Origin of the sequence: Limnohabitans sp. JirII-31, from assembly GCF_002778315.1 — a bacterium.
Lineage (GTDB): Bacteria > Pseudomonadota > Gammaproteobacteria > Burkholderiales > Burkholderiaceae_C > Limnohabitans.
Genome location: NZ_NESA01000017.1, coordinates 1 through 56524, shown reverse-complemented (window position 1 = coordinate 56524; position 56524 = coordinate 1). Strand labels below are relative to the sequence as shown.

The window sequence follows — 56524 nt, the reverse complement described above, 5'->3', positions numbered from 1 at the left end:
TTCTTCTAGTTTGAAGCTGCGGTTGTGGTCGTTTGTGTGCCCTGTACTACCGCTCCACACCAAACCTACGCGTGGCTTGGTTTTGCGCCCCAGTTTGGCACGCCATTGTTTGACCTTGGCCTTGTCGCTACGCAGGTAAGGCTCTGATGAGGGGATCGTGCTAAGCTCTGTTTTGAAGGCCAAGGGCAAAGACAGCAATGGACAGTGATAGTCAAATGCAGGCAATGCTTGCCCCCTCGCCACCAATTCATCAACACCTTCCAAGCCTTGTAGCAACGGCACTAGAGCAGTAGGAGACTCCATCACCACATGAGCCCCGAGTGCTTTGACCAACTTGGCGTATCGGCAAAACTGGATGGTGTCACCCAAGCCTTGCTCGCTGTGCAGCAGGATGGTTTGCCCCTGCAATGACTCCACACCTAGCCACAGGGGTTGAGAGAAATTGGGAAGCTTTAGCCCTAAACCTTCATGCTTCCAACGCCATTCATACAATTTCCAACCTTCTTCGAATCGACCGGAAAGTAAAAGAGTAAATGACTTATTCCAGTAGACCCCTGCGTAGTCTGGGTTGATGCTGATCGCTTCGTCGTAACTGGCTAATGCAGCCTCAATCTGCCCAAGATCTTTCAGCACGACAGCACGGTTCGAGTAAGCCTGCACAAAATCTGGTTTAATGCTGATCGCCTTGTTGTAACTATCCAATGCGGCATCCAACTGTTTTAGCTTTGATAGCACAGAACCGCGGTTGAGATAGGCATTTGCAAAGTCTGGCTTAACGCTGATGGCCTTGTCATAACTGGCAACAGCAGTTGGCAGTTGCTTGAGCTCTTGCAACGTAAGACCTTTCTTGAAATAGGCATCTGCGTAGTCTGGCTTGGTGTTGATCGCTCGGTCATAGCTGGCTAATGCAGCCTCAAATTGTTTGAGCTCCATCTGTGCATTGCCTCTATTGAAATAGGCCTCTGCGTTGCCCGGTTTGATGCCAATGGCCTGGTCGAAGCTAGCGATAGCAGCTTCAAACTGCTTAAGTTCCATGAACGCAATTGCACGGTTCAAGTAGGCCACAGCGTAATCGGATTTGATTGCTATCGCTGCGCTACTTGAGACTATCGCTTCCTCATATTTCCCAATATCTCGCTGAGTTTTACTTTTATTGTTCAATGCACTGAAATTTTTAGGGTCTAGCTTCAAGCATTCATCGTATGCCTCAATAGCTTGCGCTTTTAGGTTCAGTCCATCCAGCCCAAGTCCTAAGTTGTAATAGGCCTCTGCTGATTTCTTATTTTCTAAAAGCGCAGAAGATATGAGATTGACAGCTTCTCTATAATTTTCAAAATTTATCTCAGCAACACCGAGTGCATTCAATGCATCGAAGTGCTTAGGATTTTTTTTAAGCACAGCCTCATAAAGCATCTTTGCTCGCACCAACTGACCTTGTTTGTGCAAGGCCAGTCCTTGTTCAAACAATTTACCGACATCCTCTTGTCCCTGTTGACTTGGTGCTGGTAAAGAAAGCTGTTGCTTTACTCGCTTGACCAACGCACCAATCTCCAGCTCAGTCTGAAATTGACAGACGTAATCCACGTTCAAAGGGATAGACCCATTGCCTTCAGCGTATCGATCACCCACAAAGTCTTTGCGAACGGAGGTATACGGCAGCATCTTTTCTATAACTTTGCCAGCATAGACAGATCCATAGTCTTGCTGGGTGATGCGTTCATAAGTGTCAAATTGATCTTCGCAAACCACCTGAATGGCTATTTCCTCACATTGCCAGCGTGGGCACCAAAATGTGGTCCACCCTGTTTGGGAGTTGTTGACAAAATCAAACATCCTCGTTGACATGAGGTAGGCGTCGCTCTCAATGTGAACGATCTTGGTGAATTGATGCGCCTTGGCGTATTGCGCAGCAAAACCAAAGCTACGAAACCAGCCGGGATGGTGCAGGTTGCTCTGTCGCCCCAAGTTGTTTGAAAAATGAAACAACACTTTTTTAGCCGACGGACGCTGCGCTGGCAACTCGGTCAAGACTTCAAAGTCTGACCACTCCGGCAAGACAGGACTGCCGTCATCCACCATCAACATTTGGTCGAATTCAAGCGACGAAGACGCAAAGTAGTCAACCCACTTTCGGTATCTTTGCTGCCAATGCTGTGGGTTGTTCGAGAAGGATGTGCAGAATATTAAGGTGCTCATATTTTAATTTTAATACCATTAAAGTATTAAAATTAAACGGAAGCACTAAATTTGATAGCTAAGCTAGTCTACCCGCCTCTATCGTGATGGCTTGGTCGCAACGCGCTGCTAGCTTGGGGTCATGGGTGACCAAGACCAAGGTGGTACCAAGTTCTTGGTTGAGGGCGAACATCAAGTCCATGATGCGTTCACCACTCGCATGGTCCAAACTGCCTGTGGGCTCATCCGCGAGCAGCAAGGTAGGCTTGACCACAAAAGCACGAGCCAAGGCCACGCGCTGTTGCTCTCCGCCAGACAGCACTTTGGGGTAATGGTTGAGGCGCTCCCCCAAACCCACACGCTCCAGCATCTCGCGTGCCGCCAGACGCGGGTTGGGTTGTCCAGCCAACTCCAAAGGCAGCATGACGTTTTCCAGCGCGGTCATGTTGCCCAGCAACTGAAAACTTTGAAACACAAAACCAATTTGGCGCGCCCGCAAGGCAGCACGGGCATCTTCGCTCAAAACAAACATGTCTTGCCCGGCCAACACCACCGTGCCTTGGCTGGGTGTATCCAAGCCCGCCATGATGGACAACAAGGTGCTTTTGCCCGAGCCTGAGGCTCCCACAATCGCCAGCGACTGGTGCGCAGCAAGTGTGAAGTTGATATCGCGGAGAATGTCCAACGTACCGGTGGCGTCTTGCACCGACTTGAAAACATGAGAGACAGAAATCAATGGCGTGGGATGAGAGGTCAAGGGCGTGGTCATGAAAGGCAATGGCATGTGGAGACGACACTTTAACGTGGCGGCGCTGGGCAGCGCGCTCACAGGGCTTTTGGGCCTGCGCACAGCAGCGGCCGATCAAAAGGTGATCACCTCCACTGGGCAGGGCATGGAGGGCGAAATTTGGTCTACCGGCCCGCACCGTCGTGTGCAAACCAAAAGTGCCGTGCCCCCTCCCGGCTCAGCGCCTGCGGCAACTATTTTGGTGGTGGGTGATTCACTGAGCGCCGAATATGGCATTCCACGTGGCACCGGTTGGGTCAGCCTCTTAGCCATGAAACTGCGTACTGAACGACCCGATGTGCGGGTAGTCAACGCCAGCATCAGTGGCGACACCACAGCTGGAGGCCGCTCGCGCCTGCCCGCCGCCTTGGCGCAAGTTCGCCCCGTGTTGGTGGTGATTGAGTTAGGCGGCAACGACGCCCTGCGCGGCCTGGACCTCAACAGCAGCCAACAAAACTTGGAAGCGATGATCGAAGCCTCACGTGCCGTCAACGCGCGCGTGGTGCTGGTGGGCATGCAAGTACCGCCCAATTACGGGCCTGACTACAGCGCCAAGTTCTCAGCCATGTTTGCCAACCTGGCCAAAAAGTACCGTACGGGCTTGGTCCCGTTCTTTTTGCAAGGCATAGCTGATCGGCCTGACGCAGCGCAGCTGTTTCAGCCAGACCGCATCCACCCACGCGAAGAAGCGCATCCGCGTATGTTGGCCAATGTGTGGCCTGAAATCAAAAAACAGTTGTAAGAGAGTTCCGTGAGCGTTCAATTCATTTCGGCGCAAGACGCCATGGCCCGCATGGCCACGCCGCTGGGCGCCCCTGGGGGCTTTAGCACCATCATCGACGCGCGCAGTGAAGACGAATTTGCGCTCGACCACCTGCCCGGTGCCGTCAATTGGCCGTCTCTCAACAACGAAGAGCGCATCGTGATTGGCACCATGTACAAGCAAGTCAGTGCCTTTGAAGCGCAAAAGCACGGCGCGGCATTGGTGGCGGCCAATATTGCACGGCACATCCAACGCGAAGTGCTGCCGCTGCCGCGTACTTGGCAGCCCTTGATTTACTGCTGGCGGGGTGGCAAACGCAGCGGTTCGCTGGCCATGGTGCTGGGACAAATTGGTTTCAAGATTCACTTGATCGAAGGCGGCTACAAAGCTTTTCGCGCTGCGCTGCTGGCCTCTATTCCCGAGCTGGTGGCCCCCATTCAATGGCGCGTTGTGTGTGGGCCCACGGGATCAGGCAAAACCCGTTTGCTGCATGCCCTGGCAGCGGAGGGTGCGCAGGTGCTGGACTTGGAGGGCTTGGCCAACCATCGCAGTTCTGTGCTGGGCCATATTCCGGGCGTACCGCAACCCAGCCAAAAGCACTTTGACACCTTGGTGTGGACCGCCTTGAAAGGCTTCGACACCTCACGCCCGGTGTATGTCGAATCTGAGAGCCGTAAAGTGGGCAATCTGTCTGTGCCCGAAGTGCTGATGCTGTCCATGCGCGAAAGCCCCTGCCTGGATTTGCGTTTGAGTGATGACGAACGCGTGGCTTTGTTGATGGAGGACTACGACTTCTTCGTCAAAGACCCAGACTACTTTTGCAAACGACTCGACGCCTTGGTGGACCGGCGTGGTCGCGCCGTGGTGGAGGCCTGGAAAACACAGGTGATGGCGGGTGACAACGAGCCCGTGGTGCGCGAGCTACTCACCCTGCACTACGACCCAGGCTATGCCGAGTCCACTCGCCGCAACTTCAAACAGTTTGGGCAAGCCGCCGTGGTGCAACCTAGCGACCGCTCCATGGACGCCATGCGCGCCCTGGCACGCGACATCATGCGCCAGGGCTAAAGCGCACCGACGCACGGTAAGCATGCCAGGTGGCAAAGCCCAGCCATGGGCCCACCAACAACAAGCCTGCGGCTGAGGGCCACAAAGCCAGCAACACCAACACGGTGATGAGTGCGCCCCACCACAGCATGACGCCGGTCTGGCTCAAAAACACTCGCAAGCTGGTGATGCCCGCGGTGATGGCGTCGGTGTCACGGTCCAAGATCATGGGAATGGAAACCGCCATGGTGGCAAACACCAAACCCGCAAAGAAGCCCCCCACACACAGATAGGCGACCACAAATTCCCAGTTCTGTGGGTTGAACACAGCATCGATCACACTGGCGGTGGTGGGCATGCCACCGGTGTTGAAAAACACCGCAAAGACCACCAACGACGCACGTCCCCACAACAACTCCAACACCACCACGACCATGACCAACATGCCCATGCTACGCACATGCGGCTCCCAGCAAGTGAGCGAACTGCCCAAGGTCGGACGGTGACCGCGCTCGCGGTTCATGCTCACGTCGTACAGCCCCATCGCCAAGAACGGGCCCAACAACAAACAGCCAGAGATGGCCGACAAGGTGAACTCCGGGTTGCTGCGAAACACGGCACTCACGATGAGCGCCATGAGCCAAAAACATGACCCATAAAACAAAGTCACCAGGGGCTGTGACAGCAGATCACGAAACCCCAAGCCCAACCAACGCAAAGGATCAGAAAAACGCAAATCCATCACATCGATACGTTCTGGCGGCGTTTCGGTCGGTGCAGCAGCTTCGCTTTGCTCAGGCGTATCAACAGACATGGACATGACTCCTTGTTTCAAAGACACAGGTGTTGCAAAGCTTGCGCAAGATCTTGCTGCAAGTCCCGCACATCTTCCAGACCTATGCAAAAACGCACCACACGCCCCGTTTGAAGATGCGGCGTGGCAAGTTGGCGCGCAGCGCTCAGGTGATAGGGCACCACCAAGCTCATGGGGCCGCCCCAGCTATAGCCAATTTTGAACAATTGCAGGGCATCGCAAAATGCATCTATCTGCTGCGTGGTGTAACGCGTATCCACCACCACACTGAAAATACCTGCCGCCAAACCTTGAGGCTCTTGGGGCGTCACACACAGCTGCTGCCAATGCGCATGTCCGGGTGCGCCATGAAAAGCCGGGTGCAAGACTTGAGAAAACTGGGTCTGTTGACTGCACCAATTCGCCAGGTGTCGAGCTGCTTGGTCCTGTGCCCGATAGCGCAATGCCAAGCTGGGCAAAGCGCGCAACACCAGCTCGGCATCGTTGGCCGCCACCCCTGTGCCCAAACGCATGTGGCTGAGCTTGATGGTTTTGGCCAGTGCGTCACTGCGGGTGACGATGCTGCCCATCAGCACGTCACCGCCGCCACTGGGGTATTTGGTGAGGGCATGGATGGTCAGGTCCACGCCCAAGGGTGCATCGCCCTGCCCTGGTGTCAAGTCAAACGCATTGAAGGCCAAACCTGCACCCCACGTGTTGTCGAGTGCGCAACACACGCCACGGGCACGACACGCACGAACCAGTGCAGGCAGATCAGGAAACTCCATCGACACCGAGCCTGCCGCCTCCAGCCACACCAAGCGCGTGCGTTCGTTGATACGCGCGGCCAAATCGGCGGGGTTCATCGCGTCGTAGAACTGATGGCTGATGCCAAAGTGCGCCAACTCGCCCTCAGCCAGGGCTTTGTTGGGGCTGTAGGCGTTGTCTGGAATCAACACCTCGTCGCCTGCTTTCAGCAAGGCCAAATCAACTTGGGCAATGGCCGCTAGGCCACTGGGCGTCAAGATGCAGTGCGTACCCCCCTCCAGCGTGGCTAGGCGCTCTTCGAGGGTGAACGTGGTGGGCGTGCCATGCAAGCCGTAGGTATAGCTCGATTTATTCAACCACTCGCGTGTGCGCATGGCCGCGACATTGGGAAAAATCACCGTCGATGCTTTGAACACCCCAACCTGTGGCGCATCAAATTCAGACGGCGGTTGGTAAGGGTGATGAATAAGGTCGGTGCTGCGGGTCATGGGCAGATATTAACCAGCCCTGAAACGAAAAACTCCGCCAAGGCGGAGTTCTTAAAACAAAGCAAGCAAAAGGCGAATTAAACCTTCCACTTCTCCATCAATGCTGCTGGACGCATGTTGTCATACGGCTCAAACGGCTGATGAATCCAGGGGTTGGTGGGCAGATAGTCCACCGAGTAATCGGGCGCAAACGCTGACACGCCTTTGGTCCAAATCACGGCAGTGCGCAATTCGGTGATGGGTTGGTAGTTGTTCTTGAGTTGGTCCACCACAGCTTTGAGGGTGTGACCGGTGTCGGCCAAGTCGTCAACCAACAACACCTTGCCAGCGATTTCGCCTTTGGGGGTGGTGATGAAGCGGGCAATGTCCAAGTGGCCTTGCACAGTCCCTGCATCCGCACGGTACGAGCTGGTCGACATGATGGCCAAGGGCTTGTCGAAGATGCGCGACAAGATGTCCCCTGGACGCATGCCACCACGGGCCAGGCAAAGAATGGTGTCGAACTGCCAACCCGATTGGTGGATCTTGATGGCGAGTTTTTCAATCAGGTTGTGGTACTCGTCGTACGACACGTACAGGTGTTTGCCGTCTTCGGTCAACATGTCAAAGGTCCTTTAAAAAATTAAGCAATGTAGGGGTGGGTCAGCAAGATCGTGTGGTCACGGTCTGGGCTGGTCGACACCATGTGAATCGGCACACCAGTCGTCTCGGCAATGCGGTTGAGGTAGTGCTGTGCGGCCTTGGGCAGCTTGGCGTAATCGGTCACCCCCACGGTGCTGTCGCTCCAGCCAGGAATGCTTTCATAGATGGGTTTGCAGCGTGAAATCTCATCCGCGCCCATCGGCAAGATGTCTATTCTTTGTCCATCCAACTCATAGCCCACACACAACAGCAACTCGGTCAAGCCATCCAGCACGTCGAGCTTGGTGATGCACAAACCACTCAAGCCGTTGACTTGTGCGCTGCGCTTGAGCAAGGCGGCATCGAACCAACCGCAACGGCGGCTGCGACCGGTGGTCACGCCTTTTTCAGCGCCCACGGTGCTCATGTGGTAGCCAGGGTTGCCAGGAGTTTCCCAGTCCAACTCGGTGGGGAATGGGCCACCGCCCACACGGGTGCAATAGGCTTTGGTGATGCCCAAGATGTAGTGCAGCAAACCTGGGCCCACGCCCGCACCAGCAGCGGCATTGCCGGCCACACAGTTGCTGGAGGTGACAAACGGGTACGTGCCGTGGTCCACATCCAGCAAGGTGCCTTGCGCGCCTTCAAACAGCAAGTTGGCGCCTTGGGCATGGGCGTCGTTCAACTCACGCGACACATCGGCCACCATGGGCAGAATTTCTTTGGCGTAAGCCATGGCTTCGTTGTAGACGGTGTCGTAGTCCACCGCAGGGGCGTGCAAGATATCGGTCAACACATGGTTGTGCAACTCTAAGTTCTCACGTAGCTTGGTGGCAAAACGCTCAGGGTGCTTGAGGTCTTGCACGCGCAAGGCACGACGAGCGATTTTGTCTTCGTAGGCCGGGCCAATGCCGCGACCCGTGGTGCCAATCTTGGCGGTACCGGCTTTTTCTTTGGCCGCTTCGCGCGCAATGTCCAAGGCCGCGTGGTAGGGCAAGATCAAGGGGCAGGCCTCGCTGATGCGCAGGCGTGAACGCACTTCCACACCGGCTTTTTCAAGGCCTGCAATTTCTTCCAGCAGTTTGGTGGCCGACAGCACCACGCCGTTGCCTATGTAGCACTTCACACCTGGGCGCATGATGCCGCTGGGGATCAGATGCAGTGCAGTTTTCACGCCATTGATGACCAAGGTGTGGCCCGCGTTGTGACCACCTTGAAAGCGCACCACACCGGTGGCGGTTTCGGTCAGCCAGTCGACCAACTTGCCCTTGCCCTCGTCGCCCCATTGGGTGCCGACGACGACCACGTTACGACCTTTGGTAGCAGCCACGGCTTGTCCTTTGCTAGTGCTCATATCAAGTTCAATTGGAATTTAAAAAATTAAAGGGCCTGAACGACCCACTGGCCATTCACATCGACCAAGACGCGGTCGCAGTCGAATTCATCGACTTCGCTTTCATGCCCAGGCATCACGCACACCACAGTGTCTCCGTGCGCGCGCAAATGAGCAATGGCTTCGCGCAAACCTTTGGCCGTGCCCCAAGGCGCACGAATGGCGGCTTTCAAGGCACGGGCGGGAACCACACTGACCAACTCTTTCAGGTCCAGGCTGAAGCCTGCTGCCGGACGCTTGCGCCCAAACACGGCACCCACTTCGTCGTAGCGACCACCGCGCACCAACGCGTCACTGGCACCCGAGACATAGATGGCAAAGCGCACACCGCTGTAATAAGCGTAACCACGCAAGTCGGCCAAATCGAAGGTTGTGGGCACGTCCCCCAAATCAGCCGCCACCTGGCGCAGCTCGGTCAAAGCTTGTTGCACCTTTGGCCAAGCTGCAAAGGTTTGCTCAGCCTGTGTCAGTACCGACGCATCACCATACAAGCGCGCCAAGGCCACCAAAGCAGTCTGCACAGGCGCGGGCAAGCTGGCCGTCAAGGCACGCACCGCTGGCACGTCTTTGCTGGCCAAGGCGGCATGCAAGGCGTCGCGGGCATCAAGGGTGAGCGTGACGCCTTCGAGCAAGGCGGGCACGATGCGGGCATCGCTCAAGTCCACCGAAAAGTTGTGCAGGTTCACAGCCTTGAGACTGTCCAAGGCCAGGTGCAAAACTTCCAAATCGGCCTCTAAACCTGTATGGCCATAAATTTCAGCGCCAAATTGCAAAGGCTCACGGGTGGCAAACGGACGGTCAGGACGGGTGTGCAATACCGGACCGCAGTAACACAAACGTGTCACACCGGCACGGTTGAGCAAGTGCGCATCGATACGCGCCACTTGAGGCGTGGTGTCGGCACGCAAACCCAGCGTACGACCCGAGAGTTGGTCCACCAGTTTGAAGGTTTGAAGATCGAGTGCCCGACCCGTGCCTGACAGCAAGGATTCGAGGTACTCCAACAAAGGCGGCATGACCAACTCGTAGCCATAGCCACGTGCTGTGTCGAGATAAAGACGGCGGAGTTCTTCGATATGCCGGGCCTCGGAAGGCAAAACATCGGCGATGTGATCCGGCAAGACCCAAGCGGACATGAGATGAGGGGGGCTGTTAAAAAAGAGATTTTACCGGGCTTATGGGGACGTTTCCCATCAACCCAGCCACCACAAGATCAAAACACCGGTCAAGACACAGGCCAAGCCGAAGAATCGGATCTGGCCATTGTGCAAAGCCAGGATTTGCATCATTTTGTTGCGCCACCCTTCGGGCGACACAAAAGGCATCAAGCCTTCAAACACCAGCATCAGGCCAAAGGCCGTCCACAGCACGTCGCTGTTCAAGTCCATGCGTGAACCTTGTTATTTCTTGGCCGGAGCAGCCGACGAGGCACCGCTGCCACGAAAGGCTTTGAAGAAGTCGCTGGAGGGGTCGACCACCATCACATCGCTCTTCTTGCTGAAGGTGGTTTTGTAGGCTTCCAGGCTGCGGTAGAACTGCGCAAACTGTGCATCACGACCAAACGACTCGGCGTAAATTTGAGCCGCTTGGGCATCGCCCTCACCTTTGATTTTTTGTGCTTCACGGTAAGCGTTGGCCACGGTAACTTCACGTTGACGGTCGGCATCGGCACGAATTTTCTCGCCTTCAGCAGCACCCGTTGATCGCAACTCATTGGCCACGCGTTTGCGCTCGGCCTCCATGCGGCGGTACACCGACTCGGTGATGGCATCGACATAGTCGGCACGGGTGATGCGCACATCCACCACGTCCACGCCCCAAGGCTTGGCCCCTTTGACGGCTGCCAGCACTTCGCGTTTGACGTCTTCCAGCAAGGCTTCGCGCTTGAGCGACAACAGCTCTTTCACGGTGCGCTTGTTGATTTCCTCTTGAAACGCGTTGCGCACCACGCGGCTGAGTTGTATGGCGCCCGCGTTTTCATCCAGACCCACGTTACGGATGTACTGTGATGGATCGGTGATGCGCCAACGGGCGTACCAGTCAATCACCACGCGTTGCTTTTCAGCGGTCAACATGGGCTCGGTGTCGGCGTTGTCCAGGGTCAACAAGCGTTTGTCGATGTAGGTGACGTTTTGAAATGGCGGCGGCAACTTGACGTTGAGTCCAGGTTCGGTGATCACATCCTTGATCTGGCCCAAGGAATACACCACACCAAACTGGCGTTGGTCGACCACAAACAACATCGAGCTGATGAGGGCCAAACCAACCAAGGCCGATGAAATATAAAAACCAATTTTGCTATTCATGTTCTTGCTCCCTGATCAACGGCCATCACGGTCACGGCTGCGGCCATCACGGGCACGCGCGTCGAGGGTGGCTGCGCTGGCCGCATTGGGCGTCGCAGGAGACGTGTTGTTCTCGGTGGTTGACACGGGGGCAGCAGGTGTTGCTCCGCCCGACGCTTGTTGAATGATTTTGTCGAGCGGCAAATACAGCAAGTTGGAACCCTGTTTGGAGTCCACCAACACCTTGGTGACGTTGCTGTAGATCTGTTGCATGGTGTCGATGTACAAGCGATCGCGTGTGACCTGCGGTGCTTTTTGGTACTCGGCATACAGCGACTTGAAACGTTGCGCGTCACCCTGTGCTTGCGCCACGATGCGAGCTTTGTAACCATCGGCCTCCTGCTTCAAGCGCGAGGCGGTACCCACGGCGCGTGGCACCACGTCGTTGGCATAGGCTTCGGCTTCGTTCTTGGCGCGTTCGCGCTCTTGGCCGGCTTTGAGCACATCGTCAAAAGCAGCTTGCACTTGTTCTGGAGGACGCACGCCACCTTGTTGCAAGTTGATGCCCACCACCTCGATGCCGACCTTGTAGTGGTCCAAGATTTGTTGCATCAAGCTGCGAATGCGCGGACCAATCTGGTCGCGCTCTTCCGACATGGCCGAGTCCATCTTCATTTTGCCCACCACTTCGCGCACCGCTGTTTCAGCAGCTTGCACCACGGTGTCGGTGGGGTTCTTAGTTTCAAACAAATAGGCCCGCGCATCGGTCAAGCGGTATTGCACGGCAAATTTGATTTCCAGAATGTTTTCGTCTTCGGTCAGCATGGCCGACTCGCGCAGCCCCGTCGACTTGATGACGTTGTCACGCCCCACATCGACCGAGCGAATCTGTGTCACAAACACCAGCTCATGGCGCTGGAATGGGTACGGCAAACGCCAGTTGAAACCCGCGCCCACCGTGGCCTTGTAACGACCGAACTGGGTGATCACCGCTTGCTGGCCTTCTTGCACAATGAAAAAACCAGTGCAAAACCAAATCACCAACAACACGGCCGCCACCACGCCCAAGCCCACACGTGCCCCCGGCAGACTAGGCCCTGTTGGCATGCCGCCTTTAGGGGGCTCAGAGCCTCCTTTGCCGCCACCCAACAAGCCTGAGAGTTTGCGGTTGAAGTCGCGCCACAACTCATCCAAATCAGGTGGCCCACCCGCCGTGCTGGGGCGTTGGTTACCAGGCGGTACTTGGTCCGGCGCTGGCTTGTCTTCAGGCGCACCGTTGCCACCCGAGTTAGCCCCCGTTGGCGTGTCGCGGCCCCAGCGTCCATCGTTGAGATTGAACATGCCGAGCAGGCGAGCCAGCCAGTACGGGCGGCGTTCAGCTTTGGAGTTGGAGTTCATGCGCATGGTTGTGATTGATCAGAAGTCTTGATTGTGCCTAATTGCCACCGGGTTCAATCTAAAACCGGTGGTGTCGTCAGGTCATCGGGCATGTGTTGCATAGCCTCTTGAGCCAGGTACTCACGCAAAGCCAACAGCCCCTCGCCCGTTCGGGCGCTGACAAAGAAACGAGGTACAGCTTGGCCGTCTACCGTGTAGTGGTCATGCAACTGCATAGGACGCTTGTCCTCACTGATGGCGTCGAGTTTGTTGAACACCAGGACTTGCGGCACATCGGCGGCACCGATCTCTACCAGCACCTTGTGCACCTCGTCCATTTGTTCTGGGAAATTCGAGTTGGAGGCATCCACCACATGCATCAGCAATGTGGCATCAGCGGCTTCTTGCAGCGTGGCTTGGAACGCATCGATCAAGCCGTGCGGCAAATCACGGATGAAACCCACCGTGTCCGACAAAGACACCGAACGCCCGCCCCCTTGCTTGTCGCCCAAATAGAGCTGCCGCGTGGTGGTGTCGAGGGTGGCAAACAGCTGGTCCGCGGCATAAGCGCGTGCCTTGACCAAGGCGTTGAACAAAGTGGACTTGCCCGCGTTGGTGTAACCCACCAGAGAAATCGTGAAGGCGTCGCGCCGCTGGCGTTGCCGACGTTGTGTGCTGCGCTGGCGTTTGACTTTTTCCAAGCGCTCACGGGTGCGTTTGATGGACTCGCCGATCATGCGACGGTCTAACTCGATCTGGCTCTCGCCGGGGCCACCGCGCATGCCGATACCACCGCTTTGTCGCTCCAAGTGCGACCAGCGTCTCACCAAGCGTGTGCTGAGGTATTGCAGCTTGGCCAGCTCCACCTGCAACTTGCCCTCGTGGCTGCGCGCACGCTGAGCAAAGATTTCCAGAATGAGCAAGGTGCGGTCATTGACCGCTATCCCCATGTGACGCTCTAAGTTGCGCTGCTGGGCTGGGCTCAAAGACTGGTCGAACAAAATTTCTGTGGCCCCGTGCAACACAGCTAGAGCTTTGATTTCATCGGCCTTGCCACTGCCCACAAACAAGGCTGCATCCGGTGCTTTGCGTTTGCAAGTAACGCGTGCCACGGGCCGCAACCCAGCAGTTTGAGCCAGTAGGCCCAGTTCTTCGAGTTCGCCATCAAAATGTGGCAAACCAAAATCTACCCCAACCAAAATGGTGGGTGCGTCGTTGTTGTGGCTGGAATCGGTCAAATGGTCAGTCTAAGAGTTCAATGTCAATGATGCATAAAAAAAGGGCTGTAACAGCCCCTTTTTCAGAGTACTCAGGTTCAAACTTCGGGCGAACTGCCTGTGCCGTCGGCGGCATTGAAGTTCACCGCACGACCCGGCACGATGGTTGAAATCGCGTGCTTGTAAACCATTTGGGTGACCGTATTCCGAAGAAGTACCACGTATTGATCAAAAGATTCAATTTGACCTTGGAGCTTGATGCCATTGACCAAGTAAATGGAAACCGGCACATGTTCGCGACGCAATATGTTGAGGAAAGGATCTTGCAACAGTTGGCCTTTGTTCTTTGAGTTGTCGGTGTTCATGTTCACGATATTCTCCGTGTTTCAGTGGTTGTAAAAGAAGCCTCACCTTACCACAGCGGCAAGACTTTCTAACTCATTCAGGCGTCCTTGTCCTTGTAGGGATTGCTGGACGTGCGCATCTGAATGCGTAAAGGCGTCCCTTCCAAAGAAAACGCTTTGCGAAAACGCCCTTCCAAGAAACGCTTGTAGGCCTCGGTCACGTGCTCCAACGAGTTGCCATGAATCACGATGACAGGTGGGTTCATGCCACCCTGATGGGCATAGCGCATTTTGGGGCGGAACATGCCGGCACGCTGCGGGCTTTGGAACTGCACAGCCTCAAGCAGCAAGCGCGTGAGCACCGGCGTCGACATCTTGCACATGGCCGCCCGGTGCGCTTGTGCGATGGCGCCCCACAGAGGCCCCAAACCTTGGCGCTTTTTGGCCGAGATGAAATGCAAAGCAGCAAACTTTAAAAATGGCAGCCGTGTTTCAATGGAGCGTTGCAACATCTCACGCTGGTATGCGTCAACCGCATCCCATTTGTTCACCGCCAACACCACGGCCCGACCGCTCTCCAAGATGTAGCCCGCAATGTGGGCATCTTGATCGGTCACACCCTGGGTGGCATCGAGCAACAGCAACACGACATTCGCAGACTCAATGGCTTGCAAGGTCTTGACCACCGAAAACTTTTCAATGGCCTCAAACACCTTGCCCTTGCGGCGCAAGCCGGCGGTGTCGATCAATTCAAACTTCTGACCATCGCGCTCAAACGGCACGCTGATGGCATCACGTGTGGTGCCGGGCAAATCAAACGCCACCAAACGCTCTTCACCCAACCAGGTGTTGATGAGGGTTGATTTGCCCACGTTGGGACGACCAGCCACGGCCAGCTTGATCGTGCCGTCGTCGACATGCTCGGCGTCTTCGTCCACATCCGGCAGATGCAAAGGCGCGAGAGCCATTTCAACCATGGAGCGAATGCCCTGACCATGTGCCGCGGACACAGGCAACACTTCGCCCAAGCCCAACTCATAAAACTCCACCAATTGCATGCCTTCGCGCATGCCCTCGGCTTTGTTCGCCACCAACAAGCAAGGTTTGCCCAAGCGGCGCAGGTACTTGGCAATGTCATGGTCTTGCGCTGACAAGCCCCCACGGGCATCGACGACAAACACCACCACATCAGCCTCAGCGACGGCTTGCTGGGTTTGGCGAGCCATTTCCTTGTAAATGCCTTCTGTGGCATCGGGCTCAAAGCCACCGGTGTCGATGACGATGAATTCAAGCTTGCCAAACTTGGCGTTGCCATAGTGGCGATCACGGGTCAGACCCGCGTAGTCAGCCACAATCGCATCACGCGATTGGGTCAGACGATTGAACAACGTGGACTTGCCAACGTTGGGGCGACCCACCAGGGCCAAAACGGGTTTCAAAACATATTCCTTAACGACCCGCGATCACGGGATTTGCAGGCCCATCACGCGACCTTCGCGTGTGACCAACACTTGAGTTGTCCCTGCCTGAACAGGTGCTGCGGCCAACTCGCTGCCATCGAGTTTGACGCGGTTGAGCAAGGCACCATCGGCCAAGGACAACAGATACAACCAGCCACCGTTGTCTGCCAGCAAGACGCCCCTAGGCGTGACCAAAGGTGCGCTCAGAACACGGTATTTCAAACGTTCGGTGTCCCACAAGCGTTCACCATTGCTGCGGTTCCAAGCCTGCACCACGCCGTTTGACAAGGTGGCAATCAGCAATTTGTCGTTGCCACTGACACCACGATCTCCGTTGGAAACACGGGTCCACACAGACTGACCACGTTCGGCATTGACACACCCAATTTGTGCCTGAAAAGCGCGTGCGCACACCACATCACCCTGTCGGTCAACAGGGCTGACCAAATCCACCAAGCGCTCCATGTCGTTGGTTCCGCGTGGTGTGGCAATGGCCGATTCCCAGCGAATCGCGCCGGTGTTTGGATCTAAACCTGCCAAGCGTCCCGACAAACCCGCCAGCAGCGTATTTTTGAAGGGCACCAACACGCCCGCCTGCTTGAGCACCAACGGTTCGCCCGGGCGCTGTTGCGTCCAAAGCTGGCCACCCGTGGCACCGTCAAAAGCCAACACCGAACGATCGGCCGTCAACACAAACACACGTCCACCCGCCAGCAATGGAGGCGTGAACGACGACGAGGTCAAATTTTGGCGCCATTGCACCTGCCCATCTTTGAGAACCACCAATTGGTTGTCACGCGTGACCACGGCCACTTGTTGACCATCGCTGCCCACGCCTGCGGCAATGGCTTGGTTCAGGTTGACACGCCAAATGTCTTGGCCGGTTTGCGCAGACAACACGACCACCGTGCCTTGGCTATTGGCCAAGGCCACGCGATCCCCGCGACTGGCTACCGCCAAAGGAAAGTTCACTGTCCCAATCTGTGCGCTCCACGAAGTCCGCACGTCTTGCAACACGGTCACGTTGGGAAAGTCTTCGGGTTTGGGGCGAGACGTGCCGCAGGCAGCCAAGCCCATGCAAAGCCCAAACACGGCAAGCTTAGAAATCACGGACCGAAAGGTGGTGTTCACTTGTTAGGTTCCTTGGCTGATGTTTCTTCAGGATCGGCGCCCAATGCGGATAACTTGACCGCCACCAAACGGCGGTATTCAGCATTCGCATCAAAGCCTTTCCAGGCTTGTTGGTAATGTTTGATCGCGTCAGCAGGCTTGTTCTCGAGCATGTCGATGTCGCCCAAGCGATCTGCCACCAAAGGTTCAAAAGACGCAGGCACCTTGGCAGCCAGTTGTTGGCGCGCCGCATCAAACGCTTTGTCTTCGATCTGCAAGGCGGCCAGACGCAAACGGGCCAGTGCTTGATAGCCCGCGTCATCGGATTTGTCGATCACCCACGTCAGTTGCTTGCGCGCATCGGCGGGACGAGCTTTGTCTTGGTAAATGCGTGCGGCCAACAAGGCAGCTTGCTGCGCGTAGCTGGTGCTGGCAAATTTGTCTTCGATGTCTGCCACTGAACGATCCAGCAGGGCCATGTCCGCGCTGATGGCGGCGCGCTCGACGGTGTCGTACAGCGCGGCCGACTGCGCCGCTTGCTTGGTTGACCACGACTGCCAGCCCATCCATGCTGCGTAGCTGCCCAGTGCAGCAATGGCAGCCCAGGTGATCAGATCGCCCCAGCGCTTCCAAAAGTGCTTGAGCTCATCGATTTGTTCTTGTTCTTCGAGGTCGAGGTGAGATGCCATGGTGGTCAGTGCTTGCTAAAAAGTTAGGCGGATTGTAGGCGTGCGCTCTCTTGAGCCAGACGTTGCGTCACCGCATTGAGCACACCCGCCAAGGGGATGGCATCTTGTGCGCCGGCTCCGTCACGCAAGGACTTGAGTGTGACCTCGCCACGGGCCAACTCATCGCCGCCAAAAATCAGTGCCAACCGCGCGCCACTGGCGTCAGCCTTCTTGAATTGCGACTTCATGCTGCCCATGCCCTCACCCGCTCCAGCATGCATTTGCGCCGACAGGCCTTGGGTACGCAAGGTTTGCAGGGTGGCAAACACCACGGGCAAAGCCGAGGCATCGGGCACGATGGCGTACACATCCGGCCCCACTGCGTCTGGCAAGGTGCCTTGCTCCTTGAGCAACTCCAACACACGCTCAACGCCCAGGGCCCAGCCCACTGCAGGCGCGGGTTTGCCTCCGACTTGTTCGATCAGGTAGTCGTAACGGCCGCCACCGCAAATGGTGCCTTGTGATCCCAAACGGTCGGTCACAAACTCAAACACCGTGAGGTTGTAGTAATCCATGCCGCGCACCAAACGCGGGTTGATGCGGTAGCTCACGCCGCTGGCATCCAAAATCGCACGCACCGCGTTGAAGTGAGCCAGCGAGGCTTCGCCCAAAAAGTCGATCAACTTTGGCGCGGCTTCCACCACCGCTTGCATGGCCGGGTTCTTGGTGTCCAAGATGCGCAGTGGGTTGCTGTGCAAGCGGCGTTTGGCTTCATCATCGAGCACCTCTAAGTGCTGCTCCAAATGCGCAATCAGGGCGGCGCGGTGGGCGGCACGCTCAGACGGTTGGCCTAGGCTGTTGAGCTCCAGGCGCACGTCTTGCAAGCCGAGCTCTTGCCACAAGGTGGCGGCCAACAAAATCAATTCAGCATCCACCTCGGCCCCTGGAAAACCCAAGGCTTCTGCGCCGATCTGGTGGAACTGGCGATAGCGGCCTCGTTGCGGGCGTTCGTGGCGAAACATCGGCCCCATGTAGTACAGACGCTTGCCGCCGTCGTAGAGCATGTTGTGCTCCACCACCGCACGCACCACACCGGCCGTGGCCTCAGGACGCAAGGTGAGCTGTTCGCCATTCAAGCGGTCTTCAAAGGAGTACATCTCCTTTTCCACAATGTCAGTGACCTCACCCAGGCCACGCACAAACAAGGCCGTGGGCTCCACGATCGGGGTGCGCAGGTTGCGGTAGGCATGGCGCGTCATCAAGCCACGCACCTTCTCTTCCAGCCATTCCCAATGGGCCGATGCGGGTGGCAGCAAATCGTTCATGCCTTTGACGGCTGTCAACGCCTGGTGCTTGGGCAGTTTGGCGACGGGTGCTTGGGGTTTGTCGTTCTCTGAAGTCACAGTTTTTCCATGGCGTTTTGGCAATCAGCCAAAGCGTTTTTCGATGTAGGTTTCAACAATTTGGTGGAACTCGCGGGCAATGTTCTCGCCGCGCAAGGTCATGGCCTTTTCACCATCGATGAACACGGGGGCCGCCGGTGCCTCACCGCTGCCCGGCAAGCTGATGCCAATGTCAGCATGTTTGCTCTCTCCGGGTCCGTTGACGATACAGCCCATCACCGCCACCTTGAGGTTCTCTACCCCTGGGTATTGGCTGCGCCAGACGGGCATTTGGGCGCGCAAAAAGTCGTCGATTTCTTTGGCCAACTCTTGGAAGGTGGTGCTGGTGGTGCGGCCACACCCCGGACACGCGGTCACACTGGGCACAAAGGCGCGCAGCCCCAAGGCTTGCAAAATTTCGGAAGCAATCACCACCTCTTGGGTGCGCGCTTCGCCGGGTTGCGGTGTCAGAGACACGCGGATGGTGTCGCCAATGCCTTCTTGCAACAAGATCGACAAGGCGGTGGCGCTGGCCACCGTGCCACGTGTGCCCATGCCAGCTTCGGTGAGCCCCAAGTGCAGCGGGTAGTTACAACGCTGGGCCAGTTCGCGGTACACCGCGATCAGGTCTTGCACGCCACTGACTTTGCAACTGAGCAAAATTTGCTCGGGCGCCATGCCCATCGATTCGGCCAACTTGGCGGAATCAATGGCCGAGGTGATGAGGGCTTCGTACATCACCTGCTTGGCATCAAAGGGCTGCGCACGCTGGGCATTGGTATCCATCAGTTGAGCCAGTAGCTCTTGGTCCAAGCTGCCCCAGTTCACACCGATGCGCACCGCTTTGTTGTAGCGCATGGCCGCTTCGATCATTTGGCCAAACTGCTTGTCGTGTTTGTCACCTTTGCCCACGTTGCCGGGGTTGATGCGGTATTTGGACAGGGCTTGAGCACAGTCGGGGTAATCGGTTAATAGGCGGTGGCCGTTGTAATGAAAGTCGCCAATCAGCGGCACCTGAATGCCCATGCGGTCGAGCTGTTCGCGCACATGCGGCACAGCTTGCGCCGCTTCAGGGGTGTTGACCGTCAAGCGCACCATCTCCGAGCCAGCCAAAGCCAGTTCTTTGATTTGAATGGCGGTGCCAATGGCGTCCACCGTGTCGGTGTTGGTCATCGACTGCACACGCACGGGCGCATCGCCACCGACGGTGACGACATGGTCACCCCAGGCCACGCGTGCTTGCAAACTGCGACGCGGTTTGGGATGCGACAACGAAATAGCGTGCGACTCAACGGCCATTGGCAACTCCTGAAGCAGTGGGGGCAGGCGCCGCGATGGCGGCAGACTGAACGGGCGTGATCACCATGTGACCGGTGTTGACTTCAGCGGGGGGAATGACATCCACCACAGGCGCAGCAACAGGGGCCACAACAGGTACGTCCACGGCGGCGGCAGGCGCCACCTCTTTGGCGCCGCCCAACCAAACTTGAATGTCAGGCCAAACCGCCAGCAGCAGGGCCAGCACCAACACGGCCACTGCAGCCCCACGCAAGGGTGAGAAAAAGCCTTGAATGGCCAAAAAACTCGACTGTGGCAGCAACGAAGGACGGTGCAGTGGGCTGTCCAAGCCACGCTCGTCTTTGACGGCCAAGCGCGACACATCATGTCCTGGCAACAACGCCAACACCGGCGCAGGATCTGATTTGAGCTGGCGGCACACCGCCAGCGCCAAAGCGCGAGCAAACACAGCATCGGGCAACAAATCCAAACGGTTGTCTTCCAAAGCTTCAAGCTTGGCCACGGGCACACGCAGGGTCGAAGCCAGGGCCTCCAGTTTCAAACCATCGGCCTCACGGTAGCTGCGCAACACAGCCCCTGCAGTTTGGGCCACAGCAGGGGCAGCCCGCTCAACAGAGACGTCTGGGGCAGGTGTGCGGGTGTCTTGGGTCATTGAACTTCAAATTTCTGTTGGGCCAAAGCTTGTGCTTCAGCCGAATGTGGGAAACGCTGCAGCAACTGTGCAGACAATCGTTGTTGGTCTTGGGGCTGCGCCAAGGCACGGGCCAAACGAACGCCGAGCCACAGACTGGCGGCACTGGCTTGCGCGCTGTTGTTGAGGGGTGCCAAGGTGGCTTGTGCTTCGCTTGGGTGGCTGACTTGCCAGTCCAAAACAGCCAGTTGGTAACGTGCGATGGGGTGGTTGGGTTCGAGCGTGAGGGCTGTGTGCAAACTATTGCGCGCTTCGCTCAAACGACCTGCGCGCTGTTGGCACAGGCCCTGTGCCATCCAAGTCTTGGCTTGCTGGCGGTACATCGGTTGCGCCAAAGCCTGGGCAAACAGGGCTTGTGCTTCGTCCAAACGGTTTTGTTGACACAAAAACCACGCTTGGTTGTGCTGCACAGCAGCCAACTCCGCAGGACGTGAGGCAGCAGAGGCCAGGCGCAGGGCTTGCGCAAAGCTTTGTTGGGCCAACTCAGGGGCGTTGTCGCGCTGGTGGATGAGACCGAGCAGGCTGTACGCCTCGGCAAACTGGGGGTCAATCTGCAAAGCCGCCCTCACCTCTTGCTGGGCAACGTCGTTTTGGCCTTGCTCGAAGTAAGCCGTGGCCAAGCTCAAGCGACGCATGGCCCGCACGCGCAAGGCATCGGGCTCGGGTGTGGTCAAAGCGTCGAGACGGTTGGACTCGGACGTGGCACAACCCGCCGTGTTGAGCAACACCAGACCTAGACAGGCCATGGCGATCCAACGCAGGCAAGCGTGCAAGCCAGACCGGTTCATGACGGCACCTGCGTGAGCGAAATCACGCGCTGTTTGGCCATGCGCGCGTCGACTTGGGTGCGGTCTTTCACATCCCCTGCCAACTGGCCACAGGCTGCATCGATGTCATCCCCACGGGTTTTACGCACCGTGGTGATGATGCCTGCCGCACTGAGTTGCTCAGCAAAGGCTTTGACCGTGGCCGCACTGGAACGCGTGAGGCCAGAGGCTGGGAACGGATTGAATGGAATCAGGTTGAACTTGCACGGCACCGGCTCGCCAGCGCCACGCTTGGGCTTGACGAAATCGATCAAGGCCTGGGCATGTTCAGGCTGGTCGTTGACGCCATCGAGCATGCAGTATTCGAAGGTGATGAAGTCGCGCGGTGCATGGGCCAAATAGCGACGGCAAGCATCCATCAGCTCATGCAAGGGGTACTTGCGATTGAGTGGCACCAAGTTGTCACGCAATGCGTCAGTGGGCGCGTGCAGCGACACAGCCAACGCCACGGGACAGTCGTCGCCCAAACGGTCCATCATGGGCACCACGCCCGAGGTGGATACGGTGACACGACGGCGCGACAAACCGTAGCCATGGTCGTCCAGCATGGTGCGCAAAGCAGGCACCAAGGCATGGTAGTTTTGCAGTGGCTCGCCCATGCCCATCATCACCACGTTAGAGATCACGCGCTCGGTGGTGTTGAATTTTTTGCGCAGGAAATGCTCAGCAAACCACAGCTGCGCAATGATTTCGCCCGCCGTCAAATTGCGGCTGAAGCCTTGGTGACCGGTGGAGCAAAAACGACAGCCCACCGCACAACCAGCCTGAGATGAGACGCACAAAGTGCCTCGGTCATCTTCTGGAATGAACACGGTTTCGACGGCGTTGCCGTCTCCCACGTCGAACAGCCACTTGATGGTGCCGTCAGCAGAGTCGTGTTGCGAAATGGGGGTCAGGGGCTGAACCTGGGCACAGGTTTTGAGCTTTTCACGCAAGGACTTGGCCAGATCGCTCATCTGGTCAAAATCTTGCGCGCCCTTTTGGTGGATCCAGCGAAACAGCTGGGTGGCCCGGAAGCGCTTTTCACCCAGGCGCTCACAAAAAACGGCCAAACCGTCGAGATCAAAGTCAAGCAGGTTGGCCGTCATGTGTGTGCTGTGATGAAGCTGCCAAAAGCAGCATCACCGTTTGCCTCTTAGTGACCGTAAACGTTCATGCCAGCGAAGAAGAAAGCGATTTCAACCGCAGCGGTTTCAGCGGCGTCAGAGCCGTGCACAGCGTTGGCATCGATGCTGTCTGCAAAGTCAGCACGGATGGTGCCAGCAGCAGCTTTCTTCGGATCGGTCGCGCCCATCAGGTCGCGGTTTTTCAAAATCGCGTTCTCACCTTGCAACACTTGGATCATGACGGGGCCAGAGACCATGAAGTCCACCAAGTCTTTGAAGAAAGGACGCTCTTTGTGCACGGCGTAAAAAGCCTCGGCTTCGCCACGTGACAGGTGGGCCATGCGAGCAGCGATCACTTTCAAGCCAGCGGCTTCGAAACGAGCGTAGATCTGGCCGATCACGTTCTTGGCCACAGCGTCAGGCTTGATGATGGAGAGGGTGCGTTCGATGGTCATTTACTTTTTTCCTATGGAGTTGTTTTAGAAACTTTGGTTCGTCAAGTGCGAAGCCCGCTATTTTAACCGTTCTGCGTTGCCCAAAGGGGTTTACCCACAGGCATGCGGGTGATCAGCGCGAACCTCGCGCGCCACGCTTGGGGCCTAAAGGCGGACGCGGTCCAGTTGCAGGTTTGCCACCTCGCACCAAACCTGCTTTGAAGGCTCGCTGGCCGGCTTGTTTGCGCTGGCGCTCCATGTCAAAACTATCGGCGCCGATGTAGCCCACCGAGGTTTTCATCGGATCGGGCTGGGCATCACGCACAGGTGCCTGCGTGTTCTTGCCGCCCCGCTTGCGTTCGGTACGCACCAGGCGCTCGGGCCCCGTATTGCGCTCTTCTGGCGCACGCGGGTAGGAAGGGCGTGGCCCCACGCTGTTGCCACGACGGCGGCTGCTGGCGCGTTCGGTGCGGTGGTTGTGGGCAGGTCCGCTCTCCAGCGGTGCCTGGGCACCGGCAGCTTCCATCAGGGCGCGGATATCGCGCTCGCCCAACTCCACGAAAGCACCACGCTTCAAGCCACGCGGCAACACCATGGCGCCGTAACGGATGCGAATCAAACGGCTGACCGCATGGCCCACCGCTTCAAACATGCGGCGCACCTCGCGGTTGCGGCCTTCCGAAATGGTCACGCGGTACCAGCAGTTAGAGCCTTCGCCGCCGCCCTCTTCGATGGAGCCAAACTGTGCCGGACCATCGTCAAGCTGAATGCCGTCAATGAGTTGTTGCTTTTGCTCCATGCTGAGTTTGCCCAAGGAGCGCACCGCGTATTCACGTTGCAAGCCAAAGCGCGGGTGCATCAATTGGTTGGCCAGCTCACCCGAGCTGGTGAACAGCAGCAAGCCTTCGGTGTTCAAGTCCAGGCGCCCGACCGACTGCCACTTGCCTTGGTACAGGCGCGGCAAACGGCGAAACACGGTCGGACGATTTTGTGGGTCGTCATTGGTCACCACTTCGCCCGCAGGCTTGTGGTACGCAATCACACGCGGAGGCGGCGGCGCAATGCGCACTTTGAGTTGTTTGCCATTGACCTTGATTTGGTCGCCAAACTGAACTCGCTGCCCCACGTGGGCGGGCTCGTTGTTGACCAACACATGGCCTTCGGCAATGAGTTTTTCCATCTCAATGCGCGAACCCATGCCCGACTGCGCCAACACCTTGTGCAGCTTGGGCGACTCGGGTTGGGGCAGCAGCACGCGTTTGCTGGGCAGGTCGTCTTCGCGGGTGGCTTCGACGTCAAATTCGCCCGACACGACGTCGGCGAACTCGATCACCGGCTCGTGGGGCAGCGTGGCCCCGTCGTCGTGGTTTTCAGGATGCATGGGGTTCTTCTTCGCCGTCTGAGGCAGGTTCAACAGGGTCTATCGGTTCGCTGGTGACAGCGGATGAGGGGGTGTCATTGGGCAAGGCCTCAGCCAGACTGGCGTCAACCTGCGCCAGTGCGGTCTCCAGCAAGACAGGGGCTTCAACGATGACAGGGTTGTTCTGGGCATTCACCGCATCTTCAAGCGCCATCAGCATTTGAGACTCGGGCGCTTCGTCGCTCAAGCGGGCAAAGGCATTGGCCTGCGCTTGCGCGGTGTCGTAGATCGGCAGTTGATCCAGTGAAGCCAAGCCCAAGTCGTCCAGAAACTGGCGCGTGGTGGCATACAGGGAGGGACGCCCCACGGTTTCACGGTGGCCAATCACCTCCACCCAACCGCGGTCTTCGAGCTGCTTGAGCACCAAAGAGTTGATGGTCACACCCCGGATGTCTTCCATGTCACCGCGCGTCACCGGTTGACGGTAGGCAATGATGGCCAATGTTTCCATGGCGGCACGGCTGTATTTGGGGGGCTTCTCGGGGTTCAAGCGATCCAGGTACTCGCGCATCTGGGGGCGGCTTTGAAAGCGCCAACCGGTGGCCACCTCCACCAATTCCACGCCACGCTGGGCCCAGTCTTGTTGCAGGTCTTCCAACAAGGTTTTGATCGTGTCGGCACCCAGCGCGTCTTGGAACAGAACGCGCAGCTCACGCACGGGCAGCGGTTGGTGCGAACAAATCAACGCGGTCTCAAGGACACGCTTGGCATCGACGGTATTCATCGTCTGCTGTTTCCGGGGTCATGATTGAAGGATGGGCCCCGAAAATCTGTCTCGGGGCGGTGGGTGGCAATGCAACAGGGGGAGGCCCACCTGGGTTTAAGAGCAATCGCAAGTCAGAGCCAAAGGGCTCACCGCTTTCACAAGCGTGAGCCCTGATTGTACTGGCAGACGCCGAATCAGGCTTGTTCAGGACTGTGCAGCTTCATTGCAGCCAACAAAGACGTCATGTCAGTTGGCAAAGGTGCCTCAAACACCATGGGCTGGCCGGTGATGGGATGCGCAAAGCTCAAGCGAAACGCATGCAAGGCTTGGCGGGCAATGCCCATATTCATGGGCCCCGCGTACAAGGAGTCACCCAACAGGGGATGTCCAATGTGCGCCATGTGTACCCGAATTTGATGGGTGCGACCGCTGTGCAGCGTGCACTGCACCAGACATGCGTCGTCTTGCGTGTCAAGACAGTCAAACGTGGTGTGGGCTTCTTTGCCACTTTGGCGGGTCAAATCGACCACCGCCATGCGCAAGCGATTACGCGAGTCACGGCCCACCGCAGCCTCCACCTCGCGACGCTTCGCACCATTCCAGGTGCGGTAGGCCACGGCCAAGTACTCGCGATGCACCTCGCGTGCACCGATCATCGTGACCAAGGCGTCCATGCAGCGTCGGCTGCGTGCCACCACCATCAAGCCGCTGGTGTCTTTGTCCAAGCGGTGCACGATACCTGCCCGAGGCAGCATGACCGCTTGTGGGTCCAGGGCCAACAAGCCATTGAGCAAGGTACCGCTCCAGTTACCAGGGGCGGGGTGGACCACCAAACCGGCAGGCTTGTGGATCACACGCAGGTCGTCATCCTGGTAGACCACGTTCAAATCCATGGCCTCGGATTTGAAGGCTTGGCTTTGCGGTGTGGGACGCAAGGTGACTCGGTAGCGTTCCCCCATTCGTACGCGGGCAGAAGCCTTGCTGACCACCCGGGACTCAGGCAGCAGACTGCTGACGCAACCCTCGCTCAAGAGCTGCTGAGAAAAACTGCGGGAGAACTCGGGCAACAAAATGACCAACGCACGGTCCAAGCGTTCGCCATGCAGGGTGGTCGGAATATCCAGCTCACGCCATTCCACTTCGGGGCCGTCTACCACATCGACGGTGTCGTCCAGCAAAGCATCCTCCTCGGTTGGGACAAGAGAGTGCGGCTGAGCCGATAGAATGGTTTGTCTTTGCTTCAAGAAAGTAGCCTGTGGTGTTACGACTCAAATTATCGGTGGTGTGGATGGCTTTCGGCTTGGTCTGTGCCATTCTTTTGTCTGGCTGTGCCGCAGAGAAAGATGCCACCGCGAACTGGAGCGTGGACAAGCTCTATAGCGAAGCCAAAGACGAAATGACTGCGGGTGCCTACGACAAAGCCATTGGCTACTACGAAAAACTGGAAGGCCGCGCCGCAGGCACCGCCTTGGCGCAGCAAGCACAACTCGACAAAGCATGGGCACAGTACAAAACCAGCGAGCCCGTGCAGGCCGTGGCCACACTCGACCGTTTCATCAAACTCCACCCGGCCAGCCCAGCACTGGATTACGCGCTGTACCTCAAGGGCGTGGTGAACTTCAATGACAACTTGGGGCTTTTCTCGTCATTGACCAACCAAGATTTGGCTGAACGCGACCCCAAGCAAGCCAAAGATTCATTTGAAGCGTTTCGCGAATTGACCACGCGCTTCCCAGACTCCAAGTACAGCCCGGACGCACGCTTGCGCATGGCCTACATCAAGAACTCGCTGGCACGCTCCAACGTGTACGTGGCGCGCTACTACTTCAAGCGTGGGGCCTATGTGGCAGCCATCAACAGAGCCCAGATCACCGTCAATGAATACCGTGATGTGCCGGCGGTGGAAGAAGCCTTGTTCATCATGGTGCAGTCGTATGACCGTTTGGGTCTGGAGCAATTGCGCGACGACACCCGCCGCGTGCTCGAGACCACCTACCCTGACAGCACGCTCTTGTACCCAGAGCGCGCTGCAGCGGCTAAAAAGCCGTGGTGGAAGCTGTGGTGAGCGCGGCCAGCTTGAGCGCTTCGAGCGCTTGAGCCAAGTCAGCCTCGCTCTCCAAGCGACGCATCGGCGGCATGGCCGCCATCAAACGCTTGCCATAGCCCGTGGTGACCAAGCGGTTGTCACACAACACCAGCAAACCCTGGTCGGTTTCGCGGCGAATCAAGCGTCCGGCACCCTGCTTCAAAGCCACCACCGCCTCGGGCACAAAGTAGTCGTTGAACGCGCTGCGACCTTGGGCCTCTAAACGCTTGCTGCGCGCTTCCACCAAGGGGTCGTTGGGAGGCGGGAACGGCAGCTTGTCGATCACCACCAGTTGCAACGCATCGCCAGGCACATCAAAGCCTTCCCAAAACGTGGCCGAGGCCACCAACACGCAACCGCCCTCGCCCGCCTGTGCGCCTTCGCGAAAGCGCTCCATCAAATGACGCTTGGGCCACTCGCCCTGCACCAAGACCTCAATGCCGCTGCCATCGAGCTGCTGCTTCATCAACTCGCCAATGGCACGCAAGGCGCGCAAGGTGGTGGTCAGCACCAAGGTACGCCCCCCTATACGACGCACCGCATCACTGGCCAACTGGGCCACTTGCGCGCTGTGCGCCGGGTCATTCGGGCGCACCACGTGGCGCGGCACATACACACTGGCCTGGTTGGGGTAATCAAAGGGGCTGCTAACGCGCAACACCTTGGCCGACTCCAGACCACACGGTTCGGTGAACCATGTCAGACCTTCGTCGTCGCCCAGCGTGGCAGAAGTGAACACCCAAGCACGCGCACGCTCGTCGGTGGTGGCACCTGACGTGGATGCGTCTTGCGGTTTGGCGGATATCAGTTTGTCGCGCACGCTCTGGGCAATGTCCAATGGGGCCTCCATCAACCGCATTTGCGACGCGGTCACATCGACCCAGCGTACCGCTTCGGGCGCGCAGGGCTTCAAAAAGGCATCCACTTGTTGCGCAATGTCAGCCACACGCTCAAACATGCGCACAAAGTCGGGGGCCAACTCACTCACGGTTTCCAGCGCACGCAAGGCCTGCACACAGGCCGCACCGAGGTCTTGCAACGCCAAACTCCAGGCCTCTGGGTGAATGCCCTCGGGGGCATCGCCCGTCCAGCGCAACTTGAGTGCGCCGGGGCGCTTGCCCGCCACCAAGCGCAGTTCACGCGTGGCACGTTCCAGCAAGGAGGAAACACCTTGCCAATCGGCCAGACCTCGGGCCAACTGTAAGCCGGTGGCCAACATGTCCCGCGTCAAGTCGAGCAATTGGGCGGTGCCCAACTGGTGGCCTAAAAACTGAACCCCGGTTTCGTTGAGCTGGTGTGCCTCATCGAAGATGACCACACGCACCGTGGGCAGCAACTCGGCCATGCCGCTTTCACGCACCGCCATGTCGGCAAAAAACAAATGGTGGTTGATGACCACCACATCGGCACCCAGCGCTTCGCGACGGGCCGCATTGACATGGCAGCTCTTGAACTTGGGGCACTGTGAGCCCAGGCAGTTGTCACGGTTAGAGGTGATCAACGGAATCAGCGGCGAACGCTCGTCCAGCCCCGGCAGTTCGGCCAGATCGCCCGTGGTGGTCGCGTGCGACCAGGTTTCGACTTTGGCCAACAAATGCACCGTGGTCCGGTCAGGCAAGCTGCTGCTTTGGCGCGCCATCTCCAGGCGGTGGGTACACAAATAGCTGCTGCGCCCTTTGAGCAAGGCCAAGCGCACCGGCAGATTCAAGGCTTGTACCAGGCGCGGCAAATCACGCGCAAACAATTGGTCTTGCAAAGCTTTGGTGGCGGTGGACAACAACACGCGTTCGCCACTGAGCAAGGCTGGCACCAGATAGGCAAAGGTTTTTCCCACGCCTGTGCCCGCCTCCACCACCAAGCTGCCACCGTGTGCCACCACATCGGCCACCGCCAACGCCATATCGGTTTGGCCCTGACGGGGTTGAAACTGATCCGTGGCACGGGCCAACACCCCCAGCGGTGCGAAGGCTTCTTGCACCATGTCGCGCAACGGGTTGTCCATCAGGCAGGCTCTTTGGGTTCGAGATCGCGCTCGATCTGCTGAATCTGATCGCGCAAACTCAAGCGGCGTTTTTTGAGTCGGCGCAGCATCAACTCGTCTTGCGGCACCATCTCACTCAAGCGGTCGATGCTGGCATTCAAATCGGCATGCTCCATGCGCAACTCAATGAGTTGGCGCTCGGGCGAGCGCAGGTTTTCATGACTCATCGTGAGGCCCCTGGCACGGGCAATGGGGCTGCGGGCGGTTTGTCGCGTTCACGTCGTTTCTTTTCAAGATTGTCACGGTGGGCTTGGGCCTCGCGTTGTTTGCGTTCATAAGCTTCACGCTCGCCACCTTTGGCATCGTGCTCCGCTTGTTTTTCCGCTTGTCGCTGCTCACGTTCTTGTGCGTTTTGCACCGCTTGCTCGCGTTCACGTTGGGCTTGCTGTTGCTGTACTTCGTTGTTTCTGTCAGCCATGCGCTGCGCGGCTTGCTCGGCTTTGATGCGTCGCTCCAGGTCTTTGAGCGCCAACTCTTCTTTGCGCAGCTCGACGTTGGCTTCGATGCGACGGTCCCGTGCTTGCAAGCGACAACGGGTCACATTGAACTGCTGGTAGCACAGGCGCATGTCTTGGTTGTAGGTGTCCTCCAACTGCTGACGTCGCATGTCGAGTCGACTGCTTTCGGCCTGTCGTTCGGCTTCGCTGGGCCATTGCGCCTGTGCAGCACACATAGCCGCCCAGAGAAGCCAAAAAATCAAACCACGTGTCATGTCAGCGCCGTATCCACCGTGCGACGTTCCAGCGCCAGGAATTCGGCGGACTGCATTTCGTTCAGACGCGAGACGGTGCGAGGGAACTCGTGCGCCAGAGGACCTTCGGTGTAGAGCTGCTCGGGTGGCACCGCTGCCGACATGATGAGCTTGACACGGCGGTCGTACAGCACATCCACCAACCATGTGAAGCGTCGCGCCTCGGACGCTTTGTTCACCGGCATGAAAGGCACATCGCTGAGCACGACGGTGTGAAACTGCGTGGCAATTTCAAGGTAATCGTTTTGCGAACGTGGGCCACCACACAGGGTTTTAAAGTCGAACCACACCAAACCACCCGCGCGCCGACGCGCCTTGATTTCGCGCGACTCGATGTGCAACACCGGGTCTTCGTCAGGGCACTCCGCCAAGCGGTTGAAGGCATCGGTCATGGCCGCATCGGCCTGGGGGCCCAAAGGCGTGTGGTACAGGTCGACTTGTTCTAGGACACGACGGCGGTAGTCGGTGCCGTTGTCGACGTTGATCACTTCCAACTGCTGGTTCAACAACGCAATGGCCGGCAAGATGCGGTCGCGGTGCAAGCCATTGGGATACAAGTCATCGGGTTTGAAGTTAGAGGTGGTGACAAAGCCCACCCCGTTGTCAAACAAGGCATCGAGCAGCCGATGCAAGATCATGGCGTCGGTGATTTCAGCCACATGGAATTCGTCAAAGCAAATCAGCTTGTAACGCTTGGCAATTTTTTGCCCCAATATTTGCAAGGGATTGGCAGTGCCAGACAGTTCGCGCAACTCGCGATGAACCTCGCGCATGAACTCGTGAAAGTGCAAGCGCGTCTTGCGCTGAATCGGCACAGCATCGAAAAAACAATCCATCAAAAAGCTCTTGCCGCGTCCGACCCCGCCGTACATGTAAACACCACGTGGAATGGGCGGACGGTTCACCAACTTTTTGAGCTTGCTGGAACGTTTGGTTTTGTAGGCCGCCCACTCGGTGGCGCAACGCTCTAATTCGTCAATCGCACGCAACTGCGCAGGGTCGCTTTGAAAGCCGCGGGCTTGGAGTTCTCGTTGGTAGTTTTGATGCACTGACATAGCGGGGGTATTGTGCCTTGGACCTTGCGCGGCTCGGTACGAAGGGTTGATTGACTTGGATTTTTAAATCAAAAAACCCGCCATCTCTGGCGGGTTCCCTTACTGAACATGAGCCGATAAGGCTTAGAAGTTCAGTGTGCGCTTATCCACGGCCAAGGCCGCTTCTTTGGTAGCTTCGCTCAACGATGGGTGGGCATGGCAAATGCGCGCGATGTCTTCAGCCGAGGCCTTGAATTCCATCGCCACCACAGCCTCAGCAATCAGCTCGCTGGCCATAGGGCCCACGATGTGAACGCCCAAGATTTCGTCGGTCTTGGCATCGGCCAAGAACTTGACCATGCCCGTGGTGTCGCCCAAAGCACGGGCACGACCGTTGGCCAAGAAGGGGAAGGTGCCCGCCTTGTAGGACACGCCGTCGGCCTTGAGTTGCTGCTCGGTGCGACCGACCCATGCGATCTCAGGGCTGGTGTAGATGACCCAGGGAATGGTGTTGAAGTTGACATGGCCGTGTTGACCGGCAATGCGTTCAGCCACAGCCACGCCCTCTTCTTCGGCCTTGTGGGCCAACATGGGGCCACGCACCACGTCACCCACCGCCCACACGCCGGGCAAGTTGGTTTTGCAGTCAGCGTCGACCACGATGGCACCACGCTCGTCCACTTGCAGGCCCACGGCTTCACCGTTCAAACCCGTGGTGTTGGGCACGCGACCGATGGAGACGATCAGTTTGTCGGCATCCAGCGTGACAGCTTCGCCTTTGGCGTTGGTGTAAGCCACCGACACGCCTTTTTTGCCATTCTTGATCTCACCGACTTTGACGCCGAGTTCAATCTTCAAGCCTTGCTTGTCGAAGGCTTTTTTGGCTTCTTTGGCGATTTGTTCGTCCACAGCGCCCAAGAAGGTCGGCAGACCTTCGAGGATGGTGACGTCAGCACCCAGACGGCGCCAGACCGACCCCATCTCCAAACCAATCACGCCTGAGCCAATCAGGGCCAATTTCTTGGGCACCGCACCGATGCGCAAAGCGCCGTCGTTGGACAGCACATTCACTTCGTCAAACGGCACACCAGGCAAAGCGCGTGCGCTCGAACCCGTGGCGATGATGATGTGTTTGCCGGTGATGGACTCTTCGGTTTTGCCGGCCACTTTGATCTCGTAGCCGCCTTCGGCCTTGGCCGCAAAGCTGCCACGACCGTGGAAGAACGTGACCTTGTTCTTTTTGAACAGGTACAAGATGCCGTCGTTGTTTTGCTTCACGACATTGTCCTTGCGGGCAATCATCTTGGTCACGTCCATCTTCACGCCAGTGGCGCTGATGCCGTGCTCTTCAAAGTGGTGGTTGGCATGGTCAAAGTGCTCGCTCGATTGGAGCAAAGCCTTGGAAGGAATGCAGCCCACGTTGGTGCATGTGCCGCCAGGGGCTGGACCACCGGCTGCGTTTTGCCACTCATCGATACAAGCCACTTGAAAGCCCAGCTGGGCGGCACGGATGGCGGCGATGTAGCCACCGGGGCCAGCGCCGATGACGACCACGTCAAATTGATTACTCATATGCGTCCTTTGATGTTTCAAACAACCCGCGGAACTGGCTTGGCCAGGCCGCTGGGTTGGCCCCCTCGAGGGGGGATTCGGCGACACGCAGTGCGCCGTAAACGGGGGTGGTTAGATGTCAAACAACAGACGTGCTGGGTCTTCCAGTGCTTCTTTCATGGCGACCAAGCCCAGCACGGCTTCGCGACCGTCGATGATGCGGTGGTCATAGGACATGGCGAAGTAGTTCATGGGGCGAACCACCACTTGGCCGTTTTCCACCATGGCGCGGTCTTTGGTCGCGTGCACGCCCAAAATGGCCGATTGGGGTGGGTTGATGATCGGGGTCGACATCATGGAGCCGAAGGTGCCACCGTTGCTGATGGAGAAGGTGCCGCCGGTCATCTCTTCCATGCCCAGCTTGCCGTCTTTGGCTTTGGCACCAAATTCAGCAATCTTTTTCTCGATGTCGGCAAAGCTCATTTGGTCGGCGTTGCGCAGGATAGGCACCACCAAACCACGGGGCGAACCCACGGCGATACCGATGTCAAAGTAGCCGTGGTAGACGATGTCGTTGCCATCGACCGAGGCGTTCAACACGGGGAATTTCTTCAAGGCATGCACCGCTGCCTTGACGAAGAAGCTCATGAAGCCCAACTTGACGCCGTGTTCTTTTTCGAAACGCTCTTGCATGCGCTTGCGCATCTCCATGACCGGGGCCATGTTGATTTCGTTGAAGGTGGTCAAGATGGCGTTGGTCGACTGCGACTGCAACAAACGCTCGGCCACGCGCGCACGCAAACGTGTCATGGGCACGCGCTGCTCAGGACGATCGCCCAAGTTCACGGCAGCAGGAGCAGCCACTTGTGGCAATGCCTTGGTGGGTGCGCCCGTCGGAATGGCGCTTGGAACAGCCACGGCGGCCAACACATCACCTTTGGTGACGCGGCCATCTTTGCCGGTGCCAGACACTGAGCCAGCAGCCAGGTTGTTGTCGGCCATCAGCTTGGCAGCAGCGGGCATGGCCACGCCGGCTTTGCTGGTGGATGCAGCAGCTGTAGCGGCCACAGGTGCCGCTGCAGTTGGGGCTGCGGCAGGTGCAGCGGCGGGCGCTACAGCAGCCACTTTGCCATCGGTGTCGATGCGGGCAATCAGCTGCTCAGCAGCCACGGTGCCGCCATCGGCCACCACGATTTCAGCCAACACACCTGCGGCAGGTGCGGGCACTTCGAGCACCACTTTGTCAGTTTCGATTTCGATCAGGATTTCGTCAGCAGCAACAGAGTCACCGACTTTCTTTTTCCACTGCAGCATGGTGGCTTCGGCCACGGACTCGGACAACTGCGGAACTTTGACTTCTACGATAGCCATATGAATTCTTTCTGGATTTGTTTCTTTATTCTGGAACGAGGTTTACTTGGTCAGCACGAAGCCTTTGAGCTTGCCAAACGCGCCTTCAACCAGCGCTTTTTGTTGCTCTTGATGCAGGTGTGAATAACCCACAGCAGGCGACGCCGAAGCGGCACGACCTGAGTAGCCCAGTTTTTGACCTGCGCTCATGTTCTCGTGGATGTAGTGCTGCACGAAGAACCAAGCACCTTGGTTTTGTGGCTCGTCTTGCGTCCACACCAACTCAGTGGCGTTGGGGTATTTCTTGAGTTCGGCCGCAAAGGCTTTGTGCGGGAAGGGGTAGAGCTGTTCCACGCGCAAAATCGCGACGTCGTCAGCACCCAACTCTTCGCGCTTTTTCACCAAGTCGTAGTAGACCTTGCCTGAGCAAGCCAACACGCGTTTGACCTTGTCGGCCTTGAGCGCTTTGTTCTCAGGAATCACGGTCTGGAAACTGCCTTTGGTGAACTCAGACACAGGCGATGTGGCGTCTTTGTTACGCAGCAGCGACTTCGGTGTGAAGATGATCAAAGGCTTGCGCAAGTCGCGCACCATTTGGCGACGCAACACGTGGAAGATCTGGCTGGCCGTGGTGGGCTGCACGATCTGCATGTTGGTGTCAGCCGCCAATTGCATGAAACGCTCCAAGCGTGCCGAGCTGTGTTCTGGGCCTTGGCCTTCGTAGCCGTGCGGCAGCATCAAGGTCAGGCCGTTGACGCGGCCCCACTTGACTTCGCCTGAGGCAATGAACTGGTCAATCACCACTTGCGCGCCGTTGGCGAAGTCGCCGAACTGGGCTTCCCAAATCACCATGGTGTTGGGGTCATTGGAAGCGTAGCCGTATTCAAAGCCCAGCACAGCTTCTTCAGACAAGATCGAATCGATCACCACAAACGGGGCTTGTTTGTCAGCCACGTTTTGCAAGGCCACATAGGTGCCTGTGTCCCACTTTTCACGCTTTTGGTCGTGAATCACGGCATGGCGGTGGGTGAAGGTACCACGGCCGCAGTCTTCGCCCGACAGACGCACCGGGTAGCCGCTGGCCACCAAGGAGGCGAACGCCATGTGCTCGCCCATACCCCAATCCACAGGAACTTCACCACGGCCCATCGCAGCGCGGTCGTCGTACACCTTTTTCACCAACTGGTGCGGGGTGACGGACTCAGGGATGTGTGTCACGCGCTCAGCCAAGCGTTTCCACTCGGCCATTGGGATGGCGGTGTCGCCCGCGTCGGTCCACTTCTTGCCCAAGAAAGGCGCCCAGTCCACGGTGAACTTGGTTTTGAAGTTGGTCAACACAGGGTCGGTGGTGTTCTTGCCAGCGTCCAAAGCGGCACGGTAAGTTTTGACCATCTCGTCGCCCAAACCGTCACCCAAACCTTGAGCCGCCAATTTGTCGGCAAACAGTTTGCGGGTGCCAGGGTGCGCTGTGATTTTTTTGTACATCAGCGGCTGCGTCAGCGCTGGGGTGTCTTGCTCGTTGTGGCCCAGCTTGCGGAAACACACGATGTCGACCACCACGTCCTTGCGGAAGGCCATGCGGTATTCCAGCGCCAGCTGCGTGGCCAACACCACGGTCTCAGGATCGTCGGAATTGACGTGCAAGACCGGTGCTTCGACCATCTTGACGATGTCGGTGCAGAACACGCTGGAGCGCATGTCACGGGGGTCTGATGTGGTGAAACCGATTTGGTTGTTGATGATGATGTGCACCGTGCCACCCGTGGAATAACCACGGGTTTGGGCCAATGCAAAAGTTTCTTGGTTGACACCTTGGCCGCCAAAAGCGGCATCGCCGTGGACCAACACAGGCAGCACTTGGCTACCCGTGGGGTCGTCACGACGGTCCATGCGTGCGCGCACAGAGCCTTCAACCACAGGGTTGACGATTTCCAGGTGTGAGGGGTTGAACGCCAGCGACAGGTGCACGGGACCACCCGCGGTGCTCACGTCAGAGCTGAAACCTTGGTGGTATTTCACGTCACCGGCAGGCAATTCTTCGGGTGCGGTGTGGTCGAACTCGGCAAACAGATCCGCAGGCAACTTGCCCATGGTGTTGACCAACACGTTCAAGCGGCCACGGTGGGCCATGCCGATCACCACTTCTTGCACGCCCTTGGCGCCAGCGAGTTGAATCAGTTCGTCCATCGAGGCAATGAAGCTCTCACCACCTTCGAGCGAGAAGCGCTTTTGACCAACGTACTTGGTGTGCAAGTAACGCTCCAGGCCTTCGGCAGCGGTCAGGCGGTCGAGGATGTGCTTTTTCTTGTCGGCATTGAAGTTGGGCTTGCTGCGGATGCTTTCCAACTTTTGTTGCCACCAACGCTTTTCACCTTGGTCGGTGGCGTACATGTACTCAGCACCCAAGGTGCCGCAATAGGTTTCGCGCAGTGCATTGAGCAGCTCGCGCAAGGACATGTTGTTCTTGCCAAAAAAGGTGTTGCTGGTGTCGAACACGGTTTCTTGGTCGGCATCGGTGAAGCCATAGAAAGAGGGATCGAGATCAGGAATGGCCGGACGCTCGGTGCGCTTCAAGGGGTCGAGGTCAGCCCAGCGTTGGCCGACGTTGCGGTAAGCGGCAATGAGTTGTTGCACAGCGGTGCGCTTGCGGCCCATTTCGGCGTCGGCACTGGCCATGACCACCTTGGTGCCGCCAGCTTTGGCGCGCTCAGCAAAGGCGTTGATGACGGGCAAGTGGGGCACGTCTTTGGCATGGGTGCCATCGACTGCGGGCACGTGCTGCAGTGCATCGAAGTATTCACGCCAAGAATCTGGGACGCTGCCGGGGTTGGCCAAGTAGTTCTCGTACATCTCTTCGACGTACGGAGCATTGCCCCCGAACAGATAGGTGTTGCCTGAATAGGCTTGGTAGACGTTTGTCTCGCTCATTGCGCTGACCTCCGTTCCCCTTCAGGGAACATTAGCTGGTTGAAAAAAACCTCCCGCGACACGGCTGAACCGATTGGCGGATGCGTTAGTGGCTGGAAGGGCCTGAAAACATCCAACATTGTGCCATCGATCCGCGACGTGCCCGCGATCTTTATTTGTATGGGATTCAGTCTGATGTCAGGCGATTTGATCCTGAATTTGCTTCAAGGCCGTTGGATCATCGATGGTGGTCAGGTCACCCGGATCACGCTTTTCACACACCGCCTGAATGGCGCGACGCAACAATTTGCCGCTGCGCGTTTTGGGCAAGGCCGTGACAAACAACACCCGCGATGGACGCGCCACCGCGCCGAGTTGCGAGTCCACCACCTTCATGACCTCGCCTTCAAGCTTCAAGCGCGCAGCAGGGTCGCCCAGGGCCGAGGCGTCTTTGGCAATGGCGAAAGCCATGGCCACCTGGCCTTTGAGCTGGTCGGCCACGCCCACCACCGCGACTTCGGCGATGTTGGGGTGGCTGGAAATGCTCTCTTCGATCTCACGGGTGCCTAGGCGGTGACCGGCCACGTTGATCACATCGTCGGTGCGACCCAAGATGAAGAAGTAACCATCTTCGTCCCGCACCGCCCAGTCGAAAGTGCTGTACACCAGTTTGTTGGGCACGGTGTTCCAGTAGGTGCTGACGAAACGCTTGTCGTCCCCCCATATGGTTTGCAGGTTGCCTGGGGGCAGCGGACCTTCGATGGTCAGCACGCCTTTTTGATTGGCACCGGTCAACTCCAGCCCTGTTTGGTCGTCCACCAGCTTGACGTTGTAGCCATAGACCGCTTTGCCAGGCGAGCCAAACTTGCTGGGGGCTTTTTCCACGCCATTGCAGATGGTCAGAATGGGCCAGCCAGTTTCGGTTTGCCAGTAGTTGTCAATGATGGGTTTGCCGCCCAAACCTTCGGAAATCCACTTGGCCGTGGGTTCATCCAGCGGCTCGCCTGCCAAGAACAGGGCTTGCAAGCTCGAGAGGTCGTACTTGGTGAGCAGCGCCGGGTCTTGCTTTTTGAGCACGCGAATGGCCGTGGGCGCACTGAACATGACGTTGACTTTGTACTTTTCAACCAGGCTCCACCAGATGCCCCCATCGGGACGGATGGGCAAGCCTTCGTACATGATGGTGGCCATGCCACCAATCAGTGGGCCGTAGATGATGTAGCTGTGGCCAACCACCCAACCAATGTCGCTGGTGCAAAAGAAAGTGCCACCGGGCTTGCCTTGGTAAATGTGGGGGATGCTGGCGGCCAGCGCCACGGTGTAGCCGCCCGTGTCACGTTGCACGCCTTTGGGCTTGCCCGTCGTGCCCGAGGTGTAGAGCGTGTAGCTGGGATGGGTGGACTCCACCCACTCGCAGGGCACCTGGGTGTCCATGTGCTTGGCGCGCTCGGTGGCGTAGTCCACATCGCGCCCAGCCACTGGGTTGAAGGCCGCAAGCTTGCGGTCGACCATGATGACGTGACTGGGCTTGTGCGCCGACAGCTTGATGGCCTCGTCCAACAAGGGCTTGTAAGGCACGCCTTTGCCGCCACGTGAACCGGCGTCGGCGCTGATGATGACTTTGGGCGACGCATCTTCAATGCGTGTGGCCAGCGAGTGCGAGGCAAAGCCCCCAAACACCACCGAGTGGATGGCACCAATACGGGCACAAGCCAACATGGCAAACGCCGCCTCAGCGATCATGGGCATGTAAATCAGCACCCGATCACCTTTGACGACGCCCAGGTCTTTCAAAATGGCTGCCATGCGCTGCACTTCGGCATGCAGGTCTCGGAAGGTATAAATTTTTTCTTGGTCGGTCTCGGTCGACACAAAGATCAGCGCAGGCTGGTCGGCGCGGTCTTTCAGATGACGGTCTACCGCGTTGTGGCACAGGTTGGTGGTGCCGCCGACAAACCATTTGGCAAAAGGCGGGTTGCTGTAGTCGCAGATTTGCTGAGGGGGTGTTTTCCAGTCGATGTGCTGGGCCTGTTCGGACCAAAACGCATCGCGGTCCTCGATGGAACGGCGGTGAAAGTCTGCGTACGCAACCATGCTCATGTCTCCTCTATGACGTCATACTGAATTCATAATTATGAGAAGACTGGACTTGCAGCAAGCTGACTTTGCGCCTGTCTGCCGCGCTGGATTATTTGATCAATGCTTGAATTTCTTTGAACGGATCGGCTTCAGCGGTGCGCAACCACTCAAACAGCACCATCTCGGTGGTCACCAGCTCAGCGCCAGCACCAGCCAGGCGGTCAAACGCGGCATCGCGGTTGCGTTCGGTGCGTGAGCCGCAGGCATCGGTCACCACCCACACCTCAAACTCTTCTTCCAACAACTCCAACGCCGTTTGCAGCAAACACACATGGGCCTCTACCCCCGCGATGACGATGCTTTGGCGGCTGGGGTCTTGTGGCACGGCTTTTTGCAAGTGCTTGGGCAAACTGCGGGCGTTGCCACCGGCAGCACGTGCAGCGGGCCGCAACACCTCCACCAAACCTTCGGCACAGGCGCTGAAACTCATCTTGGGCAAGGTGCGACGGCACAAGGCGCGCAAATCAGCAGGGTTTTGACCCAGTTTGTCTGGGTTTTGCTCAGTCCCCCAGGTAGGCACTTCCATCCAATGTGCAGCCTTGGCCAAACGCATCGCATTCGCCAACACCAAATCTCCTTCATAGATGGCAGGCATGAGTCGGGCTTGGTAGTCCACCAGCACGAGTTGAGAGTCTTGGTCATCGAGCAACATACGGGGTATTCGTTAGATTTAAAACAACTGCAAGTATCGACGATGTTGTTGCTCAGCACCTACCCAACGCCGACACAAAAGGATTAACCCTAATGAAATCAAATACTTAGCGATAAGTTCTGCGTCTTGCAAAAAACCTGAGCACGTTAGAATGATTCGATGATCAAACGCGCCCTCCTCGTCCTTTGCTGTGTTGCCAGCGCCCATGCGGCGCCCAGCAACAATGCGGCGGACGACATTGAGCGCTACCTGTCTGACCGTGGCGTGTTGGCCCAAATGGCCCAGTTGCGGGATACGGTGGGCGACAAAGCTTCTGAACTGGTGGTCAATGCCATGGGCTTTTTGGGTGTGCCCTACCGCCGTGGTGGAACAAACGCTGACACAGGATTTGATTGCAGCGGCTTTGTGCGTTCGATGTTCGAACAAAGCGTGGGCTTGGTGTTGCCCCGCCGCGCCCGTGATCAAGCGGCAGCGACTGAAAAAATCGACAAAAAAGACCTAGAACCCGGCGACCTGGTGTTCTTCAACACCATGCGCCAAAAGTTCAGCCACGTGGGCATCTATGTGGGGGACAACAAGTTCATTCACGCCCCCAAACCTGGCCAGCAAGTGCGGGTGGAAGACATGCGCCAAGCCTATTGGGAGCGCCGCTTCACCGGTGCGCGGCGTGTGGCAGGAGCTGAGAAAAACGACGCCTCCAACAACTGAGCCGTTGGCCTAGCCAGCAGCGCTGGTTTTTTTGAATACGCTGACACGCTTAAAAACGTTCGTCACTGGCCATGTAGCGCCAGGTTCCTGGCTCTAAATCGCCTAAGTTGACTCGCCCCAAACGCAGGCGTCGCAACGCCAAAATTTCAAGGCCCACCAACTCGCACAGGTACGACGCCAGTCCTAAGTGCGAGCCCTTCACCGCCAAGCGCAATTTGCTGCGCTCGGGCGATGAACTGCTCAGGCTGATCTTGGCCTGAGGCAAGCGAAGTCGCTCGTCTTTCAAAGCACGCTCGATGGGGCGCAGCATGTCGGGGGTCACCTCACCCGCAACATCCACCATCAACTCGTGCTCCATGGTGGCCATGTCTTCCATCAGTTTGCGTTGGATGCGCCAGTCTTGGGTGAACACCACCAAACCACTCGCGCCCTGCTCCAGCGGCACACTGAATTGCAAATCTCGCAAGTGGGGTTTGAGCAGGCGCACCCCACTGCGGTCTTGGGCGCTATGGTGCGCGGGGGTCAACACGCTGCGCAGATTCTTGGGGGCTGTTTTGTGACGCGTAGGTTTGTCTTCTTCACGGCCATCCAGCCAGTCGGCGGGTTTGTGAAGGATCAGGGTGACAGGCGTCAGGTTGAGCAAACTGGCTTCTGGGTCGATGCTGACCTGCTGGGTACTCACGCGGTGCTGCGGCTCTTGCACCACCACGCCATCCACCTTGACCCAACCGCCCTCGATGTATTGCTCGGCCTCGCGGCGTGAACAGGCACGCAGTTGCATGACGCGTTTGGACAGGCGTTCGCCGTCAGAAGATGTGGGATGCATGAAAGAGATGTTTTTAACCAAAGCACGCTGAAAGCGCAGGCCCCAATGGTAAGGTGTGCCCATGAAAACACAGATGGATCACTTGGTGGTGTTGGCCGCCAACTTGGAAATGGGCGTGCAATGGTGTGAGGCCACTTTGGGCATCACTCCCGGCCCTGGCGGCGAACACGACAAATACGGCACCCACAACCGCCTGTTCAAAATTGCCACCCCGGCTTATCCCACCGCGTATTTGGAAATCATCGCCATCAACCCGCACGCGGTGCGGCCCAAAAAAATGCAGCCGACGCGTTGGTTTGACATGGACGACGCCACCCTGCAAGCCGCCGTCAAAACCGAGCCCCGCTTGGTGCACTGGGTGGTCAACACCCCTGACATGCAAGCCGCACGCATGGCGCTGCGCATGCAAGGCATTGACCGTGGACCCGCCGTGTCGGCCAGCCGCCGCACGTCCAAAGGCGTGTTGAACTGGCAAATCAGCGTGCGTGCCGATGGTCAACGCCTGTTCGACGGCACCCTGCCGAGCCTGATTCAGTGGGGCAAGCCCGAAGCCACCGACCCGATGCGTTTGCACCCCCGCAACACCCTGCCGCGCTCAGGAGTGAGCCTGCAAAGTGTGGCCGTGACACACCCCAGCGCCGCCAAGCTGCAAGGCGCATACGAAGCCATCGGCTTAGAGGGCGTGACAGTGTCTGAAGGCGCGGCCAATCTGGTGGCCACGTTGCAAACCCCCAAAGGCTTGGTGCAATTGCAAAGCTTGGGGGCTTGAGAGCGCTGAGCGCATTCACCCCTCATCCGGCAAGGTGGCCAACAAGGCCATGCCCACAGCCATCACCCCAGCCGTGAGCCACAAAGCCCCACGAAACGTGCCCGTGCTTTGAGCCATCAAGCCAGCCACCACCGGGGCAATCATTTGCGCAGCGCCATAGCTCAGCGTGAGCCGTGCCATGGCTTTGCCGGGGTTGTGGGGTGAGCGTCGCCCCACCAGCGCCAGGGTCAGGCTGACGATGCCAATGAAGGTCGCACCGTATCCCACCGCCCCCGCCATGGCCGCTGCCAGCGAACCCGACAGGGCGGGCAACACCACCGACACGGTTTGTAAACCCAGGGCCAAGAGCAAAGCACGGGTGTCGCCGATGCGGCGTGCCACACGGTCCCACACAAACACCGCCGGCATGGCGGCCAAACCCACCAGGGCCCAGGCCCAAGGGCCTTGGCCCGCGAGCGCAGGTTCGCGCTCGACCATGGCCACGGTGAACGTGGCGCTGATGACAAAGCCCCAGCCCGCCGCAAAGTAGCTGCCCAGCATGGTCCACAGCCAACGGCGCGACACCGTGTTGGCACCCTCATCGGCCTGCGCAGCGGCAACCGCCGGTGGCACGGGCGGACGCCACATCCAGGCCGGTACAAAAAACACCACGCCCAACACCGCAAACGCCACCCATTGGCGCCACCATTCGGGCCACACCTGTGCCAAGCCCCAGGCTCCCAGCGCCGACACCACAATGCCTAAGCCAATGCCCATGAAGTGCAGCCCCAACTCGGGCCGATGGCCGTGGCGCATCAGCCACCCCAACACCAGGCCCGAACCCAGCAACATGCCGGTGGCACCACACAAACCACCGATGTAGCGCCACAGCGCCCAAGCGGGCATCCAAGTGGACAAGGCCATGGCCGCCGTGGTCAACAACGCCATCCACAAACCCATGCTGTAGAGGCGGTGACGCCAGCGCACATCGTCAATCCAGGCGGCGGCCAATGCGCCGCTCATATAGCCCGCGTAATTGATGGCGGCCAAAGCCCCGGCCCCGGCATCGGTCAAACCGGTTTGCGCCTGCAAACTGGGCAACAAGGGGGTGTAGGCAAAACGGGCCAAGCCAATGGTCAAAACCAAGCCACACACACCACCGGTGGTGACTTGCCAGGCTTTCAAAAGCCACCCTCCACCCAGACCTGGGCGCTGCTGCGGTTGAACTTGAACGACGCTTGCACACGCTTTTCAGCCAAGCACTCGCCCATCTCGTCATAGGCACTCAGCAGGGCGTAGGGGTGTTCGTCGTCGGGCACGATGTCAAAGCGCACCGTGAGGCGGCCCTGTGGGCTGTTCAAGTCCAGGCTCTGGTGCAAACTGGCGTGCAGTTGCTGCTCATGGCGACGCACAAACTCGTGCGCGGTTTTCACCAAGGTGAGGAAAGCGTTGTTGTCCAGTGGCTTGGGGTTCTTTTTGTCGCGCCCCATGGTCCAAGGGCCCACCAAGGCCGCTTCAGCTTCGCCGTCTTTGAACATGGCCACGGCCCAGCCGTCGTCATCGTCGTTGTTGATGACGCGGGCGGTCCAGCCCTCGCCTTGCCAGACGCGGGCTTCTTGGATGAAGGGGATGTCTTCGGTGATGGGGGTGTCTTGGGTCACAGTGATCTCGGGTGAATCAATGAATCGTGGCACATGCAAACGGTGCTTTGTGCCTCAAGGCGTGGCGGCCTGCTGCATGCGCAGTCGCCGGGCGGCGTCTTCAGCACGGGCGTCGTCGATCTCGCGCATCACAGCGCTCAGGTCGACATCGGCGGTGCTGCGGTCGAAGCGCCCTGTCAGCACAGTGTCTTGTGCCAACACACCTTGTTGGTAGAGGCTCCAAATTTCAGGGCCAAAGTCGGTGCGCAGCAACTCGGGGGCGAATTGGCCAAAGAAGTCGCGCAAATTGGCCACATCGCGCAGCAGCATGCGCTGCGCATGGTTGTTGCCCGCTGCGTCAACGGCCTGCGGCAAGTCGATGATGACGGGCACGTCCTGTCCCGCCTCATCGGCCAGCAAGATATTGAACTCCGACAAATCCCCATGCACCACGCCCGCACACACCATGCGCACCACCTCGCCAATCAGGGTGCGGTGGTGCTGCAAGGCTTGCTCCGGCGTGAAGGCCACGTCGTTGAGGCGCGGGGCTGCATCGCCTTGGGCATCGGTGACCAGCTCCATCAACAGCACGCCTTCGTAAAAGTTGTACGGCTGGGGCACGCGCACACCGGCACCCGCCAGTCGGTACAGCGCATCCACTTCGGCGCTTTGCCACGCGGCTTCTTGGGCTTGGCGGCCAAACTTGGTGCCTTTGGCCATGGCACGGGCCTGACGCGAGTTTTTGACTTTGCGGTTTTCGGTGTAGTCCACCGCTTGGCGAAAGCTGCGCTGGGTGGCCTCTTTGTAAATCTTGGCGCAACGGGTGTCGTCGCCGCAGCGCACCACATACACCATGGCTTCTTTGCCGCTCATGAGCTGTCGCACCACGGTGTCGATCAGGCCTTCGTCAACAAGGGCTTGGAGTCTGGGGGGTGCTTTCATGCCACCATTTTGCGCGCTGCGTTGGCCGCCAACCACTCGGCCATGCGCTCGGGTTGGGTGACGGTGCGCAAGTCCATGTAGGCGTCTTGGGCTTGGGGGTAGTGCTTGCGCAAAAAGTTCAGCCACTGCTTGAAGCGCCCGGCTTGGTGGTGGCGCTGAATGCGGGTGCAGGTGATGGCCCAAAACGCCGCCAAGTGCGGCCCCAAGTCGTCCCAGCTCACGCCCACGGTCGGCGCATCGGGGTCGGTGGTACCGGCATCCCAGGCTTTGATCGCCAGGCCCAAGCCTGGGTTGGTCACGATGCCGCGCCCCACCATCAAGGCATGACAGCCCGACTCAGCGCGGGCCCGCAGCGCGTCGGGCACACTCCAGATTTCACCGTTGGCCACCAGTGGGGTCTTGACCACGGCGCGGATGTCTTCAATGCGCGGCCAATACGCCGGTGGCCGATAGCCGTCGGCCTTGGTGCGCGCATGCACCACGATTTCGCTGGCCCCACCTGCCTCCAGCGCTTGGGCGCAGGCTTCGGCACGGCGGTCGTCGTCAAACCCCAGGCGCATCTTGGCCGACACCACTTGGTGCGCAGGCACGGCGCGGCGCACCGCACGCACGATCTGAAACAACACCTCGGGGTCTTGCAACAAGGCGGCACCGCCGCCATGGCGGTTGACTTGCTTGGCCGGACAGCCAAAGTTCAGGTCCACGCCATCGCAGCCCATACCCGCCACACGGGCAGCGTTGTCGGCCAGGCAGTCGGGGTCGGAGCCCAGCAACTGCGGGCGCACTGGCACCCCAGCAGGTGTGCGCCCGCCGTTGGCCAACTCGGGCACCACACGCAAAAACGTGCGCTCGGGCAGCAAGGTGTTGGTGACGCGGATGAACTCCGACACGCAGCGGTCAATACCGCCCACGCGGGTCAGCACATCGCGCAGCACGCAGTCGAGCAGGCCCTCCATGGGGGCAAGGATGATCATTGGGGAAAAGTCTTTCGCAAGGGGGCTGGCAGTGTAGACCAGGCCACTCGACAACGACACCCGATAGGGGCTCTCAGGGGCCCGTCTGAGGCACCATGGTCATTTGCTGGGACAATCGATCCTTTGCAAAAATTTGCATTCCTAGTTTGTCTTTGATCCATGTCCAGCACCCTCTCTTTCCAAGTACGCCCCGCCTCCCCTCAAGACGCAGCCCACATCGCCGAACTCTACGCAGCCACTGCCAAAGAAGCCTTCCAGTCCATGCGCACCGGCTCCTCTGTGCCCCCTGTCCCTGAAATCAAAAACACCGCCTATTGGCGCGAAGCCATTCAATACGCCGAGCCACAAGTGCAGGTGGCGGTGGCAAGTGGCCAACTGATTGGTTTTGTGGGCTTTGACCGCTCACGCGACAAAGGCACGCCCAACACCATGGGCGAGATTTGGGACATTTACGTCAGCCCCAGCCACTGGTCGCAAGGTGTGGGTCTGGCCTTGTGGGACGCGGCACGCGAAGGCCTGCAAGAAGAAGGCTGCACCCATGTGTCCATCTGGGTGCCCATTGCCAACGACCGCGCCATGCGCTTTCACGAGTTAGCCGGCTTCAAGCGCGAGATGAACAGTGCCAAAACCGTGCCCATGGGCCCCGTGAAGGTGGAAGAAATTCGCCTCAAGCAAGCGCTGTGATGCGCAAGCGGTAGAACCACGTGTCAGAACATTACGCAGCCCTGGGGCTCAAGAGCGATGCCAGCCTGGCTGACATCAAAAAAGCCTTCCGTCAAAAAGCCTCGCAATTCCACCCCGACCGCAACACGGACGAGGACGCACCCGCACGCTTTCGTGCTGCGCAAGAGGCCTACGAGGTGCTGTCCGACGACGCCAAGCGCCAAGCCTATGACGACAACCGCCGCCGCAACCTGCTGGACGACCCCGCACAGACGGCACGCGAGATCTGGCACAGCTACTTTCAGCAACTGCTCAACCGGGCTTGACCATGCACATTTCTCCCTTCTTTCAAGAGCTGCGCTCGGCCTACCAAGCTGAGTTGGACGACCTGAGTTTTGACTCGGAAGGCCAACACGTGCTGCACAAACGCTTGGCTGAAAAACGCCAGGCCATGACGTTTTTGCTGCAAATGATGGACCTCAACCCCGAGATGGTGGCGGTGGTCTTGCACCAAGCCTTTCAGTTCAACGCCCCGGCCATGATGGACCACTTGTTGAGCCGCGACGCCGACGAGCTGCTCAGCTGGGACGAGCTGTCCGACAGCTTGCACATCGCCCCCTGGGCCCAGCCCATGGTGCAAACCGCGTTGAGCGAGCCCACCGGTGCCTGGTTTTTGACGGTGGCCTCGGCGCTGGAGTACATGCACCAAAAACCCATGGGCGCCGCCGCACAGACAGCCCGTACAGACGCCGACGACGATGCCACCGAGCGCGCGCACGCCGGACCAGAGGACGAAGAAGAACGCGAAGCCCGTGAGCGCGAGGAAGCTGGCAACGCCTGGATGGTGGAACAAGGCTTTGACAGCAAAGAATAAACAAGGACACACGCCATGAACGCACTCGCCCTGATTGCCAAAACCCAAAGCCTGATCGCCAGCGGCGACATCGTGGCCGCCGAAGCGGCCTTGGTGGAGCTGGCCGACACCGAGGGCGACCAAGCCCTGATGGTGGTGCTGGAGCAATTGCCGCCCAAAGATATCTTGGCCGTGATTCGCGAGTACGACAACTCCAAAGAGTCGGTCATCAACCTGTTGGTCTCGCCCGAGCAGTTCGCGCGTGCCGTGGTGATTGAAAAACAATACAAAGACCTGACGCGTACCCACTTCCGCGGCATGATGAACGCCATCATCTTTCGCGAAGACGCAGACCCCATCGAGTTTTTGACCGCCATTGGCGACCTCGAAGGCGGTGCAGAAGCCCTGGCGGACTACTTCTCTGAAAAGTGGAGCCGCGTGGAGGCCTTTGCCCGCACCGGCACGTTTGAGACGGTGGAAGACGACGGCGACATCTTGTCTGAGTCCGCCCTGCTGGGCTCGGCCTACATCAAGCCTCGGGTGGAAGAAGACGAAGTGGCCGACCAAGACTGGATGCAACTGGCTTGGATATTGCGCCACAAACTGCCTGATTTGTTCATTGAGATGCTGCTGGTGCTGCGCGCCAAGGCACGCGCCCATGACCTCGGGCTGTCTGAAGAAGAAGGCTCTGACGAGGACGACAACAAGGTCGAGACCAGCGCCACCGACCGTGGCCAGGCCACTCCGGCAGCACGTGACTCCGACGAAGAGTCGGCCATTTGACGCGCAGTAGCGCACCCTACAAACGCCCTGTTGAATCCCCTGGCTGCAACCTTTCAAACCATGTCTGACACCGGTTTACCCAACCCCACCCAATCCAACACAGCCACCCATGTGGCGATGTTCGATGGCCGTGCATTTTTTGAAAAGGCCTTGGTGTTTGGTGTGCAACACGGCATCTTGGACCAAGCCCGGCTCGACGCCATCGCCACCGATGCGCCAAAAGGCATGGTGCAAATTGCGCGCTACTTTGGCAGCGAATTTTTACGCCCCGAGATTGAAAAGGCCAAAGACCGCATCGTGAATTTGGTAAGCCTGAATCTGGAGCTGCTCAGCGGCGGCGACTTGGCCCAAGCCGCGCAAGCCCTGCGCGAGCATTCGTTCATGTCGCGCTCCAAGGCGGCCTCTGACATGCTCAAAGCCCTCATCGTGATGCCCCAAAACACCCACTTCGGCATGAACGAGCATGGGAGCTTTGGCGACAAACACATTCCGCAATTGGCCAAGTGGTCGCTGTGTACCCTAGCCGACTACCAAGCGGAATTGGCCAAGCGTCAACAGGTGGCCCACGTGATCGAAGCGGCCATCTGGCTGGCCGAGCCGATGGGCCTGGGTGCCGACGACCTTGAAGAAGCGGGTTGTGACGCAGAAGCCGTCATTCGCACGGCCTTGCTCGCTGTGGCGGCCCGACAGACCCAATGGCCCGACTGGGTGGCGTTTCAAAAAATGGTCACCTCCTTGCGCGCATCCAGTGCCAAGAAAGGCATCACGCTCGCAAGCCCGAAAGCCTTGCCGGCAGCCTACAAATCGGCGGTCGATACCGTGCTTGCCAACGTGCAAGCTGACTTGCCCAAAATCTTGGATGCCACCCTCACCCCCCACAAACTGTTCCAGCAAACGCCCGCTTTTGTGGGCCGCTACTTTTGGTTGGAAGACGGTTTGTCCGAGGTGGACCACTTTGACCGCCAAGCCTCTGCCGCTTGGCACAAAGCCACCGCCGGCCACAACGACGACAGCTCGTTGCTGACCCTGTTCTTGTGTATCGCCGCAGGCAGCCTAGGCAAGACCTTGCTCACCGAAAAAACTGCGGCCACGCTGGTGCGCAAAATTCGCAAGTCGGGCCTGAACCCGGCGTTGGCCCAGCAGTTCATCGCAGAGCACGCCCCCGCGCAGCACCAAAGCGACTACCTGCGCATGTGGCGCAGCTTTGTGGACGAGGCACAGACCACGCTGGAGAGCGACCACGACTACAAGCTGCACGATGCCCTGGCCTTGCTGCGGCACGAATGCAATGTGAGCGACTGATTCTGTCGCCCATGCCACCCCACGCCGTTTCGCGCCTGCGCAGCGCCCGCTTGGCGCGTAGCGTCAAGCCCTTTTTGGCCAGAGGCGGCCCCAAGGGTGAGCGCTGCGCGGGCTGTCGCCTCATCCTCAGCCACTGCATGTGCGCGCTACGCCACAGCGTGCCCACCACGGCTGGCATGTGCCTGCTCATGGCCGACATTGAACCGCTCAAACCCAGCAACACCGGCTGGCTGATTGCCGACGTGGTGCCAGACACCTTTGCCTTTGGCTGGGCCCGTACCGAAGTTGACCCCGCCCTGTTGCGCTTGTTGGCTGACCCGCAATGGCAAGGGTATGTGGTGTTTCCCGGAGAGTTTGTGGCGCCCGAGCGTGTGGTGAACCAGGTGCAACACGACCACGCACGCCGCCCACTGTTCATCATGCTCGACGGAACCTGGGCCGAGGCACGCAAGATGTTCCACAAAAGCCCTTACCTCAACCAGCTCCCCGTGCTGAGCCTCAACCCAGAGCAGATGTCGCGCTACACGCTGCGCCGCTCCAAACGTGATGACCACTTTTGCACCGCAGAAGTGGGGGCCATGTGCTTGGAATTGGCCCAAGACACGCACGCCGCAGACACCTTGAACGCCTACTTGGATGTCTACACCGAGCACTACCTCAAGGCCAAACACCAACAAGCGGTGGACTTGGACGATGCCGTGCACAGGGTCTTGCGCGCCTTGCGTTAAAGCGCTGCCCAAGGGTTCAAGAGCGTGAGGCCTAAACCCTCAAAGTGTTTGACATTGCGCGTGGCCAGCACCGCACCATGCGCCACACAGATGGCGGCTATCTGCGCATCTGCCATGGCCAATGCGAGGCCTTGGCGCTCTTGGGTTGCCACCAACTCGGCATAGATCACCGCAGACTCTAAATCGAACGGCAAGACGCGACCCATGAAGTCCTCGTCCAACATGGCAGACACCGTCTGCGCCAATTGCCGCTTGCGCGCGCCCTCCGACAAGCGTGCAATGCCATACAACAGCTCAGACACCACCACACTGTTGAGCCACAACTCCTGCGTGGCTTGTGCATTCAACCAAGTCAAGACACCCGGCTCGGGCGCTGGTCGCATCAACTCAGACACCACATTGGTGTCGAGAACGATCAAGGCGAAACCTCGGTCTTGAAGTCCTGAGCACGGGGCAAGTCACGGCGCTCAGGCAACGCCAACTCCACGCCGCCCATGAGGGCGAATCGGGCATGAATGCGGCTTCCCAAACCCTTGGTGGCGGCAGGTTGCGTCAACACATTGCGCAAGATGGTGCGAACCTCTTCCTCCATCGATCGGCCGTGTGCGGCAGCGGCATGTCGCAGTTTGTCTTTGATGGCCGGTTCGATGTTGCGGATGGTCAAGGTGCTCATGCGGGTCTCCTGATGGCTAGAAATTATATGCAAGCACTGCTAGCAATGAAAGCAAATTTCCATTGCCCAATCATGAGCTCACCTTATCGTGACCGACAATGACACCTTTTACTTTCAGTCGGCAGCGACTTTCTATGGCGATTCAATGGTTTCCCGGACACATGCACCTCACGCGCAAAGCGATTGGGGAGCGCATCAAAGACATTGACGTGGTCATTGAAATGCTCGACGCGCGGCTGCCCGGCTCTAGTGCCAACCCGATGCTGGCCGAGCTGATCAAAGGCAAACCCGCCCTCAAGGTGTTGAGCAAACAAGACCTGGCCGACCCGGCACGCACCGCCTTGTGGTTGACGCATTACAACGCCATGCCGGGCGTCAAGGCGATTGGCCTAGACACCAGCATGAGTTCGCCCGCCAAAGCCTTGGTGGACGCTTGCCAACAACTCGCGCCCCACCGCGGCGGCATGGTCAAGCCCATGCGGGTGTTGATTTGCGGCATTCCCAATGTGGGCAAATCCACCTTGATCAACACGCTCAAAGGCAAACGCGCGGCCAAGACCGGTGACGAAGCCGGTGTGACCAAGCTGGAGCAACGCATCACACTGGCCGACGACTTTTACTTGTACGACACGCCTGGCGTGCTGTGGCCACGCATCATCGTGGCGCAAAGCGGCTACAACCTAGCGGCCAGCGGTGCGATTGGCGTGAACGCCTTCGACGAAGAAGAAGTGGCGCTGGAGTTGCTGAACTACCTGATTCCCCACTACCCCCAAGCGCTGCATGCGCGCTACAAAGTCAACGATGTGCCCAGCCACAGCGACGAACAGTTGCTAGAGGCAATTGGCCGCCAGCGCGGCGCGGTGCAAAGCGGTGGGCGTGTGAACACCGCCAAAGCCTCAGACATCGTGATCCACGATTTCCGCTCTGGCGCGCTGGGTCGGGTGACGCTGGAGACGCCCGAAGAGTTTGCCCAATGGCTGACTGAGGGCAAACAAGCCGATGCCGAACGTGCGGTGCGCAAAGACGGCACTGAAAAAAACAAGCCCAAGAAAAAGCCACGCCCGTGAACCAGCGCCTCGACACCCCCGACAAAGAAGCCATCGCCCTGCTCCCACCTTTTGAGCGGCTGGGGCTGGACCGCATCACCCTGGTCACCACCGGCAAGCAGGCCCAACTTGCGCACGACGCGCTGGTGACGGCCCGTGCCTGGGGCTTTGACACCGAGTCCAAACCGACCTTCAAGGTGGGTGAGGCCTCTGACGGGCCGCATGTGTTGCAACTCTCAACCGGCGAACGCGCTTGGGTGTTTCAACTGCACGAGCCCGATTGCCGTGCTGTTGCCGCCGACTTGCTGGCACGCAGCGACATTGCCAAGGCGGGTTTTGGTTTAGGCGATGACCGCAAACGCATCATCCAAAAGTTTGGTGTGGAGCCAGCGGGTGTTTTGGAACTGAACACGATTTTTCGTGTACAGGGTTACCGCAAGGAAATGGGCGTCAAAGGCGCAGTGGCGGTGCTCTTCAACCAGCGGTTTCAAAAGTCTAAAAAGGCAGCCACCAGCAACTGGGCCAACCTACGTTTGAGCGAATCGCAGCTCATCTATGCGGCCAACGATGCGTATGCGGCGTTTCGGGTGTGGGAAGCGCTGGGGCTTTGAAGACGGCGTGATGTTGCAGGACCGCCCCGAGAACTTGCTCACGCACGAGACGACGGCCATAACCGCACAAAGTCAAACGAGAGTTGGCGGTGGTGCCGGATGTTCAAAAGGTATACCGTTGCTCGGTTGTCCATGACCGCATAAAGCATCAAGTAGTCGCCATGCAGATACTCTCGCAGCGAGTTTGCTGCGCCCGCAGGCAGTGCAGCCAGCTGGGCCAACGCCTCGACAGACTGCGGCGGGTTTGCCAAATAACGCCGCCCCATGCGGGGAAAGCGTTTCAAATTTGGAATGACGATGGTGCGAATCTCTGCCAGCAAGTCATCAAAAGCGAACCCAGCATCCGCTTGCACCAAGAACGCTTCAATATCGTTGAGGCGTTCTAAAAAACTCCCGGTCAGTTCGACCTTAAACAGCAGGTCAGCCACGAACTACAACCGCAGCCTTGCGACGTTGCTGAATTTGACTGATGGCGTCATCGGCCTCAAAAGTACGACCCGCCTCTATGTCGGCCAAACCGCGTTTGGCATCGTCGATCAACAGCAGGTGAATGCGCTCGCGTTCCAGCCGGTGGTAGTAGTCGAGTCTGTCGGCATCAATCAGAGCGACGTAACTCTCGCCGTTCTTGGTGATGATCTTCTCTGCGCCGGCTTTGACCTGGTCAGCCAGTTCAGACAGGTTTGAGCGCGCTTGGGTAAAGGGCACAACGTCGCTGGCGGTAAATCCCATGGCAGACTCCTTGAACCGAGGTTACAGAATTCTGTGCATTCTATTCTGATGCGCAGTAAAAGCCAAAATGGTCCATCAGCTAAAAAGACATGCCACCCCACGCGAAGTCCTAAAATTGATGCTGTCTTCAGTCCAGTGTTCGAGCCCCATTCGGACCCAACCCCCCACAATTTTCACAATGCTCCACACTGCGGGCCACAGCGCTGGCACACCCCCTGACACCACCACCTCGGTGCTGGAATTTGCCAATGCCTTGTGGCGCGTGCGTCGGCCCAAGCCCTTTGTATTGGTCATTGAAGGCCAAGCAGGACAAGGGGAAGCTACACCCAGTGACTATCTCCACGACAAGCTGCTCTTGCCCGAATGGCGCGAGGCCTTTTACCAATTGGTCGACACCACGGGCCTCGTGGTCTGCCTGAATGTGCACACCCAACACCCCGCCTACCGCGATGTGCGCGGACGCTCTAGCAAAGGACGGTTGAGCCAAGGCGAGTACTACCACCACGACGGCTGCACAGGCCCCGTCAAGCCGCGCTTTGTGGAAATTCGCTGCCCCATTCAGCCACAAACACGCGGCATCGCCACCGCCGTGGCACCACACAGCGATGTGGTGAAAGCCATGGTGCAAGTGCTGCCCGCCGAATTGGCAGCCACACCGGCTTTGGCCGGAATTGACATGAGCCTAGCCACCATCAGCCAGATGGACGATGCAGCGCTCGACCACTTGCAAGGCCTCATCACGCGCACCGTACGCAAAAAACTCAACGCCGAAGGCGCGCGCAACTACTTTCGCCAAGTGGATGCCGCCGCCAATGCCTACTTTGAACCTTGGGCCTTGGGCGAAAGCCGCTTCATTGCCAACGCCAACAGCGGCGTGACCATGCAACACCGCCGCGCCTACCAAGCCCCACACACCGGCGGCGTGGCCAATGGGCACTTGGTCAAGCGGTGGACGAACGAAGAGTTGCTGCTACCCGGCCAAGCGGTGGACCACGCCTTGATTGCTGCGCTGTGCAGCGAAGAAGGCGATGAAGTGGATGGGGTGCGGGCTGAGGGGTGTTACCTTGGGGCGCATTGAGCCCCGTCTCAGTCGGGTGTATTCCCCGGCAACTCTGCAAACTTGGCCGCCATCGTGGGGTTGCCCCGGGTGAGCTTCTTGATCGTCAAGTCGTCGGCCTTGTCGTTGGCCAGACGCAAATTGTTGGCCGACTTGTGCAGCGCTTCCTTGGTTTTTTCCAAGTCCTTGATCGCATCGTCAATGCGCCGAACAGCTTCTTCAAAACCCTCAGAGGCTAGGCGCCAATTGCGGCCAAACGCCGTCTTGAATTCGTCCAGCTGGGTTTCGAACTTGGTGATGTCCACGTTCTGCGAGCGCACCAGGGCCAGCTCGGACTTGTACTTCATCGCGTTCAAAGCGGCATTGCGCAACAGCGTGATCAGGGGCACAAAGAACTGCGGCCGCACCACGTACATCTTGGGGTAGCGGTGCGACACATCGACGATGCCGCTGTTGTACAACTCGCTCTCCGGCTCCAGCAGGGACACCAGCACCGCGTACTCGCACGCTTTTTCCGTGCGGTCCTTGTCCAGCTCTTTCAGAAAATCTTCGTTCCGCTTCTTGGTGGCCGTCTCGTCGCTTTCGTTCTTCATCTCAAACATGATGGAGACGATCTCGGAGCCCGACTCGTCTGAGTCGCGAAAAATATAGTCGCCCTTGCTGCCGGTACGGGCGTCGTTGTCTTTCTCAAAATACGCCCTTTGAAAAGCGGCCGCACGGATGCGGTTGAACTCGATCTCGCAGTGCTGCTCAAGGGTTTCACCCACCATCTTGGTCGACAGCCGCGCCTTCATTTCCCGCAGGCGCGCAATCTCACCATCACGGTCGCGCAGCTGCAAGGCGTATTGCTCCTTGATGACTTTCTCTTCCAGCTGATTTTTCACGGCAATGAGGTTGAGGTCATTTTTCAAGTCATCGCGCTCGCGGGCGACCACACCCACGGCCTCGTTCACGGCCACATTGACGGCCAATTGGCGCGTTGTCTCGCTGGCCTCCAGCTTGGCTTGCAGCGCCTGAATTTCGGCGTCCTTTTTGGCAGCTTCGGCCTGCAACGCATGAGCCAGCTTGGCCTCGGCCAACTGGGCTGCCGCTTGGCTGCTGTTGCGCGCCCTCTCCTGTTCGGTCTTCAGCTCGTTGGCCAACTGATCGCGCTCTTTGCTCACCGTGCCCAAAGCCTCCGTCACGGCCAGCTTGCGCGCCACATCGCCCGCGTCGAGCTGGGCTTTCAGCGCCTGAATCTCAGTGTCTTTGGCAGCCGCTGTTTTTTGCAGCGCATTAGTGACATTGGCCTCGGCCAAGGCAATCGCGTCGCGCTTTTCCCGCTCGGCCAGCTCCAGCCGATCGTGCAACTGCTGCTCGAACTCGCCATCACGCACCTGCTTGAGAATGTCGGCGTAACCCGCCTCGTCGATCTTGAAGGCTTTGCTGCAATGAGGGCAGATGATTTCGTGCATGTCTGTGCGTCCTGTTCTTGTTAGTAGTCGACGAGTGGTCAATTGGTCGAATGACCCATTTGCTATTCGGTGCGCTCTGGCTCTCCAATACTTTTGAGTAAAGCGTTGTATTGAACCTTGTCAGAGGCATAGATCTTGTCTAGAACGTAGTTCGCAACCTTTGCGATCTCCGGAATCTCAACGGGCTTGAAACTCCTATCTGGTACAGCTTCAAGGTGGGAAAACTCATTGTTCAGCCGATTTACCAAAGCGACAGCGGTGTCTTCCTCTTCGCCAAAGAACTTCTTTATTCGCTCAAATGCATCACTTTTGTCATCATGGTATGGGAACTTGAAAAACAAAAAAGCTTCTAGGAACTTGCGCAGGTTGTTGCCGAAACCGAAGAACGGCTCGTGACTATCAGCTGCCGCAGCTTGATCTTTGCACTTGTAGATTTGGTGAAAAAGGTAGTGAAACTCTGTGATGTAGTCCCGAAGATACGAGGGCATGAGCAGAACATTGCTTGAAGCTCCATTGCGCTCAATCATGAAGTACTCATGATCGCTTGCATTTTTTGTCTTGCCTTCTCCTGCTGGGATCTTTTTTGATGGAATGGATAGGCGCTTAAGGTATTTCAGGAAATCCAAGTTGTGAGTGGATATGAAGAGTTGCTTGTAGCGATATGAGTTTGCGCCGTTCTTCTTGATTGGTTTAGCTATCAAGCTTTCAATCAGGCTGAACATGAAGAAGATGTGATTGCCGTCCAAGCTTGAGATTGGATCATCGATGTAGATGATCAAATCCTTTCCTTTGCTCTCTGGGTCATCAAGCTTCGCCATGAAATAACAGAAGGCGATTAGGCTGCACTCTCCCTCGCTGAGGTTGTACGCGGCTTTCCCGTCCCGTGTGACTTCAAACTTGACTGTGACTTTGTCCTCACCATCGCGGGCCTCCAGCTTTATTCCGTCATGACCGAAGAAGTTGGTGAGCAGGGAATTGACTCGTTCGGTGAATCGCCCCGTGTTTTGAGGAGGCTCCAACCTTTGAGAAGATGGAGCTATGAGCAAATCAAATCGTTTTTCCCCCGAAGTGCGCGAACGCGCTGTTCGCATGTTGCAAGAGCATCGTGGCGAATA

The 56524-nt window shown here is 58.2% G+C and carries 58 protein-coding genes (1 of these 58 cut by a window edge); 14 read left to right on the top strand and 44 right to left on the bottom strand.

The window, feature by feature from the left end; genetic code table 11:
- Positions 1-2085 carry part of the coding region annotated (locus tag B9Z41_RS16035) for a tetratricopeptide repeat protein (RefSeq protein WP_233202749.1) on the bottom strand (this coding region is incomplete at its 3' end). 5902 nt of the annotated region lie to the left of the window's left edge, so 2085 of the 7987 annotated nt are shown.
- Positions 2086-2254: 169 nt separating this feature from the next.
- Positions 2255-2959, bottom strand: coding sequence for an ABC transporter ATP-binding protein (locus tag B9Z41_RS16030; RefSeq protein WP_233202748.1), 705 nt, complete (start codon positions 2957-2959; stop codon positions 2255-2257).
- Between the two features lie 109 nt (positions 2960-3068).
- Between B9Z41_RS16030 and B9Z41_RS16025 the strand changes: the two genes are divergently transcribed.
- Both B9Z41_RS16025 and mnmH read left to right on the top strand, forming a co-directional pair.
- Complete coding sequence (locus B9Z41_RS16025) at positions 3069-3704, top strand: arylesterase (RefSeq protein WP_100148094.1); 636 nt, start codon at positions 3069-3071, stop codon at positions 3702-3704.
- A 9-nt stretch (positions 3705-3713) separates the two neighbouring features.
- Entirely contained in the window at positions 3714-4793 is a 1080-nt protein-coding gene (gene mnmH / locus B9Z41_RS16020; RefSeq protein WP_100148081.1) for a tRNA 2-selenouridine(34) synthase MnmH, read from the top strand.
- Here mnmH and B9Z41_RS16015 read toward each other — a convergent pair.
- From B9Z41_RS16015 to B9Z41_RS15910, 22 genes are all read right to left on the bottom strand, one after another.
- Positions 4777-5586 carry a DUF2189 domain-containing protein gene (locus B9Z41_RS16015; RefSeq protein WP_369823356.1) on the bottom strand — a complete coding sequence of 270 codons (810 nt, stop codon included), beginning with the start codon at positions 5584-5586 and terminating at the stop codon, positions 4777-4779. The genes mnmH and B9Z41_RS16015 overlap by 17 nt on opposite strands.
- Before the next feature lie 17 nt (positions 5587-5603).
- Positions 5604-6821: a PLP-dependent transferase gene (locus tag B9Z41_RS16010; RefSeq protein WP_100148080.1), complete on the bottom strand. Its 1218-nt coding sequence runs from the start codon at positions 6819-6821 to the stop codon at positions 5604-5606.
- Positions 6822-6898: 77 nt separating this feature from the next.
- Positions 6899-7423: a phosphoribosyltransferase gene (locus B9Z41_RS16005; protein ID WP_100148079.1), complete on the bottom strand. Its 525-nt coding sequence runs from the start codon at positions 7421-7423 to the stop codon at positions 6899-6901.
- A 20-nt stretch (positions 7424-7443) separates the two neighbouring features.
- Complete coding sequence (locus tag B9Z41_RS16000) at positions 7444-8772, bottom strand: adenylosuccinate synthase (protein ID WP_100148092.1); 1329 nt, start codon at positions 8770-8772, stop codon at positions 7444-7446.
- 50 nt (positions 8773-8822) lie between these two features.
- Complete coding sequence (locus tag B9Z41_RS15995) at positions 8823-9971, bottom strand: ATP phosphoribosyltransferase regulatory subunit (protein ID WP_100148078.1); 1149 nt, start codon at positions 9969-9971, stop codon at positions 8823-8825.
- A gap of 57 nt (positions 9972-10028) precedes the next feature.
- Positions 10029-10223, bottom strand: coding sequence for a DUF2065 domain-containing protein (locus tag B9Z41_RS15990; protein ID WP_199173012.1), 195 nt, complete (start codon positions 10221-10223; stop codon positions 10029-10031).
- A 12-nt stretch (positions 10224-10235) separates the two neighbouring features.
- Positions 10236-11141: a protease modulator HflC gene (gene hflC / locus B9Z41_RS15985; protein ID WP_100148077.1), complete on the bottom strand. Its 906-nt coding sequence runs from the start codon at positions 11139-11141 to the stop codon at positions 10236-10238.
- Positions 11142-11156: 15 nt separating this feature from the next.
- Entirely contained in the window at positions 11157-12518 is a 1362-nt protein-coding gene (hflK, locus tag B9Z41_RS15980) for an FtsH protease activity modulator HflK (protein WP_100148090.1), read from the bottom strand.
- Positions 12519-12571: 53 nt separating this feature from the next.
- Positions 12572-13735: a GTPase HflX gene (gene hflX / locus B9Z41_RS15975; RefSeq protein WP_100148076.1), complete on the bottom strand. Its 1164-nt coding sequence runs from the start codon at positions 13733-13735 to the stop codon at positions 12572-12574.
- A 77-nt stretch (positions 13736-13812) separates the two neighbouring features.
- Positions 13813-14079: an RNA chaperone Hfq gene (hfq, locus tag B9Z41_RS15970; protein WP_100148075.1), complete on the bottom strand. Its 267-nt coding sequence runs from the start codon at positions 14077-14079 to the stop codon at positions 13813-13815.
- A 77-nt stretch (positions 14080-14156) separates the two neighbouring features.
- The gene (der, locus tag B9Z41_RS15965) at positions 14157-15497 is read right to left on the bottom strand and encodes a ribosome biogenesis GTPase Der (RefSeq protein ID WP_100148074.1); all 1341 of its coding nucleotides are present in this window, start codon (positions 15495-15497) and stop codon (positions 14157-14159) included.
- Positions 15498-15521: 24 nt separating this feature from the next.
- Positions 15522-16649 (bottom strand): outer membrane protein assembly factor BamB, encoded by a 1128-nt coding sequence (gene bamB, locus B9Z41_RS15960; protein WP_233202745.1) that lies wholly within the window; start codon positions 16647-16649, stop codon positions 15522-15524.
- The gene (locus B9Z41_RS15955) at positions 16646-17317 is read right to left on the bottom strand and encodes a tetratricopeptide repeat protein (RefSeq protein ID WP_100148072.1); all 672 of its coding nucleotides are present in this window, start codon (positions 17315-17317) and stop codon (positions 16646-16648) included. The genes bamB and B9Z41_RS15955 overlap by 4 nt, the downstream gene beginning before the upstream one ends.
- A 23-nt stretch (positions 17318-17340) precedes the next feature.
- A complete protein-coding gene (hisS, locus tag B9Z41_RS15950; RefSeq protein ID WP_100148089.1) occupies positions 17341-18621 on the bottom strand; it encodes a histidine--tRNA ligase in 1281 nt (426 codons plus the stop codon).
- A 102-nt stretch (positions 18622-18723) separates the two neighbouring features.
- Positions 18724-19977, bottom strand: a complete 1254-nt coding sequence (gene ispG, locus B9Z41_RS15945) for a flavodoxin-dependent (E)-4-hydroxy-3-methylbut-2-enyl-diphosphate synthase (RefSeq protein WP_100148071.1) — start codon at positions 19975-19977, stop codon at positions 18724-18726.
- Positions 19967-20629: a RodZ family helix-turn-helix domain-containing protein gene (locus B9Z41_RS15940; protein WP_100148070.1), complete on the bottom strand. Its 663-nt coding sequence runs from the start codon at positions 20627-20629 to the stop codon at positions 19967-19969. Before B9Z41_RS15940 ends, ispG begins: the two co-directional genes overlap by 11 nt.
- Positions 20626-21456, bottom strand: a complete 831-nt coding sequence (pilW, locus tag B9Z41_RS15935) for a type IV pilus biogenesis/stability protein PilW (protein ID WP_100148069.1) — start codon at positions 21454-21456, stop codon at positions 20626-20628. The genes B9Z41_RS15940 and pilW overlap by 4 nt, the downstream gene beginning before the upstream one ends.
- The gene (gene rlmN, locus B9Z41_RS15930) at positions 21453-22583 is read right to left on the bottom strand and encodes a 23S rRNA (adenine(2503)-C(2))-methyltransferase RlmN (protein ID WP_100148068.1); all 1131 of its coding nucleotides are present in this window, start codon (positions 22581-22583) and stop codon (positions 21453-21455) included. The genes pilW and rlmN overlap by 4 nt, the downstream gene beginning before the upstream one ends.
- 47 nt (positions 22584-22630) lie before the next feature.
- Positions 22631-23056: a nucleoside-diphosphate kinase gene (gene ndk / locus B9Z41_RS15925; RefSeq protein WP_100148067.1), complete on the bottom strand. Its 426-nt coding sequence runs from the start codon at positions 23054-23056 to the stop codon at positions 22631-22633.
- 112 nt (positions 23057-23168) lie between these two features.
- Positions 23169-24416 carry a pseudouridine synthase gene (locus B9Z41_RS15920; RefSeq protein ID WP_100148066.1) on the bottom strand — a complete coding sequence of 416 codons (1248 nt, stop codon included), beginning with the start codon at positions 24414-24416 and terminating at the stop codon, positions 23169-23171.
- Positions 24406-25179: an SMC-Scp complex subunit ScpB gene (gene scpB, locus B9Z41_RS15915; protein ID WP_100148065.1), complete on the bottom strand. Its 774-nt coding sequence runs from the start codon at positions 25177-25179 to the stop codon at positions 24406-24408. The genes B9Z41_RS15920 and scpB overlap by 11 nt, the downstream gene beginning before the upstream one ends.
- Positions 25180-25355: 176 nt before the next feature.
- Positions 25356-26339 carry an RluA family pseudouridine synthase gene (locus tag B9Z41_RS15910; RefSeq protein ID WP_233202744.1) on the bottom strand — a complete coding sequence of 328 codons (984 nt, stop codon included), beginning with the start codon at positions 26337-26339 and terminating at the stop codon, positions 25356-25358.
- Between the two features lie 80 nt (positions 26340-26419).
- Between B9Z41_RS15910 and B9Z41_RS15905 the strand changes: the two genes are divergently transcribed.
- The gene (locus tag B9Z41_RS15905; protein WP_233202743.1) at positions 26420-27226 is read left to right on the top strand and encodes an outer membrane protein assembly factor BamD; all 807 of its coding nucleotides are present in this window, start codon (positions 26420-26422) and stop codon (positions 27224-27226) included.
- Here B9Z41_RS15905 and B9Z41_RS15900 read toward each other — a convergent pair.
- From B9Z41_RS15900 to B9Z41_RS15860, 9 genes are all read right to left on the bottom strand, one after another.
- Complete coding sequence (locus B9Z41_RS15900) at positions 27198-29249, bottom strand: ATP-dependent DNA helicase (RefSeq protein WP_100148063.1); 2052 nt, start codon at positions 29247-29249, stop codon at positions 27198-27200. The two genes, B9Z41_RS15905 and B9Z41_RS15900, sit on opposite strands and share 29 nt — an antisense overlap.
- Complete coding sequence (locus B9Z41_RS15895; RefSeq protein WP_100148062.1) at positions 29249-29455, bottom strand: YdcH family protein; 207 nt, start codon at positions 29453-29455, stop codon at positions 29249-29251. The genes B9Z41_RS15900 and B9Z41_RS15895 overlap by 1 nt, the downstream gene beginning before the upstream one ends.
- Entirely contained in the window at positions 29452-30000 is a 549-nt protein-coding gene (locus B9Z41_RS15890) for a hypothetical protein (protein WP_143474220.1), read from the bottom strand. The genes B9Z41_RS15895 and B9Z41_RS15890 overlap by 4 nt, the downstream gene beginning before the upstream one ends.
- Positions 29997-31094, bottom strand: a complete 1098-nt coding sequence (zapE, locus tag B9Z41_RS15885) for a cell division protein ZapE (RefSeq protein ID WP_100148060.1) — start codon at positions 31092-31094, stop codon at positions 29997-29999. The genes B9Z41_RS15890 and zapE overlap by 4 nt, the downstream gene beginning before the upstream one ends.
- 123 nt (positions 31095-31217) lie before the next feature.
- Complete coding sequence (lpdA, locus tag B9Z41_RS15880; protein ID WP_100148059.1) at positions 31218-32645, bottom strand: dihydrolipoyl dehydrogenase; 1428 nt, start codon at positions 32643-32645, stop codon at positions 31218-31220.
- Positions 32646-32756: 111 nt separating this feature from the next.
- A complete protein-coding gene (gene odhB / locus B9Z41_RS15875; protein ID WP_100148058.1) occupies positions 32757-33995 on the bottom strand; it encodes a 2-oxoglutarate dehydrogenase complex dihydrolipoyllysine-residue succinyltransferase in 1239 nt (412 codons plus the stop codon).
- 42 nt (positions 33996-34037) lie between these two features.
- On the bottom strand, positions 34038-36902 hold the full coding sequence (locus B9Z41_RS15870; protein ID WP_100148057.1) for a 2-oxoglutarate dehydrogenase E1 component: 2865 nt from the start codon (positions 36900-36902) through the stop codon (positions 34038-34040).
- Between the two features lie 177 nt (positions 36903-37079).
- Positions 37080-38975 carry a propionate--CoA ligase gene (locus B9Z41_RS15865; protein WP_100148087.1) on the bottom strand — a complete coding sequence of 632 codons (1896 nt, stop codon included), beginning with the start codon at positions 38973-38975 and terminating at the stop codon, positions 37080-37082.
- A gap of 94 nt (positions 38976-39069) precedes the next feature.
- Complete coding sequence (locus B9Z41_RS15860) at positions 39070-39672, bottom strand: isochorismatase family protein (RefSeq protein ID WP_100148056.1); 603 nt, start codon at positions 39670-39672, stop codon at positions 39070-39072.
- A gap of 159 nt (positions 39673-39831) precedes the next feature.
- On the opposite strand from B9Z41_RS15860, the gene B9Z41_RS15855 reads away from it, so the two are divergent.
- Entirely contained in the window at positions 39832-40380 is a 549-nt protein-coding gene (locus B9Z41_RS15855) for a C40 family peptidase (RefSeq protein ID WP_100148055.1), read from the top strand.
- 49 nt (positions 40381-40429) lie between these two features.
- Here B9Z41_RS15855 and B9Z41_RS15850 read toward each other — a convergent pair whose 3' ends face one another.
- Complete coding sequence (locus B9Z41_RS15850; RefSeq protein ID WP_100148086.1) at positions 40430-41206, bottom strand: RNA pseudouridine synthase; 777 nt, start codon at positions 41204-41206, stop codon at positions 40430-40432.
- Positions 41207-41267: 61 nt separating this feature from the next.
- On the opposite strand from B9Z41_RS15850, the gene B9Z41_RS15845 reads away from it, so the two are divergent.
- A complete protein-coding gene (locus tag B9Z41_RS15845) occupies positions 41268-41975 on the top strand; it encodes a VOC family protein (protein WP_100148054.1) in 708 nt (235 codons plus the stop codon).
- Between the two features lie 15 nt (positions 41976-41990).
- On the opposite strand, the gene B9Z41_RS15840 is transcribed toward B9Z41_RS15845, so the two are convergent.
- The 4 genes from B9Z41_RS15840 to B9Z41_RS15825 are packed head-to-tail and all read right to left on the bottom strand — an operon-like array spanning position 41991 to position 45510.
- Positions 41991-43139 (bottom strand): YbfB/YjiJ family MFS transporter, encoded by a 1149-nt coding sequence (locus B9Z41_RS15840; RefSeq protein ID WP_233202742.1) that lies wholly within the window; start codon positions 43137-43139, stop codon positions 41991-41993.
- Positions 43136-43615 carry a hypothetical protein gene (locus B9Z41_RS15835; RefSeq protein ID WP_233202741.1) on the bottom strand — a complete coding sequence of 160 codons (480 nt, stop codon included), beginning with the start codon at positions 43613-43615 and terminating at the stop codon, positions 43136-43138. Before B9Z41_RS15835 ends, B9Z41_RS15840 begins: the two co-directional genes overlap by 4 nt.
- Before the next feature lie 54 nt (positions 43616-43669).
- On the bottom strand, positions 43670-44536 hold the full coding sequence (locus B9Z41_RS15830; protein WP_100148084.1) for a PA4780 family RIO1-like protein kinase: 867 nt from the start codon (positions 44534-44536) through the stop codon (positions 43670-43672).
- Positions 44533-45510, bottom strand: coding sequence for a tRNA-dihydrouridine synthase (locus B9Z41_RS15825; protein ID WP_100148052.1), 978 nt, complete (start codon positions 45508-45510; stop codon positions 44533-44535). Before B9Z41_RS15825 ends, B9Z41_RS15830 begins: the two co-directional genes overlap by 4 nt.
- Positions 45511-45669: 159 nt before the next feature.
- Here B9Z41_RS15825 and B9Z41_RS15820 point away from each other — a divergent pair, with 159 nt between their 5' ends.
- The 6 genes from B9Z41_RS15820 to B9Z41_RS15795 are packed head-to-tail and all read left to right on the top strand — an operon-like array spanning position 45670 to position 49839.
- Complete coding sequence (locus B9Z41_RS15820; RefSeq protein ID WP_100148051.1) at positions 45670-46194, top strand: GNAT family N-acetyltransferase; 525 nt, start codon at positions 45670-45672, stop codon at positions 46192-46194.
- A gap of 20 nt (positions 46195-46214) precedes the next feature.
- The gene (locus B9Z41_RS15815) at positions 46215-46499 is read left to right on the top strand and encodes a DnaJ domain-containing protein (protein ID WP_100148050.1); all 285 of its coding nucleotides are present in this window, start codon (positions 46215-46217) and stop codon (positions 46497-46499) included.
- 2 nt (positions 46500-46501) lie between these two features.
- Entirely contained in the window at positions 46502-47047 is a 546-nt protein-coding gene (locus B9Z41_RS15810) for a hypothetical protein (protein ID WP_100148049.1), read from the top strand.
- A 15-nt stretch (positions 47048-47062) separates the two neighbouring features.
- Entirely contained in the window at positions 47063-47809 is a 747-nt protein-coding gene (locus tag B9Z41_RS15805; protein ID WP_100148048.1) for a hypothetical protein, read from the top strand.
- 60 nt (positions 47810-47869) lie between these two features.
- A complete protein-coding gene (locus tag B9Z41_RS15800) occupies positions 47870-49111 on the top strand; it encodes a hypothetical protein (protein ID WP_100148083.1) in 1242 nt (413 codons plus the stop codon).
- Between the two features lie 11 nt (positions 49112-49122).
- Complete coding sequence (locus tag B9Z41_RS15795; protein ID WP_233202740.1) at positions 49123-49839, top strand: tRNA-uridine aminocarboxypropyltransferase; 717 nt, start codon at positions 49123-49125, stop codon at positions 49837-49839.
- Here the strand turns inward: B9Z41_RS15795 and B9Z41_RS15790 are convergent.
- The gene (locus tag B9Z41_RS15790; protein ID WP_100148046.1) at positions 49836-50258 is read right to left on the bottom strand and encodes a type II toxin-antitoxin system VapC family toxin; all 423 of its coding nucleotides are present in this window, start codon (positions 50256-50258) and stop codon (positions 49836-49838) included. The two genes, B9Z41_RS15795 and B9Z41_RS15790, sit on opposite strands and share 4 nt — an antisense overlap.
- A complete protein-coding gene (locus tag B9Z41_RS15785) occupies positions 50255-50512 on the bottom strand; it encodes an Arc family DNA-binding protein (protein ID WP_100148045.1) in 258 nt (85 codons plus the stop codon). Before B9Z41_RS15785 ends, B9Z41_RS15790 begins: the two co-directional genes overlap by 4 nt.
- Before the next feature lie 134 nt (positions 50513-50646).
- Here B9Z41_RS15785 and ylqF point away from each other — a divergent pair, with 134 nt between their 5' ends.
- On the top strand, positions 50647-51579 hold the full coding sequence (ylqF, locus tag B9Z41_RS15780) for a ribosome biogenesis GTPase YlqF (protein WP_100148044.1): 933 nt from the start codon (positions 50647-50649) through the stop codon (positions 51577-51579).
- Complete coding sequence (locus B9Z41_RS15775; protein ID WP_100148043.1) at positions 51576-52169, top strand: 3'-5' exonuclease; 594 nt, start codon at positions 51576-51578, stop codon at positions 52167-52169. Before ylqF ends, B9Z41_RS15775 begins: the two co-directional genes overlap by 4 nt.
- Before the next feature lie 38 nt (positions 52170-52207).
- On the opposite strand, the gene B9Z41_RS15770 is transcribed toward B9Z41_RS15775, so the two are convergent.
- Positions 52208-52597, bottom strand: a complete 390-nt coding sequence (locus B9Z41_RS15770; protein WP_100148042.1) for a type II toxin-antitoxin system RelE/ParE family toxin — start codon at positions 52595-52597, stop codon at positions 52208-52210.
- Positions 52590-52898, bottom strand: a complete 309-nt coding sequence (locus B9Z41_RS15765) for a type II toxin-antitoxin system Phd/YefM family antitoxin (protein WP_100148041.1) — start codon at positions 52896-52898, stop codon at positions 52590-52592. Before B9Z41_RS15765 ends, B9Z41_RS15770 begins: the two co-directional genes overlap by 8 nt.
- A 178-nt stretch (positions 52899-53076) precedes the next feature.
- Here B9Z41_RS15765 and B9Z41_RS15760 point away from each other — a divergent pair, with 178 nt between their 5' ends.
- Positions 53077-53976: a hypothetical protein gene (locus B9Z41_RS15760; protein WP_100148040.1), complete on the top strand. Its 900-nt coding sequence runs from the start codon at positions 53077-53079 to the stop codon at positions 53974-53976.
- Between the two features lie 8 nt (positions 53977-53984).
- Here the strand turns inward: B9Z41_RS15760 and B9Z41_RS15755 are convergent, their stop codons facing one another.
- Both B9Z41_RS15755 and B9Z41_RS15750 read right to left on the bottom strand, forming a co-directional pair.
- Entirely contained in the window at positions 53985-55409 is a 1425-nt protein-coding gene (locus tag B9Z41_RS15755; protein WP_100148039.1) for a DUF2130 domain-containing protein, read from the bottom strand.
- 62 nt (positions 55410-55471) lie between these two features.
- Positions 55472-56428 (bottom strand): AAA family ATPase, encoded by a 957-nt coding sequence (locus tag B9Z41_RS15750; protein WP_233202750.1) that lies wholly within the window; start codon positions 56426-56428, stop codon positions 55472-55474.
- Positions 56429-56524: the final 96 nt, after the last annotated feature.

What these genes read in the sequence shown, in the direction of transcription:
- B9Z41_RS15765 (WP_100148041.1), bottom strand. Translation starts at nt 52,898, where the DNA reads ATGGGATTTACCGCCAGCGACGTTGTGCCCTTTACCCAAGCGCGCTCA.
- B9Z41_RS15855 (WP_100148055.1), top strand. Translation starts at nt 39,832, where the DNA reads ATGATCAAACGCGCCCTCCTCGTCCTTTGCTGTGTTGCCAGCGCCCAT.
- ispG (WP_100148071.1), bottom strand. Translation starts at nt 19,977, where the DNA reads ATGGCCGTTGAGTCGCACGCTATTTCGTTGTCGCATCCCAAACCGCGT.
- B9Z41_RS15900 (WP_100148063.1), bottom strand. Translation starts at nt 29,249, where the DNA reads ATGGACAACCCGTTGCGCGACATGGTGCAAGAAGCCTTCGCACCGCTG.
- B9Z41_RS16010 (WP_100148080.1), bottom strand. Translation starts at nt 6,821, where the DNA reads ATGACCCGCAGCACCGACCTTATTCATCACCCTTACCAACCGCCGTCT.
- B9Z41_RS15920 (WP_100148066.1), bottom strand. Translation starts at nt 24,416, where the DNA reads ATGCATCCTGAAAACCACGACGACGGGGCCACGCTGCCCCACGAGCCG.
- B9Z41_RS15785 (WP_100148045.1), bottom strand. Translation starts at nt 50,512, where the DNA reads ATGAGCACCTTGACCATCCGCAACATCGAACCGGCCATCAAAGACAAA.
- hflK (WP_100148090.1), bottom strand. Translation starts at nt 12,518, where the DNA reads ATGAACTCCAACTCCAAAGCTGAACGCCGCCCGTACTGGCTGGCTCGC.
- B9Z41_RS15800 (WP_100148083.1), top strand. Translation starts at nt 47,870, where the DNA reads ATGTCTGACACCGGTTTACCCAACCCCACCCAATCCAACACAGCCACC.
- B9Z41_RS15995 (WP_100148078.1), bottom strand. Translation starts at nt 9,971, where the DNA reads ATGTCCGCTTGGGTCTTGCCGGATCACATCGCCGATGTTTTGCCTTCC.
- B9Z41_RS15795 (WP_233202740.1), top strand. Translation starts at nt 49,123, where the DNA reads ATGCCACCCCACGCCGTTTCGCGCCTGCGCAGCGCCCGCTTGGCGCGT.
- B9Z41_RS15955 (WP_100148072.1), bottom strand. Translation starts at nt 17,317, where the DNA reads ATGGCATCTCACCTCGACCTCGAAGAACAAGAACAAATCGATGAGCTC.
- B9Z41_RS16025 (WP_100148094.1), top strand. Translation starts at nt 3,069, where the DNA reads ATGGAGGGCGAAATTTGGTCTACCGGCCCGCACCGTCGTGTGCAAACC.
- rlmN (WP_100148068.1), bottom strand. Translation starts at nt 22,583, where the DNA reads ATGACGGCCAACCTGCTTGACTTTGATCTCGACGGTTTGGCCGTTTTT.
- B9Z41_RS15890 (WP_143474220.1), bottom strand. Translation starts at nt 30,000, where the DNA reads ATGACACGTGGTTTGATTTTTTGGCTTCTCTGGGCGGCTATGTGTGCT.
- B9Z41_RS15940 (WP_100148070.1), bottom strand. Translation starts at nt 20,629, where the DNA reads ATGACCCAAGACACCCGCACACCTGCCCCAGACGTCTCTGTTGAGCGG.
- B9Z41_RS16005 (WP_100148079.1), bottom strand. Translation starts at nt 7,423, where the DNA reads ATGTTGACCGAAGACGGCAAACACCTGTACGTGTCGTACGACGAGTAC.
- B9Z41_RS15830 (WP_100148084.1), bottom strand. Translation starts at nt 44,536, where the DNA reads ATGAAAGCACCCCCCAGACTCCAAGCCCTTGTTGACGAAGGCCTGATC.
- B9Z41_RS15990 (WP_199173012.1), bottom strand. Translation starts at nt 10,223, where the DNA reads ATGGACTTGAACAGCGACGTGCTGTGGACGGCCTTTGGCCTGATGCTG.
- hfq (WP_100148075.1), bottom strand. Translation starts at nt 14,079, where the DNA reads ATGAACACCGACAACTCAAAGAACAAAGGCCAACTGTTGCAAGATCCT.
- hflC (WP_100148077.1), bottom strand. Translation starts at nt 11,141, where the DNA reads ATGAATAGCAAAATTGGTTTTTATATTTCATCGGCCTTGGTTGGTTTG.
- hisS (WP_100148089.1), bottom strand. Translation starts at nt 18,621, where the DNA reads ATGAACGATTTGCTGCCACCCGCATCGGCCCATTGGGAATGGCTGGAA.
- B9Z41_RS15850 (WP_100148086.1), bottom strand. Translation starts at nt 41,206, where the DNA reads ATGCATCCCACATCTTCTGACGGCGAACGCCTGTCCAAACGCGTCATG.
- lpdA (WP_100148059.1), bottom strand. Translation starts at nt 32,645, where the DNA reads ATGAGTAATCAATTTGACGTGGTCGTCATCGGCGCTGGCCCCGGTGGC.
- B9Z41_RS15755 (WP_100148039.1), bottom strand. Translation starts at nt 55,409, where the DNA reads ATGCACGAAATCATCTGCCCTCATTGCAGCAAAGCCTTCAAGATCGAC.
- zapE (WP_100148060.1), bottom strand. Translation starts at nt 31,094, where the DNA reads ATGTCAGTGCATCAAAACTACCAACGAGAACTCCAAGCCCGCGGCTTT.
- B9Z41_RS16030 (WP_233202748.1), bottom strand. Translation starts at nt 2,959, where the DNA reads ATGCCATTGCCTTTCATGACCACGCCCTTGACCTCTCATCCCACGCCA.
- B9Z41_RS15805 (WP_100148048.1), top strand. Translation starts at nt 47,063, where the DNA reads ATGAACGCACTCGCCCTGATTGCCAAAACCCAAAGCCTGATCGCCAGC.
- B9Z41_RS15865 (WP_100148087.1), bottom strand. Translation starts at nt 38,975, where the DNA reads ATGGTTGCGTACGCAGACTTTCACCGCCGTTCCATCGAGGACCGCGAT.
- B9Z41_RS15810 (WP_100148049.1), top strand. Translation starts at nt 46,502, where the DNA reads ATGCACATTTCTCCCTTCTTTCAAGAGCTGCGCTCGGCCTACCAAGCT.
- scpB (WP_100148065.1), bottom strand. Translation starts at nt 25,179, where the DNA reads ATGAATACCGTCGATGCCAAGCGTGTCCTTGAGACCGCGTTGATTTGT.
- B9Z41_RS15760 (WP_100148040.1), top strand. Translation starts at nt 53,077, where the DNA reads ATGCTCCACACTGCGGGCCACAGCGCTGGCACACCCCCTGACACCACC.
- B9Z41_RS15820 (WP_100148051.1), top strand. Translation starts at nt 45,670, where the DNA reads ATGTCCAGCACCCTCTCTTTCCAAGTACGCCCCGCCTCCCCTCAAGAC.
- B9Z41_RS15860 (WP_100148056.1), bottom strand. Translation starts at nt 39,672, where the DNA reads ATGTTGCTCGATGACCAAGACTCTCAACTCGTGCTGGTGGACTACCAA.
- ndk (WP_100148067.1), bottom strand. Translation starts at nt 23,056, where the DNA reads ATGACCATCGAACGCACCCTCTCCATCATCAAGCCTGACGCTGTGGCC.
- B9Z41_RS15895 (WP_100148062.1), bottom strand. Translation starts at nt 29,455, where the DNA reads ATGAGTCATGAAAACCTGCGCTCGCCCGAGCGCCAACTCATTGAGTTG.
- odhB (WP_100148058.1), bottom strand. Translation starts at nt 33,995, where the DNA reads ATGGCTATCGTAGAAGTCAAAGTTCCGCAGTTGTCCGAGTCCGTGGCC.
- ylqF (WP_100148044.1), top strand. Translation starts at nt 50,647, where the DNA reads ATGGCGATTCAATGGTTTCCCGGACACATGCACCTCACGCGCAAAGCG.
- B9Z41_RS15845 (WP_100148054.1), top strand. Translation starts at nt 41,268, where the DNA reads ATGAAAACACAGATGGATCACTTGGTGGTGTTGGCCGCCAACTTGGAA.
- B9Z41_RS15825 (WP_100148052.1), bottom strand. Translation starts at nt 45,510, where the DNA reads ATGATCATCCTTGCCCCCATGGAGGGCCTGCTCGACTGCGTGCTGCGC.
- B9Z41_RS16015 (WP_369823356.1), bottom strand. Translation starts at nt 5,586, where the DNA reads ATGTCTGTTGATACGCCTGAGCAAAGCGAAGCTGCTGCACCGACCGAA.
- B9Z41_RS15870 (WP_100148057.1), bottom strand. Translation starts at nt 36,902, where the DNA reads ATGAGCGAGACAAACGTCTACCAAGCCTATTCAGGCAACACCTATCTG.
- pilW (WP_100148069.1), bottom strand. Translation starts at nt 21,456, where the DNA reads ATGAACCGGTCTGGCTTGCACGCTTGCCTGCGTTGGATCGCCATGGCC.